Source organism: Pseudochelatococcus sp., from assembly GCF_050946405.1.
Classification (GTDB): Bacteria; Pseudomonadota; Alphaproteobacteria; order Rhizobiales; family Beijerinckiaceae; genus Pseudochelatococcus.
Map to the genome: position 1 here is coordinate 114,660 of NZ_JBMNUS010000006.1, position 57,671 is coordinate 172,330.

42 protein-coding genes, 1 tRNA gene and 1 pseudogene (2 of these 44 cut by a window edge) are annotated in these 57,671 nt (G+C 67.2%); 26 read left to right on the forward strand and 18 right to left on the reverse strand.

The window, feature by feature from the left end:
• Positions 1-1,125: the 3' portion of a TonB-dependent receptor gene (locus ACOYJQ_RS10830; RefSeq protein ID WP_433458337.1), read on the forward strand. The gene continues 957 nt to the left of window position 1, outside the view; the window shows 1,125 of its 2,082 coding nt (coding positions 958-2,082); its start codon lies beyond the left edge, outside the window; the stop codon is at positions 1,123-1,125.
• A gap of 22 nt (positions 1,126-1,147) precedes the next feature.
• Here the strand turns inward: ACOYJQ_RS10830 and ACOYJQ_RS10835 are convergent, their stop codons facing one another.
• Positions 1,148-1,945, reverse strand: a complete 798-nt coding sequence (locus ACOYJQ_RS10835) for an ABC transporter ATP-binding protein (RefSeq protein WP_433458339.1) — start codon at positions 1,943-1,945, stop codon at positions 1,148-1,150.
• Between the two features lie 122 nt (positions 1,946-2,067).
• On the opposite strand from ACOYJQ_RS10835, the gene fepB reads away from it, so the two are divergent.
• The 4 genes from fepB to ACOYJQ_RS10855 are packed head-to-tail and all read left to right on the forward strand — an operon-like array spanning position 2,068 to position 6,452.
• Complete coding sequence (fepB, locus tag ACOYJQ_RS10840) at positions 2,068-3,051, forward strand: Fe2+-enterobactin ABC transporter substrate-binding protein (RefSeq protein WP_433458341.1); 984 nt, start codon at positions 2,068-2,070, stop codon at positions 3,049-3,051.
• Positions 3,048-4,091 carry a FecCD family ABC transporter permease gene (locus ACOYJQ_RS10845; RefSeq protein WP_433458343.1) on the forward strand — a complete coding sequence of 348 codons (1,044 nt, stop codon included), beginning with the start codon at positions 3,048-3,050 and terminating at the stop codon, positions 4,089-4,091. Before fepB ends, ACOYJQ_RS10845 begins: the two co-directional genes overlap by 4 nt.
• Positions 4,088-5,125 carry a FecCD family ABC transporter permease gene (locus ACOYJQ_RS10850; RefSeq protein ID WP_433458345.1) on the forward strand — a complete coding sequence of 346 codons (1,038 nt, stop codon included), beginning with the start codon at positions 4,088-4,090 and terminating at the stop codon, positions 5,123-5,125. The genes ACOYJQ_RS10845 and ACOYJQ_RS10850 overlap by 4 nt, the downstream gene beginning before the upstream one ends.
• A gap of 19 nt (positions 5,126-5,144) precedes the next feature.
• The gene (locus ACOYJQ_RS10855; RefSeq protein ID WP_433458347.1) at positions 5,145-6,452 is read left to right on the forward strand and encodes an NtaA/DmoA family FMN-dependent monooxygenase; all 1,308 of its coding nucleotides are present in this window, start codon (positions 5,145-5,147) and stop codon (positions 6,450-6,452) included.
• A 211-nt stretch (positions 6,453-6,663) separates the two neighbouring features.
• On the opposite strand, the gene ACOYJQ_RS10860 is transcribed toward ACOYJQ_RS10855, so the two are convergent.
• Positions 6,664-6,748: transfer RNA gene (locus tag ACOYJQ_RS10860), tRNA-Leu, on the reverse strand.
• Positions 6,749-6,882: 134 nt separating this feature from the next.
• Positions 6,883-7,347, reverse strand: coding sequence for a SufE family protein (locus ACOYJQ_RS10865; RefSeq protein ID WP_433458349.1), 465 nt, complete (start codon positions 7,345-7,347; stop codon positions 6,883-6,885).
• Between the two features lie 288 nt (positions 7,348-7,635).
• Between ACOYJQ_RS10865 and ACOYJQ_RS10870 the strand changes: the two genes are divergently transcribed.
• The 5 genes from ACOYJQ_RS10870 (at position 7,636) to ACOYJQ_RS10890 (ending at position 15,055) form a co-directional block, all read left to right on the forward strand.
• On the forward strand, positions 7,636-8,772 hold the full coding sequence (locus ACOYJQ_RS10870; RefSeq protein WP_433458351.1) for a thiolase family protein: 1,137 nt from the start codon (positions 7,636-7,638) through the stop codon (positions 8,770-8,772).
• Entirely contained in the window at positions 8,772-11,126 is a 2,355-nt protein-coding gene (locus ACOYJQ_RS10875) for a 3-hydroxyacyl-CoA dehydrogenase NAD-binding domain-containing protein (protein WP_433458353.1), read from the forward strand. Before ACOYJQ_RS10870 ends, ACOYJQ_RS10875 begins: the two co-directional genes overlap by 1 nt.
• A 20-nt stretch (positions 11,127-11,146) precedes the next feature.
• Positions 11,147-12,937, forward strand: a complete 1,791-nt coding sequence (locus ACOYJQ_RS10880; protein ID WP_433458355.1) for an acyl-CoA dehydrogenase C-terminal domain-containing protein — start codon at positions 11,147-11,149, stop codon at positions 12,935-12,937.
• Between the two features lie 21 nt (positions 12,938-12,958).
• On the forward strand, positions 12,959-13,279 hold the full coding sequence (locus tag ACOYJQ_RS10885; protein ID WP_433458357.1) for an SCP2 sterol-binding domain-containing protein: 321 nt from the start codon (positions 12,959-12,961) through the stop codon (positions 13,277-13,279).
• Positions 13,280-13,402: 123 nt separating this feature from the next.
• Entirely contained in the window at positions 13,403-15,055 is a 1,653-nt protein-coding gene (locus ACOYJQ_RS10890; RefSeq protein ID WP_433458359.1) for an AMP-binding protein, read from the forward strand.
• 15 nt (positions 15,056-15,070) lie between these two features.
• On the opposite strand, the gene ACOYJQ_RS10895 is transcribed toward ACOYJQ_RS10890, so the two are convergent.
• Positions 15,071-16,756 carry an AMP-binding protein gene (locus ACOYJQ_RS10895; RefSeq protein WP_433458361.1) on the reverse strand — a complete coding sequence of 562 codons (1,686 nt, stop codon included), beginning with the start codon at positions 16,754-16,756 and terminating at the stop codon, positions 15,071-15,073.
• A gap of 173 nt (positions 16,757-16,929) precedes the next feature.
• Positions 16,930-17,406, reverse strand: a complete 477-nt coding sequence (locus ACOYJQ_RS10900) for a hypothetical protein (protein WP_433458363.1) — start codon at positions 17,404-17,406, stop codon at positions 16,930-16,932.
• Between the two features lie 196 nt (positions 17,407-17,602).
• Here ACOYJQ_RS10900 and ACOYJQ_RS10905 point away from each other — a divergent pair, with 196 nt between their 5' ends.
• Complete coding sequence (locus ACOYJQ_RS10905) at positions 17,603-18,994, forward strand: MmgE/PrpD family protein (RefSeq protein WP_433458365.1); 1,392 nt, start codon at positions 17,603-17,605, stop codon at positions 18,992-18,994.
• A gap of 27 nt (positions 18,995-19,021) precedes the next feature.
• Positions 19,022-19,882, forward strand: coding sequence for a phosphosulfolactate synthase (locus ACOYJQ_RS10910; RefSeq protein WP_433458367.1), 861 nt, complete (start codon positions 19,022-19,024; stop codon positions 19,880-19,882).
• A gap of 111 nt (positions 19,883-19,993) precedes the next feature.
• Here the strand turns inward: ACOYJQ_RS10910 and ACOYJQ_RS10915 are convergent, their stop codons facing one another.
• The 3 genes and pseudogenes from ACOYJQ_RS10915 to ACOYJQ_RS10925 form a co-directional block, all read right to left on the reverse strand.
• Positions 19,994-20,938 carry a cellulose binding domain-containing protein gene (locus ACOYJQ_RS10915; protein ID WP_433458369.1) on the reverse strand — a complete coding sequence of 315 codons (945 nt, stop codon included), beginning with the start codon at positions 20,936-20,938 and terminating at the stop codon, positions 19,994-19,996.
• A 218-nt stretch (positions 20,939-21,156) separates the two neighbouring features.
• Positions 21,157-21,801, reverse strand: a pseudogene (locus ACOYJQ_RS10920) (cellulose binding domain-containing protein); the annotation flags it as partial.
• Between the two features lie 524 nt (positions 21,802-22,325).
• On the reverse strand, positions 22,326-23,297 hold the full coding sequence (locus ACOYJQ_RS10925) for a TIM44-like domain-containing protein (RefSeq protein ID WP_433458371.1): 972 nt from the start codon (positions 23,295-23,297) through the stop codon (positions 22,326-22,328).
• 306 nt (positions 23,298-23,603) lie between these two features.
• On the opposite strand from ACOYJQ_RS10925, the gene ACOYJQ_RS10930 reads away from it, so the two are divergent.
• The 4 genes from ACOYJQ_RS10930 (at position 23,604) to ACOYJQ_RS10945 (ending at position 26,650) form a co-directional block, all read left to right on the forward strand.
• Positions 23,604-24,326 (forward strand): hypothetical protein, encoded by a 723-nt coding sequence (locus ACOYJQ_RS10930; protein ID WP_433458373.1) that lies wholly within the window; start codon positions 23,604-23,606, stop codon positions 24,324-24,326.
• A gap of 188 nt (positions 24,327-24,514) precedes the next feature.
• Positions 24,515-24,955 carry a hypothetical protein gene (locus tag ACOYJQ_RS10935; RefSeq protein ID WP_433458375.1) on the forward strand — a complete coding sequence of 147 codons (441 nt, stop codon included), beginning with the start codon at positions 24,515-24,517 and terminating at the stop codon, positions 24,953-24,955.
• Between the two features lie 12 nt (positions 24,956-24,967).
• Positions 24,968-25,660 carry a ribonuclease T2 family protein gene (locus tag ACOYJQ_RS10940; protein WP_433458377.1) on the forward strand — a complete coding sequence of 231 codons (693 nt, stop codon included), beginning with the start codon at positions 24,968-24,970 and terminating at the stop codon, positions 25,658-25,660.
• A gap of 144 nt (positions 25,661-25,804) precedes the next feature.
• Positions 25,805-26,650, forward strand: a complete 846-nt coding sequence (locus tag ACOYJQ_RS10945) for a 23S rRNA (adenine(2030)-N(6))-methyltransferase RlmJ (protein WP_433458379.1) — start codon at positions 25,805-25,807, stop codon at positions 26,648-26,650.
• A gap of 105 nt (positions 26,651-26,755) precedes the next feature.
• Here the strand turns inward: ACOYJQ_RS10945 and ACOYJQ_RS10950 are convergent, their stop codons facing one another.
• Positions 26,756-27,499: an outer membrane beta-barrel protein gene (locus ACOYJQ_RS10950; RefSeq protein ID WP_433458381.1), complete on the reverse strand. Its 744-nt coding sequence runs from the start codon at positions 27,497-27,499 to the stop codon at positions 26,756-26,758.
• 494 nt (positions 27,500-27,993) lie between these two features.
• Here ACOYJQ_RS10950 and ACOYJQ_RS10955 point away from each other — a divergent pair, with 494 nt between their 5' ends.
• Both ACOYJQ_RS10955 and ACOYJQ_RS10960 read left to right on the forward strand, forming a co-directional pair.
• Positions 27,994-28,809, forward strand: a complete 816-nt coding sequence (locus tag ACOYJQ_RS10955; protein WP_433458383.1) for a glycosyltransferase family 2 protein — start codon at positions 27,994-27,996, stop codon at positions 28,807-28,809.
• On the forward strand, positions 28,806-29,576 hold the full coding sequence (locus ACOYJQ_RS10960; RefSeq protein WP_433458385.1) for an SDR family oxidoreductase: 771 nt from the start codon (positions 28,806-28,808) through the stop codon (positions 29,574-29,576). Before ACOYJQ_RS10955 ends, ACOYJQ_RS10960 begins: the two co-directional genes overlap by 4 nt.
• A 193-nt stretch (positions 29,577-29,769) precedes the next feature.
• Here the strand turns inward: ACOYJQ_RS10960 and ACOYJQ_RS10965 are convergent, their stop codons facing one another.
• The 6 genes from ACOYJQ_RS10965 to ACOYJQ_RS10990 all read right to left on the reverse strand — a co-directional run bounded on the left by ACOYJQ_RS10965 (position 29,770) and on the right by ACOYJQ_RS10990 (position 37,299).
• Entirely contained in the window at positions 29,770-31,116 is a 1,347-nt protein-coding gene (locus tag ACOYJQ_RS10965; RefSeq protein ID WP_433458387.1) for a protoglobin domain-containing protein, read from the reverse strand.
• 236 nt (positions 31,117-31,352) lie between these two features.
• Positions 31,353-32,717 carry a protoglobin domain-containing protein gene (locus ACOYJQ_RS10970; RefSeq protein ID WP_433458389.1) on the reverse strand — a complete coding sequence of 455 codons (1,365 nt, stop codon included), beginning with the start codon at positions 32,715-32,717 and terminating at the stop codon, positions 31,353-31,355.
• A 735-nt stretch (positions 32,718-33,452) separates the two neighbouring features.
• Positions 33,453-34,295 (reverse strand): peptidoglycan editing factor PgeF, encoded by an 843-nt coding sequence (gene pgeF, locus ACOYJQ_RS10975; protein WP_433458546.1) that lies wholly within the window; start codon positions 34,293-34,295, stop codon positions 33,453-33,455.
• Positions 34,296-34,327: 32 nt separating this feature from the next.
• Positions 34,328-35,449: a class I SAM-dependent methyltransferase gene (locus ACOYJQ_RS10980; protein ID WP_433458391.1), complete on the reverse strand. Its 1,122-nt coding sequence runs from the start codon at positions 35,447-35,449 to the stop codon at positions 34,328-34,330.
• Entirely contained in the window at positions 35,446-36,381 is a 936-nt protein-coding gene (lgt, locus tag ACOYJQ_RS10985) for a prolipoprotein diacylglyceryl transferase (protein ID WP_433458393.1), read from the reverse strand. The genes ACOYJQ_RS10980 and lgt overlap by 4 nt, the downstream gene beginning before the upstream one ends.
• Positions 36,382-36,579: 198 nt before the next feature.
• The gene (locus tag ACOYJQ_RS10990) at positions 36,580-37,299 is read right to left on the reverse strand and encodes a CBS domain-containing protein (protein ID WP_433458395.1); all 720 of its coding nucleotides are present in this window, start codon (positions 37,297-37,299) and stop codon (positions 36,580-36,582) included.
• A gap of 440 nt (positions 37,300-37,739) precedes the next feature.
• Between ACOYJQ_RS10990 and ACOYJQ_RS10995 the strand changes: the two genes are divergently transcribed.
• The 3 genes from ACOYJQ_RS10995 (at position 37,740) to ACOYJQ_RS11005 (ending at position 41,535) form a co-directional block, all read left to right on the forward strand.
• Positions 37,740-38,819, forward strand: coding sequence for a patatin-like phospholipase family protein (locus tag ACOYJQ_RS10995; protein WP_433458397.1), 1,080 nt, complete (start codon positions 37,740-37,742; stop codon positions 38,817-38,819).
• A gap of 16 nt (positions 38,820-38,835) precedes the next feature.
• Positions 38,836-40,296 (forward strand): GntP family permease, encoded by a 1,461-nt coding sequence (locus ACOYJQ_RS11000; protein ID WP_433458399.1) that lies wholly within the window; start codon positions 38,836-38,838, stop codon positions 40,294-40,296.
• Positions 40,297-40,440: 144 nt separating this feature from the next.
• Complete coding sequence (locus ACOYJQ_RS11005; RefSeq protein WP_433458401.1) at positions 40,441-41,535, forward strand: ATP-dependent DNA helicase; 1,095 nt, start codon at positions 40,441-40,443, stop codon at positions 41,533-41,535.
• 28 nt (positions 41,536-41,563) lie between these two features.
• Here ACOYJQ_RS11005 and cckA read toward each other — a convergent pair whose 3' ends face one another.
• Positions 41,564-44,149 (reverse strand): cell cycle histidine kinase CckA, encoded by a 2,586-nt coding sequence (gene cckA, locus ACOYJQ_RS11010; RefSeq protein ID WP_433458403.1) that lies wholly within the window; start codon positions 44,147-44,149, stop codon positions 41,564-41,566.
• A gap of 368 nt (positions 44,150-44,517) precedes the next feature.
• On the opposite strand from cckA, the gene ACOYJQ_RS11015 reads away from it, so the two are divergent.
• Positions 44,518-45,924, forward strand: coding sequence for a hypothetical protein (locus tag ACOYJQ_RS11015; RefSeq protein WP_433458405.1), 1,407 nt, complete (start codon positions 44,518-44,520; stop codon positions 45,922-45,924).
• 199 nt (positions 45,925-46,123) lie between these two features.
• Here ACOYJQ_RS11015 and ACOYJQ_RS11020 read toward each other — a convergent pair whose 3' ends face one another.
• Positions 46,124-48,406 carry an NADP-dependent malic enzyme gene (locus tag ACOYJQ_RS11020; protein WP_433458407.1) on the reverse strand — a complete coding sequence of 761 codons (2,283 nt, stop codon included), beginning with the start codon at positions 48,404-48,406 and terminating at the stop codon, positions 46,124-46,126.
• 216 nt (positions 48,407-48,622) lie between these two features.
• Between ACOYJQ_RS11020 and mutS the strand changes: the two genes are divergently transcribed.
• The 4 genes from mutS to ACOYJQ_RS11040 all read left to right on the forward strand — a co-directional run bounded on the left by mutS (position 48,623) and on the right by ACOYJQ_RS11040 (position 56,048).
• The gene (gene mutS / locus ACOYJQ_RS11025) at positions 48,623-51,376 is read left to right on the forward strand and encodes a DNA mismatch repair protein MutS (RefSeq protein ID WP_433458409.1); all 2,754 of its coding nucleotides are present in this window, start codon (positions 48,623-48,625) and stop codon (positions 51,374-51,376) included.
• 145 nt (positions 51,377-51,521) lie between these two features.
• Entirely contained in the window at positions 51,522-53,066 is a 1,545-nt protein-coding gene (locus tag ACOYJQ_RS11030; protein ID WP_433458411.1) for a helicase HerA-like domain-containing protein, read from the forward strand.
• Between the two features lie 30 nt (positions 53,067-53,096).
• Positions 53,097-54,479 (forward strand): M20/M25/M40 family metallo-hydrolase, encoded by a 1,383-nt coding sequence (locus ACOYJQ_RS11035; RefSeq protein WP_433458413.1) that lies wholly within the window; start codon positions 53,097-53,099, stop codon positions 54,477-54,479.
• Positions 54,480-54,692: 213 nt separating this feature from the next.
• On the forward strand, positions 54,693-56,048 hold the full coding sequence (locus ACOYJQ_RS11040) for an esterase-like activity of phytase family protein (RefSeq protein ID WP_433458415.1): 1,356 nt from the start codon (positions 54,693-54,695) through the stop codon (positions 56,046-56,048).
• A gap of 308 nt (positions 56,049-56,356) precedes the next feature.
• Here the strand turns inward: ACOYJQ_RS11040 and murJ are convergent, their stop codons facing one another.
• Positions 56,357-57,671, reverse strand: partial view of a murein biosynthesis integral membrane protein MurJ gene (gene murJ, locus ACOYJQ_RS11045; protein WP_433458417.1) — the 3' portion only. Its footprint extends 233 nt past the window's final position; the window shows 1,315 of its 1,548 coding nt (coding positions 234-1,548); its start codon lies beyond the right edge, outside the window; the stop codon is at positions 56,357-56,359.

The following is a 57,671-nucleotide window of genomic DNA, read 5'->3' on the forward strand; positions in this document are numbered from 1 at the left end:
GCGCAGTACACGGACTCCTCCGTCCGCCGCATCGCGAACGTCGCGACCAACGGCAATGCGGATATCGACCAGAGAACTGTGTCGAACGAGACGCGTGTCACCTTCGGCGACGAGAACAGCAAGCTGAGCGGCGTTGCCGGCCTTTATTATGCGCACACGAAATCCGATGAAAAACTGTACCTCAGCGGTGTTTCGACTTTCGACGACACGAAGCAGAACCTCGGCATCTTCGGCGAGGCGAGCTACAAGCTGACGGACCGCTGGACGTTTACCGGCGGGCTCCGTTACCAGCAGGACGATATCCAGCGCCTCGGCACCTCGGTCTATACGCGGACGCCGGTGGATTTCGACAAGACCTTCTCGGCGCTGCTGCCGAAGGCATCGATCGCCTTCGCCGTCACGCCGGACTGGACGGTGGGCGCTATGGTGAGCCGCGGCTACAACCCCGGCGGCGTCGCGCTCAATCTTACCTCCGGGCGGTGGGTGACCTTCAAGGAAGAGACACTCTGGAACTATGAGCTGTTCACGCGCGCAAGCCTGATCGACAACAAGCTATCATTGAACGGAAACCTGTTCTATACGGACATGAAGAATGCGCAATACAACATTCCCGTCGTGATCTCGCCGGGCGTTACCCAATCCTATACGATCAATGCCGAGAAGGCCCATGCCTATGGTCTCGAGGTCGGAATCGATTACCGGGTTCTCGACAACCTGACGCTGAATGCGAGCGCCGGCCTGTTGCAGACCGAGATCGACGAGATATCGAGCAACGCCAATTACGAGGGCAACGAGTTCACGAAGTCTCCCGGTTATACGCTGACTTTCGGCGCGAGCTGGGATGTGACCGACAAGCTCAACATTTCCGGGCAGGTCCGTCATCTCGACGGCTATTTCTCCGATATCGCGAACTCGCCCGATTACAAGGTCGATGCCTATACGATCGCGGATGCGCGGGTGAGCTACCGGTTCCACGAGCATCTGCAACTCTACGGCTACGTCAGGAACATTTTTGACGAACAGACGCCGACCTACATTCAGCAGAACCGCAGCGTCACCGGCGGCATCGAGGCGAGCATGACCATGCCGCGCACGTTCGGCGTCGGTGTCAAGGGCTCGTTCTGAGGCGCTCCGGCCCTCGGGCCGCTCACCGCTTTCCCGCTGCGCCGCGCCCTCTCGGCACGACCAGCGGGGTGCCGGTGACGGGATCGGCGATGATGAGGGACGGCAGGTCGAAGACCCGTTCGACGAGTTGTCCGGTTATGACGGCGGCGGGTTCGCCCTGGGCCACGATGGCGCCCTCCTTCATGGCGATGATGTGGGAGGCGTAGCGGCAGGCATGGTTGAGATCGTGCAATACGGCGACGATCGTGCGCCCCTCGCGGTTGAGGTCGGCGAGCAGATCGAGCAGGTCGATCTGATGGGCGATGTCGAGGAAGGTGGTCGGCTCGTCGAGCAGCAGGATCGGCGTCTGCTGGGCCAGCGCCATCGCGATCCACACCCGCTGACGCTGGCCGCCGGAAAGCGCATCGACGGGACGCTCCGACAACGGCGCGATGCGGGTGGCCTCCATCGCCGCGGCGACGGCCTGCTCGTCCGCCGCGGACCATTGCCGCAGGAACGACTGGTGCGGATAGCGGCCGCGCGCGACGAGATCGGCCACCGTGATGCCTTCGGGAGCGGTCGCGCTTTGCGGCAGCAGGCCGAGGCGGCGCGCCACGTCCCTCGCGGGCAGGCTGCCGATGCGCCGGCCGTCGAGGATGACCTGCCCGGACGACGGCGCCAGCAGCCGCGACAGGGCCCGCAGCAGTGTGGATTTGCCGCAGGCGTTGGGGCCGACGATGACGGTGAACGAACCGTCCGGGATGGCGACGGAGAGATTTTCCGAGATCGTTCGCTCGCCGTAGCGCAGGGTTACGGCTTCGGCATGCAGGCGATGCGTCATCGATGGAACTCTTTCCGGAACGGTGGAGACGTCTTCTGTATTGCATCGTGGAATGCGTTCTGCAACATGGATCGCATGGCGTCAGGTCCGCCGTGCGGGCGCTCCGATCGCGATGAGGCTCGATGATGAATCCCGAAAGACTGCTCCGTATCGTGCCGGCCGTTTTCGCCGTGCTGCTTCTGTCGGCTCAGGTCGCGCAGGCTCAGGTTATGCTTGCGCAAGGCGGCTGGCCGCGAACGATCAGGCACGAGGCGGGGGAATTGACCCTCGCGTCGCAGCCGAAGCGGATCGTCTCGGCAACGCCCAGCGTCACCGGCATCCTGCTCGCCATCGGCGCGCCGGTCGTGGCGAGCGCGGCGGCGACGCGCACGAGCCTGACCGATGACAAGGGCTTTTTCCTGCAATGGGCCGATGTCGCGGACGCGCGCGGCGTCACGGTCCTCTATCCCGATCTCGAGTTCGACATCGAGGCCGTGATCGGCGCGGCCCCCGACCTGCTGGTCGTCTCGGCCGCCGGCGGCGACAGCGCGGCCCAGCATTATGCGGAACTGGAAGCGCAGGGCATTCCGACCGTGGTCGTCAATTATTTCAACCGGGGCTGGCAGGAGATCGCATCCGAACTCGGCCGGGCCACCGGTCTTGAGGAAGGAGCGAGGGCGGCCGTCGCGCGCTTCGACGCCCATGCCGCCGAAGTGGGAGCCTCCCTCCGGCCGCCGGCCGGCCCGGTCAGCATCGTCGGCTACAACATCGGCGCCAGCTATTCGGTGAGCCGGCCCACCAGCCCGCAGGCGGCGCTGCTCCGGGCTCTCGGTTTCGAGGTGGCGGGGCTGCCGCCGGGGCTGCGCCCCGACGAGACGCGACGCGGATCGGACTTCGCCTTCGTCTCCCGCGAGACCCTGTCGGCGGCCATCGCCGGTGAGACCGTGTTCCTGCTCAACGGCACCGAGGACGACGCGAAGGCGTTTCTGGCCGATCCGGTTCTCGCGAATCTGCCGGCGGTCGTGAAGAAGCAGGTCTATCCGCTCGGCCCCACCTCGTTCCGCATCGATTATTATTCCGGGCGTCAGTTGATCGACACGGTGGCCCGGTACTTCCGCAAGCCATGACCTGCGTCGCCGACGACGCCGGCACGCGCGCGCCGTTCCTGCGTCGCAGGCGCGCGCGAGGGTTTGTGGCCGGCGTTCTGGCGCTCGGCGCGCTTGCCCTCGTCAGCCTCGTGGTCGGCTCGCGTCCCGTTCCGCTGGCGGAGGCGTTCGATGCGCTGCGCGCCTATGACGCCGGCAACGACCGCCACCTCGTCATCCGGGAACTGCGCGTTCCGCGCACGTTCGTGGCCGTGCTGGCGGGCCTTGCGCTCGGCGTGGCGGGGGCGGTGATGCAGGCGGTGACGCGCAACCCGCTTGCCGAGCCGGGGCTGCTCGGCATCAACGCCGGCGCGGCGGCGGGTGTCGTCATCGGGGTCGCCGCCTTCGGCGCCGCGACGATGGCGCATTATGTCTGGTTCGCTTTCGCGGGGGCGGGGCTTGCGGGCGTCGCGGTGTTTCTTCTCGGGCAGGCGCATCGGACGGGCATCGATCCCGTGCGTCTCGTGCTGGCCGGCGCCGGCCTGTCGATCATGCTGGCTTCAGTCACCGGCATCGTCATCCTCAATGCGCCGCTGGCGGTGTTCGACGATTTTCGCAACTGGGCGGCGGGTTCGGTCGAGGGCAGGGGGCTCGATGTCGCCGGCGTGCTCGCCCTCGCCGTCGCGGCCGGGCTGGGAATGGCGCTGCCCATCGCCGGCAGCCTCAACGCCATGGCGCTGGGGAGCGATCTGGGGCGGGCGCTCGGGGTCGACGCCCGCGTCACCTGGCTGCTCGCCTGTCTGTCGGTGATGCTGCTGTCCGGCGCGGCGACCGCCGCCGCCGGGCCGATCGCGTTCGTCGGCCTTGCCGCGCCGCATGCCGCCCGGATGATGACCGGCCCGGATTACCGCTGGATATTGCCCGGCTCGGCGCTGCTCGCGGCGATCCTGCTGCTTGGCGCGGACGTGCTCGGCCGGCTGATCGCGGCTCCTTCGGAGGTCGCGGCGGGCATCGTCGCCTCGCTGCTCGGCGGGCCGTTCTTCATTGCCGTGGCGCGCCGGTTCCGGTTGATGAAGCCATGAGCGGCGCGGGTGCATCCCTCCTGCGGCTCGGGCCGTTCTCCCGCCGGTGGAGGCCGCGCGCCGCGCTGGTTTGCGCCCTGCTCGCGGCGGTCGGTCTGACGCTTGCCGTCATTCTTCTCGGCACGGGAACGCTGGCCTTCACGCCGTCCGAGGTGATCGGCGGCCTGCTCGGCACCGGTGAAAACGCCACGGCTGAGCGCGTGATCGTCCGCGTGCGGCTGCCGCGCGTGCTGACCGCGATTTTCGTGGGCGCGGCGCTCGGCATGGCGGGCGCGATCTTCCAGTCCGTCTCGCGCAACCCGCTCGGCTCGCCCGATATCATCGGCTTCACGACCGGCGCCGCGACGGGCGCGATCGTGCAGATCATATTGTTCAACGCCGGCCCGTTCGAAACCGCGCTGGCGGCGGCGCTCGCGGGCGTGAGCACGGCGGCGGCCGTGTTTCTGCTGTCGCGAAAGGGGGGCGCCACGGGCGGCTACCGGCTCGTGCTGGTGGGGATCGGCGTCGGCGCCGTGCTGTCGGGCGTCAACACGGTCCTCGTGACGACCGGCGATCTCGATCAGGCCATTTCCGCCCAGATCTGGCTGGCCGGCTCGCTCAATACGCGAACCTGGTCGCATGTCCTGCCGGCGGCGCTGGGCTTCTGCGTCGTCGCGCCGTTCGCGGCCCTGCACGCAAGACGCCTCGACCTGCTTGAAATGGGCGACGATGCCGCGAGCCAGCTCGGCGTCGCCGTGGAGCGCACGCGGCTCGTCATGATGACGGTCGCCGTCGCGCTGACGGCCATCGCCACGGCCGCCGCCGGCCCCATCGCCTTCGTCGCGCTGGCCGGCCCGCAGCTCGCGAGGCGTCTCACGCTGTCGTCCGACGTGCCGCTCGTTTCCGGCGCGGTCATGGGGGCGGTGCTTCTCCTTGCCGCCGATCTGGCCGGCCAGCGGTTTCCGTTCAGCATCCGCATGCCGATCGGGCTGACGACCGGCCTGCTCGGCGGGCTTTACCTGCTGTGGCTGCTGGCGCGCGGCAGAAGGATCTGATCGCCAGACGGGGATGACGATGAAAGACCGCAGAAAGCTTCACATCGGCATGTCGCTGGCGCCCACGTGGTTGAACGGCGATGCGTGGCGCCGCGCGGACAGCGCCGCCGAGGGACTGTTTTCGGGCGATTACTACGTCGACATCGCGAAGCGGGCGGAGGCGGTCCATCTCGATTTCGTCTTCCGTCCCGATGCGCTTTTTCTGCCGGTGGAGGCTCTGGAAACGGGGCCGGGCTTCGCCAGCCTCGACCCGACGGTGCTTCTCGCCGCCATCGCCCGCGAGACGTCGCATATCGGGCTGCTGTCGACGGCCTCGACCGCTTTTCTCCCGCCCTATGTCGTGGCGCGACAGATCCAGTCGCTGCACTGGTTGAGCAATGGCCGCGCCGGCTGGAACATCGTCACCGCGCTTGCAGGACACGAGAATTTCGGTCTCGAGGCCATGCCGTCGTCCGAGGCGCGCTATGAAAGGGCCGCGGAGTTCACCGAGGTCGTGAGGCTGCTCTGGGAGAGTTTTCCGAACAGGGCGCTGAAGATCGACCGGGCAAGCGGACGATATGCCGATTCCGCGCTGGTGCGGCCCGTCGACCATGCCGGGCGGCACCTGAACGTGCGCGGGCCGCTCAACCTGCCCGCTTTCGACAAGGTGCCGATCCCGCTCGTGCAAGCCGGTGCATCGCCCGCCGGGCGCGACTTTGCCGCTTCCGTCGCCGACGCCGTCTTCGCGTCGACGCCTGATCGGGACGCCGCGCTCGAATTGCGGCAGGACCTGCGCCTGCGCGCGGAGCGCCACGGCCGCGCGGCCGGCGATATCCGCCTGCTGCCCGGTCTCAGTCTCTATCTGGCCGACACCCGCGCGCAGGCCCGCGATCTCTTCGCCGCGACCCATGCGCGGACGGACAGGGCGGCCGTGCTGGTCGCCATCGGCGAGGCGCTCGGGATCGATCTTCTCCGCTGGCCGGTGAATCGTCCGCTGACGATGCGCGATCTGCCCGCATCGCCACCGGAACGGCCGCGCAGCCGGACGCACGCCGCCCTTCTGCGCCGGCTTGTCGCGCGCGATGCGCCGACGCTCGACGACCTGCTCCGCCGCCCGGAAGGCGTTGGATCGGCGCATTGGCAGATCGTCGGCACGGTGGCGGATGCGGTCGCGGAAATCGCGGACTGGGCGGCCGCCGGCGCGATCGATGGTTTCATCGCGACGCCGGGCGGTTCGGTCGGGTCCATGCATCTTGCGCTGGGGGCGCTCGTTCCGCGCCTGGCGGAAGCGGGGCTGTTTCGCGAGCGATATGCCGGGGCAACCTTCGCCGGTCATCTGGACGAGTAGACCGTCGGGAGACACGAGCGCTCCAAGCTGTGGTCGGGAGGGAGGCTCGTGGAAAACTGCGTTTGCCGGCCGTGCGGAATCCGTCAACACATACGATGCACGAGACATTGACGGATAACGAAAACCACCATGCCACCCGGTCATCCCCGACGGCTGCGGCCAAGCTTCGATTTTCGGATTGTCTTTCAACATCAACGATTTAAGAAACCGTTGGTGCCCAGGAGAGGACTCGAACCTCCACGACTTGCGTCACTGGTACCTGAAACCAGCGCGTCTACCAATTCCGCCACCTGGGCTCGCCTCAAGCGAGGTGCTCTGTTTACGAAGACGTTCTCGAACTGTCAATGGGAGAACGCGGTTATTGTGATGCTCATGTGACGCCTGTGGACAAGTTCCGTCCGATCCGGCCGTTTCGCCGGCCGGGAAGGCGTCATGCATGATCGGCGGTGGCCGCCATGCCGCGTGACGGCTGCGGGAGGGCGTGCTTGGCGTCGCTCCTGATTCGGTCCACCATCGATCGCAGGCCGTTCGAGCGTTGGGGCGTCAGGTGGGCGGCGAGGCCGAGCCGGTCGAAAATCGCGAGGGCGTCGGCGCGCAGGATATCGTCCGCCCGCTTGCCGGAAAAAATCGCCAGCGCCAACGCCACGAGGCCGCGCACGATATGCGCGTCGCTGTCGCCGATGAAGGTGAGCACCGGCACGCCTTCGGCGTCGTGGGAGACGGTCGATCGCAGCCACACCTGGCTGGCGCAGCCGCGCACCTTGTTGTCGTCGGTCCGTGCGTCGTCCGGCAACGGTTCCAGCATGCGTCCCAGTTCGATCAGATAGCGATAGCGGTCATCCCAGTCGTCGAGGAACGCAAAATTGTCCAGGATCTCTTCAAGGCCGGGCTGCATGTGATCGGGCTCGCTTGCTTGTTGTCCGTTATCGGTTGTCGTCGCGGCCGGGAGGTGTTTCCCGCAAAGGCGGCGCCCGCCTTCCCGACCGGTTTCCCATGTCAATATGGCGATTCCCGGTCGAGGCGCAAAGGCGGCTTTCGCGCCGGCGACGATTCAACTTATCAGTACGGGAATTAGCGTATATGCTGGATCCCAAGCGACAAGAATAATGCAGCGACGCGGGGAAACCGGGGCGCGATCGGAAGAGCCGAAAAACGGCCGCCGTCAAGCGGGAGGGCAATGCCAATGAACAACGTCGTTATCGCCGGCTATGTCCGCTCGCCGTTCGGGCTCGCCCGCAAGGGGGAGCTGGCGCGCCTGCGCCCGGACGATCTCGCGGCGCAGGTGGTGCGGGCGCTGGTCGCGCGCACCGGCGTCGAGGCGGCCGATATCGAGGATCTGATCATGGGCTGCGCCTTCCCCGAAGGCGAGCAGGGTTTCAACATCGGGCGCATGGCGGGGCTGCTCGCCGGCCTGCCGCTCTCGGTGGCGGGCATGACGGTCAATCGTTATTGCGGCTCGTCCATGCAGGCGATCCACATCGCCGCCGGGCAGATCCGGCTCGGCGCGGGCGAGGCGTTCATCGCCGCGGGCGTGGAAAGCATGTCGCGGGTGCCGATGATGGGTTTCAACCCGTTGCCCAATCCGGTGCTCGAAAAAAGCTGTCCCGGCGCGCTGCTCGGCATGGGCGACACGGCGGAGAACGTCGCCCGGCGCTGGGAGATCGGCCGCGGGGAGCAGGAAGCCTTCGCCCTGCGCAGCCAGCGCCTCGCCGCGCAGGCGCTGGCGGAAGGGCGTTTCGACGACGAGATCGTCGCCGTGGAAACGCCGGACGGCACGGTGACGCGCGACGGTTGCCCGCGCCCCGATACCACGGAGCAGGCGCTCGCGGGTCTCGGGCCGGCTTTCGACGCGCATGGCACGGTGACGGCCGGCACCTCCTCGCCGCTCACCGACGGCGCGGCGGCGGTGCTCGTCACCAGCGCGGATTATGCCGGGCGCAAGGGCCTGACGCCGCTCGCCCATGTGCGCGCGGCGGCGGTCGCGGGCTGCGCGCCGGAGATCATGGGCATCGGCCCCGTGGCCGCGAGCCGCAAGGCGCTCGCACGCGCCGGGCTCACCATGGACGACATCGACATCGTGGAGCTCAACGAGGCGTTCGCGGCCCAGGCCATCGCCTGCGTGCGGGAACTCGGCATCCGCGAGGATACGCTCAACATCGACGGCGGCGCCATCGCCCTCGGCCATCCGCTCGGCGCGACGGGCGCGCGCATCACCGGCAAGGCCGCGAGCCTCCTGCGGCGCGAGGGCGGGCGCTATGCCCTCGCCACCCAGTGCATCGGCGGCGGGCAGGGCATCGCCACCGTTCTGGAGCGCGCATGATGGCGAACGGCGCAATCGAAAGGGTCGCCGTCATCGGCGCGGGCGTCATGGGCGCCGGCATCGCCGCGCAGGTGGCCAACGCCGGCGTGCCCGTGCTGCTGCTCGATATCGTGCCGCCCGATGTACAAGAGGGCGGCGATCGCAGCGCCGTCGCGCGCGCCGCCATCGCACGCCTGCGGAAGACCGATCCCGCCCCGCTCATGTCGGACGAGGCGGCGACGCTCATCGAGCCCGGCAACATCGACGATGATCTGGCGCGGATCGGGAGGTGCGACTGGGTGATCGAGGCGGTCGTCGAGCGGCTCGACGTCAAGCAGGCGCTCTATGAGAAGATCGACGCCGTGCGCCGGCCCGATGCGGTCGTGTCTTCCAACACGTCGACCATCCCGCTCGCCCGGCTGGTCGAGCGCGCGCCGAGCGGATTTCGCAGCCGCTTCCTGATCACGCATTTCTTCAATCCGCCGCGCTACATGCGGCTGCTGGAAGTGGTGACGGGGGCGGAAACCGATGCGGCGCAGGTGGCGCGCGTCTCGCGCTTCGCCGACGAGAGGCTCGGCAAGACCGTCGTGCGCGGCAAGGATACGCCCGGCTTCATCGCCAACAGGCTCGGCGCGTACTGGATTCAGGCCGGCATCGCGGAGGCGGTCGACCTCGGCCTTGCCGTCGAGGATGCCGATGCCGTCATGGGCCGCCCCTTCGGCATTCCCAAGACCGGCATTTTCGGCCTCGCCGATCTCGTCGGCATCGATCTGATGCCCTACATCAATGCGAACCTCGCCGGCAGCCTGCCGAAAGACGATGCGTTTCATGCGCTCGGCCGCGATCTGCCGCTGATCGGGCGCATGATCGCGGAAGGTCATACCGGCCGCAAGGGCAAGGGCGGCTTCTACCGTCTCGACACGAAGGACGGCGGGCGCGTCAAGGAAGCGATCGACCTCGCCTCCGGCGTCTACCGCCCCGCGCGCAAGCCCGATACGGCGGCGCTGCGGGAAGCCGGCGTCGATCGGGCGGGCGGCGATTTGCGCGCGCTGTTCGATGCGCCCGGCTCCGTCGGCGATTACGCCTGGCGGGTGATGGGCCGCACGCTGGCCTATGCGGCGCGGCTGGTGCCGGAGGCGGCGGACGACATCCTCGCCGTCGATGACGCCATGCGGCTTGGCTACAACTGGAAGGAAGGGCCGTTCGCGCTCATCGACCGGGTAGGGGCGGCGTGGCTCGTGGAACGGCTGAAGGCCGAAGGCGCGCCGGTGCCGCCGCTTCTCGGCCAGATCGGCGGGCGCACTTTCTACCGCGTCGAGCGGGGCCGCTTGCAGTTCTTCGGCCTCGACGGCGATTATCACGACGTGGTGCGGCCCGAGGGCGTGCTTCTGCTGGAGGATGTCAGACGCCGCGCGGAGCCGATGTTGAAAACCGCCGCCGCGAGCCTGTGGGACATCGGCGACGGCGTGGCGTGCCTCGAACTGACGACCAGAGGCAACGCGCTGGACGATCAGGTGCTGGAGGCGATCGAGCGCGCCATCAAGCTGGTGGCGAAAAGCTGCAAGGCGCTCGTCATCTACAACGAAGGCCGGCATTTTTCGGTGGGCGCCAACCTCGGCCTCGCGCTGTTCGCGGCCAATATCGCGGCCTGGGGCGAGATCGAGAAGCTCGTCGCCGCCGGTCAGAAGGTGCTCGGCGCGTTGAAATACGCGCCGTTCCCGGTGGTGAGCGCGCCTTCCGGCATGGCGCTGGGCGGCGGCTGCGAATTGCTGCTGCATTCGGACGCCGTGCAGGCGCATGCCGAGACTTACGCCGGCCTTGTGGAATGCGGCGTCGGCCTCGTGCCGGCCTGGGGCGGCTGCAAGGAGATGCTGGCGCGCTGGTCCGCCCCCGGCAGGCTGCCGAACGGCCCGATGCCCGCGCCGGCGAAGGTGTTCGAGATGGTCTCCACCGCCACCGTCTCGACATCGGCGGCCCGCGCGCGCGCCATGCTGATCCTGCGCGGGCGCGACGGCGTCACCATGAACCGCGACCGGCTGCTGGCCGACGCCAAGGCGCGGGCGCTGGCGCTTGTCGACGGGTATGCGCCGCCGGCGCGCGTCGAGCTCACGCTGCCGGGCCGCTCGGGCAAGACGGCGATGGATATGGCGGCGGCGGGCTTCCGCAGGCGCGGCGTCGCCACCGACCACGATCTCGTCGTGGCGGGCGGCCTTGCGGAAGTGCTGTCCGGCGGCGACGGCGATCCGACGGCGCCGGTTTCCGAAAAGGAGATGCTCGCGCTGGAACGCGTGGTGTTCATGCGTCTCGTCCGCACGCCGGGCACGCTGGCGCGCATCGAGCATATGCTGTCCACCGGCAAGCCGCTCAGGAACTGATCGCCATCCGGGAGGAGGAGATGCACGCTTACAAGGCCCCCCTGCGGGATATGCGGTTCGTGCTCCACGAGCTTCACGGCAGCGCGGAACTGGCGGCGCTCGACGGGCAGGCGGAACTCACCGCCGATCTCATCGACGATGTGCTGGAACAGGCGGCGAGCTTCACCGAAACGGTGCTCGCGCCGCTCAACGCCGGCGGCGACCGCGAGGGCTGTCGTTATGAAGGCGGTATCGTGCGCACGCCGAAGGGCTTCAGGGAGGCTTACGACGCCTTCCGCCGCAACGGCTGGAGCGCGGCGGCGGGCGATCCGGCCTATGGCGGGCAGGGGCTGCCGGCGAGCGTCTGCAAGCTGGTGGAGGAGATGATCTGCTCCGCGAACCTGTCGTTCGGCCTTTATCCGGGCCTTACCAACGGCGCGTGCGCCGCCCTTGCGGCGCACGGATCGGCGGAACTGAAGAGCGCCTATCTGCCCCGGATGATCAGCGGCGAGTGGAGCGGCACGATGTGCCTCACCGAGCCTCATTGCGGCACGGATCTGGGCCTGCTGCGCACCCGCGCCGTGCCGCGCGGCGACGGCAGCCATGCGATCACGGGTTCGAAGATCTTCATCTCGGCCGGCGAGCACGATCTGACCGACAACATCGTCCATCTGGTGCTGGCGCGGCTGCCGGAGGCGCCGAAAGGCGTCAGGGGCATCAGCCTGTTCGTGGTGCCGAAGTTCCTGCCCGATGCCGACGGCGCTCCGGGCAGCCGCAACGGCGTGAGCTGCGCCGGCATCGAGCGCAAGATGGGCATCCACGCTTCCGCCACCTGCCAGATGACCTTCGACGGCGCTGTCGGCTGGCTGGTGGGCGAGCCGCACAAGGGCATGCGCGCCATGTTCACCATGATGAACAGCGCGCGCGTTTCGGTCGGCACGCAGGGGCTCGGCGTGGCCGAGGCCGCCCGTCAGGCCGCTGTCGCCTATGCGCGGGAGCGTCGGCAAGGGCGCGCGCTCTCCGGTGCGAAGCAGCCCGGCGAGCCCGCCGATCCGATCATCGTGCACCCCGATGTGCGCCGCATGCTGATGACCGCCCGTGCCTGGACGGAGGGCTGCCGCGCGCTGTGCAGCTGGGTGGCGCGCGCGCTCGATGAGCAGGCGCTGTCGCCCGATGCGGCGGCGCGCGCGGCGGCGGCGGACCGTGTGGCGCTGATGACGCCGATCGTCAAGGCGCTGTTCACCGATCTGGGCTTCGAGGTCGCCGATCTCGCCGTGCAGGTTTACGGCGGCCATGGCTACATTCGCGACAACGGCGTCGAGCAATTGCTGCGCGATGCGCGCATCGCCCGGATCTATGAGGGCACCAACGGCGTTCAGGCGCTCGATCTCGTCGGGCGCAAGATGTCGGACGGCTTCGGGCGGCCGCTGCGCACGTTCTTTCATCCCGTGCTCGCCTTCATCGACGCGCATCTGGAGGACGACGCGCTGGCGGATTACATCGGCCCGCTGGCGAAGTCCTTCGGCGTGCTGCAACAGGCCACCGCCCATGTCGCGGCAAGCGGCCTGCGCGACCCGGAGGAGGCGGGCGCCGCCGCCACGGATTATCTGCGCCTGTTCGGCCTTGTGGCGCTCGCGTACATGTGGGCGCGGACGGCGAAGATCGCGCTGGAAAAGCGTGAAACCGCCGGCCCCGATGCCGCGTTCTACGACGCGAAGCTGGTGACGGCGCGTTTCTACATGGAGCGGCTGCTGCCCCGGACGGGCGCGCTGTGGGCGGCTATCAGAAGCGGCAAGGGCGCGACGATGGCGCTGGCCGACGACATGTTCTGAGAACGGGCGAGGAGAACCGGCATGGTGGCGACGGAGGAACTCATCGACGCGATCCGCGCGCGTATCGGCGGCGTCGACAGGATCGGCTACCGCATCGTCGTGGCGCTGAGCGACAGCGGCGAGACGATCACCATCGACGACGGCGCGGATGGCGTCGGCGTCACGGCCGGCGGCGGTGAAGACGGGGCCGATACGGTCGTAAGGTTGTCCTCCGACAACCTGCAAAAGCTCATCGCCGGGCGGCTCAATCCGCTGATCGCCTATTCCACCGGCCGTCTCAAGGTCGAGGGATCGCAGGGCGTCGCCCTCAAGATCGCCGCGCTGCTGCAAGGAGACGACTGAAGCGGCGCTTGAGCGAAGGAACTTGAGTGAAAGAAAAAGCAAGGCTTTTCCAGCCACAGGCAAAAGCGTGAATGCTTCTGTCCTGAACAGAGACACTCCAGCCGGACATGAAGGAGAAACGCCGTGAAACCGATCTGGCTGGAGCATTATCCGCCGGGCACACCGGCCGTCATCGATCCCGATACCTTTCCTTCCATTCCGGCGATGATCGCGGAGGCCGCCGCGCGCTACGGCGACCGGGTCGCGCTGTCGAGCTTCGGCGTGACGATGACCTATGCCGAACTCGATCGGCTGTCGGATGACTTTGCCGGCTATCTTCAGCATGGGCTGGGGTTGGAGGACGGCGCGCGCGTGGCGCTGATGATGCCCAACCTCCTGCAATATCCGGTGGCTCTTCTGGGCGTGCTGAAGGCCGGTCTCGTCGTCACCAACGTCAATCCGCTCTACACCGCGCGCGAGCTGAAATCCCAGCTCATCGACAGCGGCGCGGAGGCGATCGTCGTCAGCGATCTCGCCGCCGCCACCTTCGCGGAAGTTCGCGCGCACGTGCCGGTGCGTGCGGTCGTCGTGACCCGCGTCGGCGATCTGCTGCCGCCGCCGCGACGCTGGCTGATCCACCTGATGCTGAAGTTCCGCAAGGCGGCTCGGCCTTACGACCTGCCCGGCGCGCTCTCCTTCCGCGCGGCGCTTGCTTTCGGGCGCGAGCATCCGCCCTCCGGGGTGCGCATCCGCGGCGACGATCTGGCGTTTCTCCAGTACACGGGCGGCACCACGGGGCGCGCGAAGGGAGCGATGCTGACCCACCGCAACATCGTCGCCAACATCGAGCAGGTGCGCGCGCTCGCCGGCCTCACGGACGGCGGCGGCGTGATCGTGCCTCTGCCGCTCTATCACATCTTCGCGCTCACCATGCTGCTGCTGTTCATGTCCTATGGCATGACGTCGGTGCTGATCGCCAATCCGCGTGATATCGGGGGCCTGATCCGCGCCATCGCCAGGCTGAAGTTCAGGGCGATCATGGGCATCAACGTGCTCTACGACGCCATGCTGAAGCATCCCGATTTCGGCCGCATCGACTTCAGCGGCCTGCGCTACGCCGTCGCCGGCGGGGCCGCCACGCAGGAGGCGGTGGCGCGGGAATGGCTGAAGCGCACGGGCGCGCCCATCGTGGAGGGCTATGGCCTGACCGAAACCGCGCCCGTCGTCACCTTTAGCCCGCCGGTCGAGGGCTACGCGTTCGACGGCAGCGTGGGCCTGCCGGTGCCCTCCGTGGAAATCAGCCTGCGGGACGACGCCGGCGAGGAGGTCGCGCCGGGGGCCGAGGGCGAGCTGTGGGTGCGCGGCCCCAATGTCATGCGCGGCTACTGGAATGCCCCGGAAGAGACCGGCCGGGCGCTCGACGCCGGGGGCTGGCTGAAGACGGGCGATATCGCCCGGCTCACCGGCGAGGGGCGCGTCGTGCTGGTGGACCGCAAGAAGGACATGATCCTCGTTTCCGGCTTCAACGTCTATCCGGCGGAGGTGGAGGAGGTGATCGCCACGCATCCCGGCGTCGCGGAAGTAGCGGTGGTGGGCGTGCCGCACGAGGCGGCGGGCGAGGCCGTGCGCGCCTTCGTGGTGCGCAAGGACCCCGACCTGACGGAAGACGACATCGTGCGCCATTGCCACGGGTTGCTCACGGCCTACAAGCGGCCGCACGCCGTCGTCTTCCGCGATTCCCTGCCCAGAAGCAGCGTGGGCAAGATTCTGCGCCGGGAGTTGCGCAAGGAAGCGTGACGCGCCCGGCCGCCCTTACGAGAGCCCGAGCTTTTTCGCGATTTCGTCCCGCAGGGCGAATTTCCGGATCTTGCCCGTGACGGTCATCGGGAAGTTTTCCATCAGTTCGATGTAGCGCGGTACCTTGTAGTGCGCGATCTGGCCGCGGCAGAAGCCGCGAATCTCGTCTTCCGTCAGCGTATCGTCCATGGGGATGATGCAGGCGCAGAGTTCCTCGCCGTAAAAGCCGTCCGGCACGCCGATCACCTGAACCTCGCGCACCTTGGGATGACGGTAGAGAAATTCCTCGATCTCGCGCGGGTAGATGTTTTCGCCGCCGCGGATCACCATGTCCTTCACGCGCCCGGCGATGGAGCAATAGCCCTCGTCGTCGATGACGGCGAGGTCGCCGGTGTGCATCCAGCCTTCGGCGTCGATGGCCTCGGCGGTCTTTTGCGGATCGCCCCAGTAGCCGCGCATCACGGAATAGCCTCTGGTGCACAATTCGCCGATCTCGTTCGGCGCCACGGTCCGGCCCTCGTGGTCGACGAGCTTCACTTCGAGATGCGGATGGATGCGCCCGACCGTTGTCACGCGCTTCTCGACGGGATCGTCGACGAACGACTGGAACGAAACGGGAGACGTCTCCGTCATGCCGTAGGCGATCGTCACCTCGGACATGTTCATGTCGCTGCGCACGCGCTTCATCACCTCGATGGGGCAGGGCGCGCCGGCCATGATGCCGGTGCGCAGCGAGGAGAGGTCGCTTGCGGCGAAGGCATCGCTCGCCAGCATGGCGGAGAACATGGTGGGCACGCCGTAAAGCGCCGTGCATCGCTCCGCGGAAACGGCGGCCAGCGTCGCTTCCGGGCTGAAGCCCTCGCCGGGCAGGATCATGGCCGCGCCTTTCGTCACGCAGCCGAGCACGCCCATGACCATGCCGAAACAGTGATAGAACGGCACCGGAATGCACAGCCTGTCCGCATCAGTGAAGCACATGCGGTCGGTGACGAACCGGGCGTTGTTCACGATGTTGCGATGCGTCAGCGTCGCGCCCTTGGGGAAGCCCGTGGTGCCGGAGGTGAACTGGATGTTGATGGGGTCGGTGGGCGACAGCGCCGCCGTCGCGGCGTCGAGCCGCGCGGTGTCGGCGGGGATGGCCGCGACATCGTTGAAATTCAGCATGCCGGGCGATGTCTCCGCGCCCATGCGGATGACGATGCGCAGATCCGGCAGCGTCTGCGCGGACAGCGCGCCGGGCGTGGCCTGCGCAAGCTCGGGCAGGAGATCGTTCAGGATGGCGAGATAGTCGGAGCTCTTGAACCTGTCCGCCAAGATCAGCGCGCGCACGCCGACGTAGCGGAGCGCGTATTCCAGCTCGCTCCTGCGATAGGCCGGGTTGACGTTGACGAGAATGGCCCCGATGCGCGCCGTGGCGAACTGCGTCAGCAGCCACTCCGGGCGGTTCGGCGCCCAGATGCCGACGCGGTCGCCCCGCGTCACGCCCAGTTTCAGCAAGCCCGTCGCCAGCCGGTCCACGGCCTGCGAGAACTCCCGCCAGCTCAGCCGCAGCCCCCTGTCGGTGAAGATCGCCGCCTCGGCTTCCGGGCGCGCCGCCGCGCACCGCAGCAGCAGGGCGGGGATGGTTTCTTCGAGAAGCGGCGGCGTATCGGCGCCGCGCACCCGTGCCTCGCCCGCCTGCGGGCCGATGCCGTCAGTCATGTTGCCCTCCTCGCCCCGGCGGCGGCCGCGGCCGCGCGACGGTATGGCGTTGCTCCCGATCGTTCGCCGTCGGGTTGCCCCCCGGTCGTTTGCAGGCAGGAGTAATGCCTTCCGGCGGCCGGTCGGCGCCACAATAGTTGCAGATTCCGCCATCGTGAAGAGCGGCGCGGCTCTCAGAGAGTTGCCGGAAGGTGGGCGTGAACGAGGCGATAGCTGCGGGCGATCATCATTTCCAGGCGGTCGCGGCCGGACCGGATGATCGCTTCCGGCGGGCGCACGCAGAAGGGCCGCGCGGCCGGTGACGGGCCATCCGCCGTCAGCGCCGACATGCGCCCGATGAGCGATTCCTCCTCCGGCGTCAGCAGGGGGTGCTCGATGCGCCCCGACAGGGAGAGATCGTCTTCTTCAATGCTTTTGAATATGTCCAGAATGGTTTCCGTATATTCATAATAATTAATGTTGCGAAGCCGAATAGCCAGCATATGCGCCGCGATTGCTGCCGTCGGCGCGCCGTGACGCCAACAGCGGAACAACGACACCACCAGCGCCTCATCCGGTTCGAGATCGGAAAATCCGATCGGCTCCCTGTCCGATTCCATCTCGTGGCGATCGTATTCCCTGTTTGCGCCGGCGTTCTCATGCTCGCTCATCGTCTACCTCGTCCTGGATTTTTAGAAAATAAAATATACATCTCTGCCGTTGACTCAAAATACATAAGCAAATAACGATGCGACTCGCAATGACGTTGAGTAAGAGAATCAATCCGAAATAAATAATAATTCCAGACTCCATTTTCTGGAATGAATACATTGTTTCGCTTCCCGGATCGTTGCGTAAGGAGAGAATATGACCGCCCACAATTCCGATACGAAGGACACCGAGGTTCGTCGCCTTGGCCGTTTCGTCGCGTCCGCGGACGCAGCCACGCTATCCGCCGAGGCCCGCGACGAGTTGAAGAAGCGCATACTCGACAGTATCGGCGTCGCGATCGGCGCGCTCGATGGTGAGCCGATCAAGTATATCCGCACGCATCTCGAGGATTTCGGCGGCAGCCCCCTCGCGACGCTGATCGGCGGCGGCAAGACGGCGCCCGATCGCGCGGCCTTCTACAACGGCGCGCTGGTGCGCTATCTCGACTTCATGGACAGCTATCTCGCCAAGGGCGAGACCTGCCACCAGAGCGACAATCTCGGCGCGGTGCTGGCCGCTTCCGAATATGCCGATCAGGATGGCGAGGGCTTTCTGGCGGCGCTCGCGGTGGCGTATCAGGTACAAGGGCGGCTCTGCGACGTCGCGCCCGTGCGCGCCAAGGGGTTCGACCACACCGTGCAGGGCGCCTACGCCGTGGCCGCGGGCGTCGCGCGGGCGCTGCGGCTCGACGCCGGGAAGACGGCGAACGCCATCGCCATCAGCGGCACCTGCAACAACGCGCTCAGGGTGACGCGCACCGGCGCGCTGTCGCACTGGAAGGGCCTCGCCTATCCCAACACCGCCTTCGTCGGCACGCATGCCGCCTTCCTCGCCTACCGCGGCATCACCGGGCCGGAGGAAGTGTTCGAGGGCAACAAGGGGTTCAAGGAGGCGATCGCCGGCTCCTTCGAGATCGACTGGTCGAAGGAAGATCTCGAGAACGTCAAGCTGTCGATCATCAAGAAGTACAATGCCGAGATCCACTCGCAATCCTCCATCGAGGGCGCGCTGGAATTGCAGGCGCAGCACGGCTTCCGGGCGGATGAGATCGAGTCGATCGAGATCGACGTCTTCGATGTCGCCTATCACATCATCGGCGGCGGCGAGGAAGGCGACAAGACCGTCATCCGCACCAAGGAAGAAGCCGATCACTCGCTGCAATACATGGTCGGCGTGGCGCTCATCGACGGCAACGTGCTGCCCGCGCAGTACGAGCCGGAGCGCATCCTGCGGGACGACATCCAGGGCCTGCTGAAGCGCTTCACCGTGCGCCCCAGCAAGGAATACACGGATCGCTTCCCGCAGGAGGTCGCCACCACGCTCACGGTGACGCTGAGGGACGGCCGGAAGTTTTCCATCGACAAGACGGATTACGAAGGTTTCCGCACCCGTCCCATGAGCTGGGAGACCGTGATCGCCAAGTTCGACGGGCTGGCGACGCCGTTCACCTCCGAGCGCGCCCGCGCCTCGATCGTCGACGCGGTGCGGAACATCGAGAAGCTGCGCATCCGCGACTTCGCGACCATCCTCGCCAACCTCAACGTCTGAATTTCCCGACCAGAAAAGGAGACTACCATGAGCCACCATGAAGAAGCCGTCCGCGAGCAGTCCGAAGTGTGGAAGAACCGTCTTTTCCCCTTCGTGCCGATGAACGATCGCCAGCCGAAGCCGCGCACGCGCTCCATCACCGAAATCCGCGGGCCGTACTACGCCTCCGTCACCCCGACCTATCTCAAGGAACTGTTCGAGGTGTTCGGCGAGCACATCGACGGCCTCAAGTTTTCGGGCGGCTCCTTCTCCCTGCTGCCGGAGGAGGCGGTCAGGAAATATCTGGCCATCGCGCATGACGCGGGTCTCTATGTCTCGACCGGCGGCTGGATCGAAAATGTGCTGGCGCGCGCCGCCCATCACGTCGACGACTACATCGCCGAGGTGAAGCGGCTCGGCTTCGATTACGTCGAGCTGTCGACCGGCTTCATCCAGTTGCCCGTTCCCGATCTGCTGCGCCTCATCGAGAAGGTCAAGAAAGCCGGCCTCAAGGCCAAGCCCGAGATCGGCATCCAGTTCGGCGCCGGCGGCGATACCACGCGCGAGGAACTGGAGGCGGAAGGCACGCGCGATCCGCAGATCCTGATCGACACGGCCAATGCGGCGCTCAACGCGGGCGCGGCGATCATCATGATCGAGTCGGAAGGCATCACCGAGAACGCCGATCCGTGGCGCACCGACGTCGCCGCCAAGATCATGAAGGAGGTCGGGCAGGCCAACGTCATGTTCGAGGCGGCCGATCCGAAGGTGTTCGAGTGGTACATCAAGAACTACGGCATCGACGTCAACCTGTTCGTCGATCACAGCCAGGTCTTCCAGCTCGAATGCCTGCGCCGTGGCGTCTGGGGCACGAAGAGCACCTTCGGCCGCATCACCACGCATCGCTGACGTTATCGGCTCCGGTCTGAAAGCGGCGCTCCGGGTTCGCCCGGAGCGCCTTTCTGCCGTTCAGGCCCGTTCGGCCCGGCCGGGCCGGGGCCCGGGCGGGAAGTCCGGGCGTCAGACGATGATATCGACGGCGTTGCCGTCGACCTGCCCCACGCCGATGAAGCCGAAGGTGACTTCTCCGCCCGAAGCGACGTTGCCGTTCCATGCGGCGTTGCCGATCACATAGCCGTTTCCGGTGCGCGAGATGATCTCGGCGTTCCAGATGTTGGCGATCTCGTTGTCCAGCTCCAGCTCGACGCGCCAGCCGTTCACGGCCGCGCCCTCGTTGCGCACGACGATGCTGGCATTGAAGCCGCTGTTCCACGAATCCACCAGCGAGAAGGCAGCTTCCAGCCCGTTGTCGGAAGGCTCGGGCTGCGGATCGACCGTCCCGCCGTCGTCGTTGACGATGGTGGCGGTGCCCGTGCCGGCGCCGATCACCGCGCCGTCGGGGCCGGAGAGCACCACGGTGAACTGCTCGTCCGCCTCGGCGGCCAGATCCGGCCGGATGGCGACCGCGATGGTCTTGCTCTGCTCGCCGGGCTGGAAGGTGAGCGTGCCGCTCGTCGGCGTGAAATCGGCATGGGAGGCCGTTCCCGCCACGGTGTGATAATCCACCGTCACCACGTCGTCGGCAGGTTCCGACAGCGTTACCAGAAATTCCGCGAACGTGCCGACTTCCCCGTCCGATCCGCCGCCGGCGGCGTCGGTGTCGAAATCGAACTGGATCGGCGTGAGATTGGCCAGCTTGTCCTCGTGGACGCTCGTCCAGTCATCCTTGAGGATGCCGCCCGTGTCGCCGGAATTGGGGTTCCACGACCAGTAGGTCCAGCTCATGCCCTTGTCGCCCGCCGGAATGTCCGAAACGCCGTCGTTGTCGAAATCGCCGGCAAGATAGGCGGTGATGGCGTCGAACCACGGCGCATCCTTGGGGTCGACCAGCTTGGTGCCGAACTCGCCGAGATAGACCGGCGCGATCTCCTCGCGATAGATGAAGCCCCAGGCTTCGTCGAACACGGCTTCCAGATTGGCGGGGAAGTCCGATCCCTGGAACCACGACTGCGGGAAGTCTGCACGGCATTGCCCTGCGCGTCGACGATCTGGTTGCCGGCGGTGCTGAGCCAACCCGCGGCGGCCGGGCCGGTGGCCGTGCCGGGGTTGCCTTCCACCACCGAGGTATCGGCGATCGACAGAACCGGCAGGTCGGCCGGGACGGGGGCGTCGTCGTCGTTGAGAATCGTGCCGGCGGCGGAACCCGTGCCGATGATCGCGCCGTCGGCCGAGGCCAGTTGCAGCGTCAGGGTCTCGTCCGGCTCGTATTGCGTATCGCCGTGCACCGGCACGTAGATCGTGCCGACGGTCTCGCCCGGCGCGAAGGTGAAGACGCCGGAGGCGGCCGTATAATCCAGCCCGGCCCGCGCGCTGCCGTCAAGGGTGGCGTAATTCACGCTGACCGGCGTCTGCGCGGCCTCGGACAGCCGCACCGTGAAGGCGAGATGGCCGATGCCCTCGTCGCCTTCCGCGGCCGACGCATCCTCCACCGAGAGCGCCGGCTGCGGCGCGGGTTCCGGCTCCGGCGCAACGGTTTCGCCGTTGAGCGCGAGGCCCGTCGCGGCGGTGCCGTCGGCGCCCGGCGTCGCCTGAAAGCCGATGGTGATGGACTGCCCCGGCGGAACGTCGGCATTCCAGCTCAGGCTGCGCAGCTTGTAGTGATTGCCTTCGCGGCTGACGATCTCGGCGCCCCAGATGTTGCCGATGTCGAAGCCGGCGTCGAATGCGAGAGTCCAGCCCTGCAAGCCGGTTTCTCCGCCGGAAATCGTTATATTGCCAATGAATCCGGCGCCCCAATTATCAACTACATTATAATTCACAAGCGACATCTTTATACTCTCCAGATCGCAGGCGAAAATAGCAGTTAAAATGCAAATGTATTTTTATCGGATCGTGCCTTTCAAAACAGAAAGGCTAAAGCATTTCGACATTTCGTTGAAACGTCGAAATGCTTCAGGGTTTTGATTTTACGCGTTTTCTTCATGCAAACCGGTATCCACTTTGCTTGAAAACGCTTTAAAGAGGAGCCACCATAAAACGAAACTGAGGCTATAGGAAATGCTTTTTTTTTGATGTCATGCTGCATTTCGCACGGGCCAACTCTCTTGGGAAGCCGTGCGCGGGAGGATTTTCACCCTGTTTGATAAAACCTGTTGCAGAATGTGAAATATTGCATTTTTATTATTAATATACGGGCTGCCGCTATTGGTCTCGCATTTATTGTTGCGCTTTCGCCGGTTGCGTCGATGGCCGGAGCATTGCCTTCATCCGGCATCACCTTTTCCATCAAACGAAAAGCGCCGGTTTCCCGGCGCTTTTGAAGCGAGATGCGTCTGAGGAGGGCTGTCGGCGATCAGGATTGCTGGATTGCCGACACCAGCCACTCGCCGCCGCGCATGCGGCGAAAAGTCCAGATCTCCGTGACGGTGATCGGCGCGCTCGGGTTGCCCTCGACGATGGCGTTCGTGGCGCGGTCGAAGGTGACGTCGCGCAGCGAGAACTTCATCGCGACCGTGGCGTAGTCGCTGTCGCCTTCGCGCCATGCTTCAGACAGGTCGCCCTGAAGGAAGTTGACGTCCGAGACCCGGTTGATGACGCCGTTGGAGGCGTTGGCGGTCAACTCCTCCATCAGGTAGGAAGCGACTTCCGGCGTCGCGAGACGGCGCAGCGTGGCGATGTCCTCGCGCGAATACGCGTCCTGCGTGGCGTAAAGCAGCCGTTCGAACGCGGCATAATCCGCATCGGCGATCTGGATGGGCTTGCTCGCGGCCGGGTGCGCGGCCTGCCGGCTCCGGTTCGCGCCGGTGTTCGCCGCCGCGCCGCCGAGACCGCCGCCGGTCGCCGAGCGCGCATGTCCGTAGCCGGGGGCGCCGGCGGTTGCAGCCTGCCGGCGGCGGAACCAGCCGAGGGCAAAGCGCACCAGCAGCACGATCAGGCCGATCTGCAACAACAGGCCGAGGATGGAGCCCAGGCCCGACATGCCGCCGAAGAGCCCGGCGCCCGACAGGAGCCCGAAAAGGCCGGCGCCCAGCAGGCCGCCCATCAGCGCGCCGCCGAAGCCGCCGCCGAAGAAGCCGGGGCGCTGCTGCGCGGCCTGCGCGCCGGGGCGCGGAGCCTGCGCGGCGGTCGCTGCCTGCGGCGTCGTGGAGCGCTGGATCGGCGCGGCCGTCGGCGCCGTATTGGTCGGCGCGGGCGCGCTCTGCGTGCGCGACCCACGGCTGCCGAAGCTGCTGCCCTTGCCCACGCGGGCCTCGGCAACTCCGGCCGTCAGGAACAGGGCGGCAGCGAAAGCGGCCAGAACGCGCCCTCGGCGGGAAAGAAGCATGGGGATCCTACCTCAAAGCTTGTCGCGAGGCCCGGTCACGCGGCCGTGAAGGCGGGTCTCGCAGGGAAAAGGAAGCGGCCACCGTTGCGCCGCCACGAATGCACACTATCGTGTACGCGCAATATATGGGGCAGAAGGCGCTGCTTTGGAAGCATAACCGTTCAAAAAATCGTGCGATGACGCCCGTGAATCGGGTATGGTCGCAGGGCGCGCGGGTATATGGTGCGCATTGCGGTCGCCATGGTTCCTTTCCGGCGGATATATACATTGCATGGCCGCGACCGGACTGAAGACGGGAAAGCGCGCGTGCATTCGTTTCTGATTGTTTCTGCCGGCGCCGGGGGAACATCGGCGGCCATCCGCGCGAGCGCCGCGCATGGCTTTATCGTCACGTTTTCTCCCGCGGCCGCGGCATGCGAGGCGGTTGCCGATGCGGTCGCGCTGGCGGGCGAGCAAGGCAGGCCGGCGTGGATTCGCCCCGGCGCGCCCGCACGCGGCCTGCCGTCGGCGGAACACCTCGCCGTCGCCGTGGCCGCCCGCCCCGCCGGGATCGTGCTGCCGCAGGTGGCCGGACCGGAAGATATCGAACGATTCGGCGCGCGGCTGCGCGTGCTGGAGGCGCGTCTCGGGCTTGGCGACGGCGAAACGCGCATCGTCGCCGTCATCGGGACGCCTGCCGCCGTGCTCGCCGCCCCGCGCCTGCGGCCGCACCCGCGGCTTGCGGCGCTGGCATGGGCGCCCTTTCGGTTGCGCGGGTGGCGGGCGCCCGGCGGCGACGTGCGGCGGCTGTCCCGCAGTCTCACCCTGCTTGCGGCAAGCCAGGCCGGCGTGCCCGCCCTTGCCTTCGCTCGGGACGGCGACGATGCCTTGCCGGGCGGAACCCTGCCGGACGACGTGTTTCGCCGTCGCTGCCGCCAGGCGCTGGAAGAGGGGTTCGACGCCATGGTTGCGGAAAGCGAGGCCGAAGTGCGTGCGATCCATGCGATCTGCGGCCCGGATGCCGGGCCGCTGCCGTTCGAATATCCGTAGCGTGTTGAATCGGGAAGTATACACATCTTTCGGCCGCCATTCATATACGGGTCGCTTGACCGCGGTGACAATGGCTTTAATGATGATCGCGTGTTCATGATGGCATGGTCTGTGTTTTGCAGGCGGCCCTGCGGCCGGCCTGCCGATGCGGTTCCGGGCCGGTCGTTGTTATGTGAATGGGGGCTGTCATGCGTTCGCTTGTTATTTCCGGGGCGGTGCTCGCTGCGCTGCTGACGGGCGCGCCCGCCGCCGCCCGCGATCACGTGCGCGCCGAGGAGCGCGTGCTTGCCTTCTCCGGCAATGTGCCTGCCTGTGATGATCCTGGCGTGCTGAAGCGTATTGTGAACCGTTTCGCCTTCCGCGAGGCGCGTTTCTGGGATTCGCCGCTGACCATCGAGGGCTTCGAACGCGTGCGCGACGTGGCGTTGCGGCCGTGGGGCGAGGCGTTCATTCCGCGCCGCTTCTGCACGGCGGTGTCGCAGGTATCCGACGGCCGCAAGCGCGTCGTTCACTATTCCGTGCGCGAGGCGCTGGGGCCGATCGGCATCGGCCCGGATGTGCAATGGTGCATCGTGGGGCTGGACCGTCACCTGTCTTTCGCTCCCTCATGCAAGGCGGCGTTGCCCTGATCAGGCTTGACGATGCCGTCGCCAGCGCCTTTGCGCCGCCTCATGTTGTCCGCCGCGCTCGCGTGCGGCGCGCTGGTGTGCGCGCTGCCGTTGTCCGAAGCGCGGGCGCAGCGCGTGGAGAGGGGCGCGCGTGCCGGCACGTTCGATTTTTATGTGCTGGCCCTGTCGTGGTCGCCGGGCTTTTGTGAGATCGAGGGGCGCGCCGATCGCCGCGACCAGTGCAGTCCCGGCCGCAAGTACGGATTCGTGGTGCACGGCCTTTGGCCCCAGTATGAGCGCGGCTATCCGAGGGATTGTGCCGCGATGCCGCGCGTTCCCTCGCGTGAGGCGATGGCTGTCGCCGCCGGGGTCTTTCCCGAGCAGGGGTTGGCCCGCCACCAGTGGCGGGCGCACGGCACCTGCTCGGGCAAAACGCCCGAGGCCTATTTTCGCGATACCGCGCGGGCACGCGACAAGGTGACGATCCCGCCGGCGCTGCGAGCGCTGCCGACCGATCGCCGCATCGCGCCGGCGGAGGTGGAGCGTGCTTTCATCGCCGCCAATCCGGGATTGCAGTCCGACATGATCGCGGCCGTATGTCAGCGCGGGCGGCTGAAGGAAGTGCGCATTTGCCTCAGCCGGGATCTGTCGGCTTTTCGCGCCTGCCCGGAGGTGGACCGCAGCGGCTGCCGCGATCGCAGTCTCACCGTCGACGCGCCGGAATGAGATATGGTTCCCCCGGGAATTAAAGCGTTTTCAAGCGGAGCGGATGCTGCTTTTCTTGAAGAAAACGCGTCGAATCAATAAGATAGAGCATCTCAGCGTTTCAACGAAATGCCGAGGTGCTCTAGCCGGAGTTGAAGCCGCTTCATGAATTATCGCCATGCCTATCACGCCGGCAACTTTGCCGATTGCATGAAGCATGCGCTTTTCGCGCGCATCCTGAATTATCTGGCGCAGAAGGATGCGCCGTTCCGGGTCATCGACACGCATGCCGGCATCGGCCTTTACGATCTTGGCGGTGCGGAGGCCGGGAAGACGCTGGAATGGCAGGCGGGCATCGCCCGGCTGGCCACCCCGCTGGAAGGGGACGCCGAGGCGCTGCTGTCGCCCTACCGCACGGCGCTGGCGGATGTCGCGGCCCGTTTCGGCGCCGGCTTTTATCCCGGCTCGCCTCTGCTCGCGAGCCTGCTGATGCGGCGGCAGGATCGCGCCATCTTCGTCGAGAAGCATCCGGCCGACGTGGGCGTGCTGACTGAAAATCTGGGCCATGACCGGCGCGCCAAGGTGCTCGAACTCGATGGCTGGACAGCGCTCAGGGCGATGATTCCGCCGGTCGAGCGGCGCGGCGTGGTGCTGATCGACCCTCCTTTCGAGGTGGAGGGCGAAATGGGACGCCTCGGTCGCGCGCTCGTCGAGGCGCATCGCAAGTGGGGCGGCGGCGTGTTCGTCGGCTGGTATCCGATCAAGGGGCCGCGCGAGCCCGAGGAACTGGCGGGCATGCTGCGCACTTCCGGCGTGCCGAAAATTCTGCGGCTCGAAATGCTGGTCGACCGGACGGACGACGCGACGCGCCTCAACGGCTCGGGCCTTGTCGTCATCAACCCGCCGTGGACGCTGGCGACGGAAGCCGAGGTCCTGCTGCCCGCATTGGCGCAACGGCTGGCGCGCGGTGATCGGGCGGGGTTTCGTTGCGAGTGGCTGGCGGGCGAGTAATGCCGGGAGGCTGAAGCCGATACGCCGTGCCCGATATGAGAAACCCGGCGGCTTGCGCCGCCGGGTCAAAGACCTGACCGATGCCGGACCCTTGGGTCCGAGGGATCAGAACGAGTCGAACTTGTAGTTCAGGCCGGCGCGGACGACGCCGAACTCGGTGTCCTTGCGGTTGTCGTAGAGCGGCTGGAACAGGTTGCGGTCCTGCTTGCCGAGGTTGACATACAGACCTTCCAGACGGGCCGTGATGTTGTTGGTGATGGCGTATTCGAAGCCGGCGCCCAGCGTCCAGCCCGTACGGGTGTCGGTGCTGTTCTGGTAGTAGATGCCGTTGTAGACGAAGCCGGCGCCGTCGCCGCCACCGCCGTAGGCGAAACCGCCCGTGCCGTAGATGAAGGCGCGATCGAAAGCCACACCGAGACGGGCGCGGACGGTGCCGAACCACTCGATGCCGCCGTTGGTGCCGCCGAAGTAGCCCGAGTTCGGGTTCCAGGCAAGAGCGTAGTTGCTGTTCTTGCCCTTCAGGTCGGCGTAGTTGATGTCGGCTTCAAGACCGGCGACGAACTGACCGAACTGGTAGTTGTAGCCGATCTGGCCACCACCCGTGAAACCGCCGTCGTCGTTGTTGCCGCCGCTGTAGTACTGCGTGCCGTTCCAGTACGAGTCGTCGTCGTTGCTGTTCCAGGCATAACCGGCGTTCACACCGACATAGAAGCCCGTCCAGGTGAAGATCGGGGCAACCACGACCGGAGCAACGGGCTCAACCCGCCGGCTCGGCAGGTCAGCAGCGAAAGCGGCGCCGGAAGCGACCAGGCTGGCGGCAGCAACGCCCGCGAGAAGAACCTTTTTCATCACTCACTCCTCAAAACTGTCATCTTCAAGCCGAATGGCCCGAAGCCATCCCTGAAGTTGCTAGACACATACCGCAACTCCGACCGGCCGTCTGTGCCTTTCGGGTCACAGAACAATCGCCAAAATTGGCAGGATTGTGTCGATATCAGGGAAGCATCGACTTGACCGGGGCGGTCCGCCGTGCCACCTGCTCTGCGAATCTACACTTAACCCGTTGGTGCCGCAATATGTTTTGAACGGGAGTTCTTCCCGCGCGATCGTCACGGCCGGTGCCTCGGCGCACCTTTGCGCCCTGTCCCGGCAGGCCGGAGCGACCTCTCTGTCGAACGCTATAGATAACAGTCGATTAATGTATGTAACGGCTCGTTGCGCCCTGTTGCGCCGGAGGGGCGGTCCGCGGACGCGCGGACGCGCGGGCGTGGAACGGGGCGGCCTGCGGGCTTGCGATGGAGGGCGCATCGTGTCAAAGCGGAACGAGTGAGGTTCCGGTATCCATGACGCAATCGCCGCTGCCATTGTCCATCTTCATCATCACCCGCAACGAGGCGGATCGCATCGGCCGCACCATCGCGGCGGTGGCCGGCCTGAGCGACGACATCGTGGTGGTTGATTCGGGCTCCACCGACGGCACGCCCGAGATCGCGGCCCGGCTCGGCGCGCGCGTGATTCATAACGACTGGCCCGGCTACGGCCCGCAGAAGCGCTTCGCGGAGGACCAGTGCCGCCATGCCTGGCTGCTGAACATCGACGCGGACGAACTGGTGCCGCCCGATCTTGCCGGTGCGATCCGGGCGCTGTTCGCCGGCGGGGAGCCCGACGCGGACGCCTACGAGATCCGAATCGCGGAGGTCTTTCCCGGCGAGCGCGCGCCCCATCCGCTCGCCTACACGCTCGCGCCGGTGCGGCTCTACCGGCGCGACAAGGGCCGCTATGCGTCCTCCACCGTGCACGACCGGGTGCAACTCGTGCCGGGCGCGCGGGTGAAGCGCCTGAAGGGCGCCATCCATCATTTTTCCGTGCGCTCGCTCGGCGACCAGCTCGCCAAGCTCAACAGCTACACCGACGCACTGGCGCTCGATCTCGACAGCCGCGGCGCGAAGGTTTCCGTGCTGCGCCTGTTCGTCGAATTTCCGGCGTCCTTCATCAAGGCCTATATCGGCCGCCGCCATATCGTGCGCGGCACCTACGGCTTCATGACCGCGATGAACTTCGCCTTTTTCCGCTACCTGCGCATCGCCAAGCATCTGGAAAGGCGCAGGCTCGCCCGCCAGAACGACGAGAAGGCGCAAGCGGACGGAAACGACGGATGACCGCCGGCGTCGCGCTCGTCACCGGCGGCGCCCGGCGCGTGGGGCGCGCGATCGTCCTGCGGCTCGCCGCCGCCGGCTACGCGGTCGCCATCCATCACCGCCATTCGGGCGCCGAGGCCGATGCGCTGGCGCATGAGATCGCGGGCGCGGGCGGGCGGGCGGCGACGTTTCGCGCCGACCTTGCGGACGTCGCGGCCGCCGGCGGCCTCGTTCCCCGCGCGGCCGCAGCGTTCGGGCCGGTGACGCTGCTCGTCAACAGCGCCTCGATCTTCGAGCCGGACGATATCGCCACGCTCGATCCCGCCCTGTGGGATCATACCTTCGCCGTGAACCTGCGCGCGCCGATGCTGCTTGCGCGCGACATGGCGGCGGGCCTCGCCGCTCCCGCGGCGTCGGGGACGGAAGGATCGATCGTCAATATCGTCGACCAGCGCGTGCTGCGGCCCAATCCGCAGTTCTTTTCCTACACGCTCGCCAAGAGCGCGCTGGCGGCGGCCACCCGCACCATGGCGCAGGCGCTGGCGCCGCGCATCCGCGTGAACGGCGTCGCTCCCGGTCCCACGTTCCGCAGCGCCCGGCAGGCGGAAGCCGATTTCGCCCGCCAGCAGCAGGCGACGCCGCTCGGGCGCGGCTCGCCGCCCGCCGACATCGCCGACGCTGTGCTTTATCTCGCCGGGGCGGGAAGCGTCACCGGGCAGGTGCTGGCGGTGGACGGCGGCCAGCATCTGCTGTGGCGCACCGCCGATGTCGACGGCATCCGGGAATAGCGCCTTCCGTTTGAACGGAACGCGCTCCAGAGCGTTTTCAAGCAAAGCGGATGCCGCTTTGCGTGAAGAAAATGCGTCAAGTCAATAAGATAGAGCATTTCGGCGTTTCAACGAAACGCCGAAATGCTCTAAATTCCATGTTTTACCGTAACTTGCGTTCAATTCGATGGATCGATCCGAACGCGGACCGCTCTCAGGCCCTTTTCAGGATGGCGATGAAGGCATCGGCCTCGCGGGCGAGATTGCCGGCGTCGCCCGCCAGCCGTTCCGATACCGCGCCGACTTCCGCGCCCGATTGCGTCGCCCGGCCGGCGGCGGCGATCACCTGGTTCATGTTCGCGACGATGCGGGCGGTTTCGTCCGCCGCCTGCTGAACCGAGCGGGAGATATCCGCCGTCGCGGCGAGCTGCTCCTGCACCGCGGCGGCGACGGAGCCGGCGATGGCGCTGATCTCGCCGATGGTCCGGCCGACGCCGCTGATCGATCCGGCGGTTTCGGAAGCCGCCTCCTGGATCTCGGCGACGCGCGTGGCGATGTCGGTGGTCGCCTGTTCGGTTTGCGCGGCGAGGGATTTCACCTCGTTCGCCACCACCGCGAAGCCGCGCCCCGCGTCTCCCGCCCGCGCCGCCTCGATGGTGGCGTTGAGGGCGAGCAGCCGCGTCTGGGCGGCGACAGCCTGAATCAGCTCGACGACCTCGCCGATCCGCCGCGCCACCTGCGACAGTTCCTCCACGGCCACGTTGACGTCGGCGGCCTGGCCCACCGCCTCGCGCGCGACATCGGCGGAGCGCTCCACGAGACGGCTGATCTCGCCGCTCGTCGCGGCGAGTTCCTCCGTCGCCGCCGCGACGGTCTGCGTATTGGCGGAAGCGAGCTCCGCCGCCTGCGCCGATTCCCCGGCGTGCTTTTGCGTCAGCGCGACGGTCTCCGTCACCGCCTGCGCGCTCGCGTTGAGCATGGAGACGGACCGGGCGACGCTGTCGACCACGTTCCTGACCGAGAGATCGAAGCCGCTCGCGAGTTGCGCATCGTAGCTGTCGCGCGCGGCGTCGAGATAGGTGGAAATGGCGATGTCCATGTCGAGCATCACGGCGCGACTCACCGCGCCGATCATCCGCCCCGCCTTCTCCCGCGCCGCCGCGGGGTTGAGGCGGCTGACGCAGGCGCGCGAAATCAGCGTGTTGAGATGATCGAGCAGAATCATGTAACCGCCGATGTAGCGGGACGGCTCCAGCCCGATGCGGTTGTGAACCAGGCCGATCTTCTGCACCGAAGCGACATAGTCCTCGTCGAAGCGGCCCGAGAACAGGCGCTGCCAGTGTTTCGCCTGCCCGCGGCGCGCGTGCTCGATGGTGCTTCGCGCCTCTTCCGGCGTGGCGCCGAACAGCAGGGCGATATCCGGCCGGGCCATGATATGGCCGTAGAAGGCGTCGAGAATGCCGGGAAGCGCATTCTCGATGGTCGGATAAATCTCCCGAAGCGTCGCTGTGACCTCGGCATCGATTCCCAGGAAGGAGATGCGGTCCGATATATCGATCATGCCTGTCTCTTATTCTGCAATAAACAGTTCAGCGAAAACTACCCTTCATAACGAAAATAATCCACCGATGCGGCAATGCGATAAATATAGTATAAAGTTAAGATTATTACTATTATTCAATAATTGTTGCTATATGTAGACAATATGTGCGGCACGGAAGCGCACCAAGACATATTTTCATTGCATTCTTGCAGGGTTGTCGGTTAGTATTTAAATGTTTCGCATTCTGTGCATTTCTATGTTCCGGCATTTCCGCCGCTGACGGCGCTCATGAAGACGGTGGCCTCCTGCTCCAGACGGGCGGCCTCGCCGCGCAGGTCCGCGACGTTTTGCGCGACTTCCCGGCCGGCCTTGCCGGCAAGGTCGGCCGCGTGCGTGAGGTCGACGACGCTGCGCGAAATGTGGCCGGTTTCCGCCGCGGCGCTCCGGATGGCGCGGGTGATGTCGTCGGCGGCGGCGATCTGCTCGTGCGCCGCCGCCGCGACGGCGGTGGCGATGGCGTCGATCTCGTCGATCGTGGCCCTGATGGTCGCGATGGCGCCGACCGTATCGGCCGAGGCCTTCCTGATCTCGCCCATCCGCTCGGACACGTCCGTCGTCGCTTCCTCCGTCTGCTCCGCGAGCGAACCGACTTCGGTGGCGACGACGGCGAAGCCCCGTCCCGCCTGTCCGGCGCGCGCGGCCTCGATGGCGGCGTTGAGGGCCAGGAGCCGTGTCTGCGCGGCGACGGTCTGGATGAGCTTCACCACCTCTTCGACGCGCGCCGAAAGCGCCGCAAATCCGTCCACGACGTTGCCGGCCCGCGCGGCTTCCTGCGTCGCCCGGTGCGTGACGTCGGTGGAGCGGGCGATCTGGCGGCCGATTTCCCGGTTGGTCGCGGATAATTGCTCCGCTGCCGCGGCGACGGCATTGGCCGTGGCGGTGGCCGTTTCCGCGGATTGCAGCGAGCCGCTCGCCTGCGCGCGCGTCTCCTCGATGCTGCCGGCGACGGCCTCCGATCCCAGCGCCATGGCGTCGGTCGATGACAGCACGTCCTTCGTCACCCGCCGGATCGTTTCCTCGAACTCGCCGGCGATGCGCCCGTCCAGCGAGTCCCGGATGCCGTCCAGATAGCTTGATATGGCGAGGTCCATGTCGAGCATGACCGCCCGGCTGACGGCGCTGATCAGGCGCGCGGCCGTCTCGGCGGCGCGCCGGGGATGAAGGCGGCTGACGTGCGACCTGTTGATGATGGCATTCAGTTGGTCGAGCAGAATGAAATATCCGCCGATGTACCAGGAAGGCTTGAGGCCGATGCGGCTGTGCACGGCGCCGATCCGGCGCGTCGAAGCCACGTAGTTTTCATCGAAGCCGCTGGTGAAAAGCTCGCGCCAGTGCGCGATCTGCGCCTGTTTCGCGCGTTGCAGTCCCGCCCGCTGCTGTTCCGGCGTCGCGCCGAACAGGGCGAGAATATCGGGCTTCGCGCCGACGCGGGCGTAGAAGGTGTCAAGAATGTCCGGGATATGAGGCTCGATCGTCGGAAACCATTCCCCGAGAAGGGCGACCATCGTGTCGTCGATCTTCAGAAACGTCTTTTTCGAAGCGAGGGAATGTTGATCCATGTTGCGAATGCTCGTCGTGTGAAAGGCCTGCGCCGACCGGGAACAGAAGACATCCCGGCGCTATTGAAAAAACATGAGAAAATTATATTATAGACTGATATTCGATATTCGAATATGGTCATTGACGAGCATTGACGGACCGTTCTGTCGTTATGAATCCATGCGTCCAGTGTAACAGTAAATTTAATTACTGCTATCTTGAATTTCATGGATTGTGTCTGGAAAGGAAGTTCAAGTCTAGACGGTGCGTCAGGCGGCAAAAATGACTTACGTCAATCTTCCATATTGGCGCGTCGCCGGCATAAAGCGACGCTCTGAACTTCCCGTTCTGCAGCGGAGCGTGTCTAGAGCGTTTTCAAGCAAAGCGGATACCGCTTTGCGTGAAGAAAACGCGTCAAGTCAATAAGATAGAGCATCGTGCAGAAAAGCGGATACCACTTTTCGTCGACAAAGATGCGTTAAATCAAAAAGTTAGAGCGTCGGATTGATTTGAGCGCGGGCTGTTTCAAAGCATGTTCGGCTCGAATGAAAGCATGCGAACGGTGAAACTTCGCCCGGGATCACGGAATGGGATCATGTCAACGTTTCCATGAAACGACGACATGATCCGGGCGCGGCCGAAGCGGCGAAAAGCTAAAGCGTTTTCACGCAAAGCAGATACCGCTTTGCGTGAAGAAAACGCGTCAAGTCAATAAGATAGAGCATTTCTGCGTTTCAACGAAACGCCGAAATGCTCTATGCGCGGCTTTCCCCGTTGCCGGGCGTGATCGCGATGGCGGCGATCAGGCGGCCGTAGTCGTTTTCGTTGCGGTGCGTGGCGCGGCGATAGCTGTAGAAGCGCGTTTCGTCGGCGTAGGTGCACAGGCCGAGGTGTTCGAAAGCGCCGACGCCAGCCGCCGCTGCCCGCGCGCCGATAAAGCCCGGCAGATCGAAGCGCGCATGGTCGCCGCGTTCCGAGGGAGTGAAGAACCGTGCATTCGCGGAATCGGCGGTCACGAACCGCTCCACGAATTCCGGCCCTACTTCGTAGGCGTTCCGGCTGATCGTCGGCCCCAGCGCCACGCTGATGCGGCGGCGTTCGGCGCCGAGCTTTTCCATGCGCGCGACGGTCGCCTCCAGCACGCCGGCGAAGGCGCCTTTCCAGCCCGCGTGCGCCGCGCCGATCACGCCCGCCTGGCCGTCGGCGAAGAGCAGCGGCCCGCAATCCGCGGTGGCGATGCCGAGAATGACGCCGGGCCGGTCGCTCACCATCGCGTCGGCGCGCGGGCGCTCATCGGTGGGAAACGGCGTTTCCACGACGACGACATCGGCGGAATGCACCTGATGCAGCGTCACGAGACGCTCCGGCGGCAGGTCGAAATGGCCGGCCATGCGCCGGCGGTTTTCATCGACGGCCGGGCGCGCGTCGGATGAGCCGAGCCCGCCGTTCAGGCCGGCGTAAAGCCCTTGCGAGGCGCCGCCGCGCCGGGTGAAAAAGGCATGCCGGATGCCGGAGAGCGCCGCGAGGGCAACCGCTTCCAGCGCTTCCGGCCCGTCGGCGGCGCGCGGCGCCGGCTGTGCTTCGTTTTCCGCCGTCATGATATCGCGTGCCGTCATGGCGGTTCCTTTCGTCAGGGATCGTGCCGCCGGTCGAAGCCCGGCAGCAGCGGCAGGGCGGGGTGCGCCACCGCCATGGCCTTGAACAATTGTCCCATGCCGCGCGTGTCCATGTCGATGAGGCGGTTGAGGGCGGTGTCGATATGCGCGGCGCTGCCCCCGGTGCTCGCGGCCGCGTGCGCCTGAAGCATCGCCGCGCGCTCGCGGATGCCGAGCCGCAGCAGGAACTCGCCCTGCGTCGCCGGGCCATGGACGGCGGCGCCGGCCATTCGCGCCGCCTGCGCGAGCGCGGCGAAATCGACATGGACGGTGACGTCCGCCTCGCCCGGTTCCGCGAGCAGGGCGGTGTAGCCGTGGTCGCGCACGGCCTGCATGGTGTCGCCGTAGCCGGTGCTCAGATGGCCGTAGTCGAGGACGAGAAGCGCACCGCCCTGGGCGACGAGGCGCTCTGTGATCTGGCGCATGGCGATGAGGTGGCTGGCGGGAAATTCCATCAGCACGCCTTCGGGCGCGGCGCGCGTCAGCGCCGGTTCGGGGGCGTTGGCGAGGCCGAAGGTGAGTTCGCCGGCGGCGTCGAGGCCGACGAGGCGCTCGAACCAGCCTTCCCGCCCGCGCACGTACTGGCGCACGGGCAGGCAATCGAAAAATTCGTTGGCGATGATGATGGCGGGGCCGGCGGGCACCTGCGCGAACGCGTCGTGCCAGGCGGGCGAAAAGCCGGAATCGGCGAGCGTTTCCGCCTGAAGCCGGCGCAGGACGGGGCTCATTTCCACCATATGCACGTCGATCGCGGCATGGAAGGCGGGCAGCACGCGCGCGGCGCGCAGCGCGTCCTTCATCAGCGTGCCGCGTCCGGGGCCGAGTTCGACGAGCCGCACGCGCGCGGGCTCGCCCATGTGGCGCCAGGTGTCCGCCGCCCACAGGCCCAGCAGTTCGCCGAACATCTGCGAGATTTCCGGCGCGGTGATGAAATCGCCGGCGAGGCCGAGCGGATCGCGCGTCATGTAATAGCCGTGGCGCGGATGCCCGAGACAGAGCGCCATGTAAAGCTCGACCGAGATCGGCCCGTTGGCGGTGATGACGGCCTTCATTTCCTGCGCGAGCGGGGTGTCCGTTTTGGGCGTATCGTTGTTCATGCGGCTTTCTCCGGTGTTTCCGTCGCGTTTCGTGGTGAGTGCGCGCAGGCGCGCGCGATGAGCCACAGGCCGGCCGCCAGCAGGGGCAGGCTCAGCAGCATTCCCATCGTGATGCCGCCGCCGAGCGCCGAGACGTTCGTGCCGAACAGGAAACCGAGCTGCGCGTCGGGCTCGCGAAAGAACTCGCAGACGCTGCGCGCGATCGCGTATCCCGCCGCGAAGACGCCCGTCGCCAGCCCCGGACGGCGGAAGCCGGCGGTGCGCACGACGATGGCGAGCAGCACGAACAGCAGCAACCCTTCCGCGAAGGCCTCGTAAAGCTGGCTCGGATGGCGGGCAACAGGCCCGGCGTGCGGAAACACCACGGCGAAGGGAAGATCGGGCGCGGGCCGCCCCCATAATTCGCCGTTGACGAAATTGGCGATGCGGCCGAAGAAAAGGCCGATGGGCACCACGGTCGCCGCCACGTCGAAGAGCGACAGCACGGGGATGCCCCTCGCCCGCGCCAGCAGCACCATGCCGACGGCTGCCCCGGCAAGGCCGCCGTGGAAGGCCATGCCGCCCTGCCATACGGCGAAGATCGACAGCGGATCGGCGAGATACTGGCCCGGATTGTAGAACAGCACGTAGCCGAGACGCCCGCCCAGCACGACGCCGAACGCGACGTAGACGAGCATGTCGTCGATGTCGGCGGCCGACGGCCGGGGCACGCGGCCCCACAGCGATGCGGCGCCGGCGAGGCGGCGCGCATAAAACCACCCGCCCACGAGGCCGGCGATGTAGGCCAGCGCATACCAGCGGATCGCCACCGGCCCGACGGCGAAGGCCACCGGATCGATGGCCGGAAAGGCGAGCGGCGCGGCCAGGACAGGCGCGGCCAGGAGAGGGGCGGCAAGGAGAGGGGCGGCAAGGAGAAGGGCGGATGTCGGCATGCTTGCTCCAGGGCGATTCCGGCAAGAGAGGGCACCGCTTTTGCGTCCGAAATTGCATAAAAGCAATTAAAGACGGGGCGCTTCCGCGATTCGGGGAAAAGCGGAAGCGCCCCGGACACGATGCCGTCACTGACCCTGTCGCACGCCGCGCGTCAAGCCCGCTCTTGCTCTCCCGCCGTCAATCCTGCGCGACCGCCGTCAATGGCGCCCGCTCTGGCCTTCCGGCTGGTCGAGGACGACGCCCGAGAGCGGCTCCACGAGGATGAGCTCGTCCCGCACCTCGCGCACGCCGGGAACCGATTCGATCAGCACCTTCAGCGCGTCGCGCACGGTGGCGTCGAAGATGGTGCCGCGCAGCGTCACCACGCCGTCCTCGACATCGGGAGCGGGAATGTAGGGCGGCGCCCACGGCTCGCGCGCGATGGCGTCGGTGATCTGGTCGCGGATGCTCTGGTCGCCGGCGAGCGCCGGGCGGCTGAACTGCTTCGCGAGTGCCCGCAGCAGGTCCACGCGGCTGACGATGCCGACGAGCTTGCCGTTGGCCGTGACCGGAACCCGCTTGATGTGGTTCTTCTCGAACAGCGCGACGATATCGGCGAGCGGCGTGTATTGCGTGACGGTGAGGGGATCGGGCGTCATCACGTCCTTCACGCGCCGCGCGTTGGCTTCAACGTAGTCGGCCGCGGCCTTGGCCGGGCCGAGCACGAACTCCAGCCAGCGGGTGCGCTCGCGCTGGGTGCCGAGTTCCGAGCGGCGCAGGAAATCGCCTTCGGTCACGACGCCGACGAGATTGTGTTCGGCGTCGACCACCGGAAGGCCGCTGATCTTCTTTTCAAGCATCAGGCTGACGACATCGGCGATGCGGTCTTCCGGCGTCACGGTGATGACGTCGCGGGTCATGATATCGGCGGCTTTCACGGGGGCTCTCCCTTCTGCTTTCACGGTCGGCGCCGCGCGGGCGCCGCAACTGTAGCGGGTCTCTGGCCATGGTTTCCAGCATGAGTCTCTAGCATGCGCTTTCGTCCGGCCACTTGACGCCGCGCAACGCGTCGTCGCGCCTCCCGAAAGTATCATGAACGGACGGAAACCGCATTCCTGAACAAGTCTCTTCCCGAATTACCCGACATATGCGACAGGCCCGGTTGTGAGCATCCGCAGTATTTTTCTGTCACACTAGGCGTGTATAAGATTTCTTATAGCAAATTTCTATTCTATATCGGCAGCTTGAGATCGGGGCGGACTTCAGGTCAATGCGAAAATGGCTCGGGGCGAACGCTCCGGCGCGGTTCGTCGTGCGGTCCGGTCGGCTCCCCGGCGCTGCGCCGGGTCGCCGAATTTTTATCGGGAAAGGAAGAAGCATGACCGACAGGGTATCCGAGACCGTCCGGGGAACCGAAGACGATCCGCTGCTGATCGATCTGGCGTTTCAGGGAGGCGGTTCGCACGGCGCTTTCACCTGGGGCGTGGTGGAGAGCATTCTCGACGATCCGACGCTGAAGATCGAAAGCATCACCGGCACCTCGGCCGGCGCCATGAACGCGGCCGTGCTCGCCTACGGATACACGCTGAACGGCCGCGAGGGCGCCAAGGCGGCGCTCGAGAACTTCTGGCGCAAGGTCAGCGACGCCGCCCGTTTCAGCCCGCTTCAGCGCGCCCCCCTCGATGTGCTGCTCGGCAACTGGACGCTCGACAACTCGCCCGGCTACGTCTTTTACGACCTCATCAGCCGGCTGTTCTCGCCCTACGATCTCAACCCGACCAACGCCAATCCGCTGCGCGACATCCTTGAGGAAGTCATCGATTTCGAGCGGCTGCGGCTTTCCCCGATCAAGCTGTTCATCGGCGCGACCAACGTGCGCACGGGCCTGCCGCGCGTCTTCCGCGGCCACAACCTTTCCGTGGACGCGCTCCTTGCCTCGGCCTGCCTGCCGCTGGTGCATCAGGCCGTCGAGATCGACGGCGAGGCCTACTGGGACGGAGGCTTCTCCGGCAATCCGCTGCTGACGCCGATCATCCGCGAGAGCGATGCGCGCGACACCATTCTCGTGCAGATCAATCCGATCGAGCGCCCCGGCGTGCCGAAGACCGCGCGCGACATTCTCAACCGCCTCAACGAGATCGCCTTCAATTCGAGTCTCAAGAAAGAGCTGCGCAGCATCGCCATGTTCACGCGGCTGATCCGCGAGGAAGGCGAGCTGGATCATGTGGCGTGGGTCGAGCAATGGGCCGACATGCGCATGCACCGCATCACCACGCCGCTGATGACGAAGCTCGGCGCTTCTTCCAAGATGAACGCCGAATGGGAGTTCCTCAACCTGCTGCGCGACGAGGGCCGCGTCACGGCCGACGCCTTCCTGCGCGATCACCGGCGGGATCTGGGGCTGCGGCCGACCTTCGATCTCGACACGCTGCTCGACAACCTCCTCGAACAGGCCTGACCCCGGAGGGCTCCCGATGGGCATTCTCGGCATCCTGATCTCCCTCGGCCTGCTGATCTGGCTTGCCTATCGGGGCTGGAGCATCCTGCTGCTCGCGCCGGCATGCGCGATCATCGTCGCGCTGCTCGCCGGCCAGCCGGCGCTGGCCAACTGGACGCAGATCTTCATGGGCAACGCCGCGGGCTTCGTGGCGCAGTTCTTCGCCATCTTCCTGCTCGGCGCGGTGTTCGGCAAGCTCATGGAGGCGAGCGGCTCCGTGCAGGCCATCGCCAACCATATGACGGAGAAGCTCGGCACCGGCCGCGCGATCCTCGCGATCGTGCTGGCCGGCGCCGTCGTCACCTACGGCGGCGTCAGCCTCTTCGTCGCCTTCTTCGTGCTCGCGCCGATGGGGCACGCCCTGTTCAAGGCGGCGAACATCCCGCACCGGCTGATGCCGGCCGCGATCATGCTCGGCACCTCCACCTTCACCATGTCGGCCATGCCCGGCACGCCGGCGATCCAGAACGCCATCCCGATGCCGTTCTTCGGCACCAATCCCTTCGCCGCGCCGGGGCTCGGCATCATCGCCTCCGCCATCATGCTGGGCTTCGGCCTGTGGTGGCTGGGCCGCGCCGAGCGCAAGGCGCGGCTTGCGGGCGAGCGCTACACCTATGCGGGCGTCGGCGACGAGACGGCCGCCACCGCCGCCGGCAGCGAGATCGTGCGCGCGCGGGCCACGGCGGCGCGCGAGTTCGATCCCGACGAGATCAAGCGCGGCGGGCGCGCGAGCCGCCTGCCGCCCATCCATGTCGCGGCGGCGCCCCTCGTCGTGGTGGTGCTCGTGAACCTCATCATGTCGTTCGCGGTGCTGCCGAACTACGATGCCTCGTATCTCGCCACGGATGCCTTCGGCAACACCTCGCTGTCGGCGGTGGCCGGCGTGTGGTCGGTGATCGTGGCGCTCTTCGCGGCGATTCTCGTGCTGGTCGCCACCAACCGCAAGCGCCTGCCGCGCATCCGCGCCACGCTCGATTCGGGCGCGAACGCCTCGGTGCTGCCCATTCTCAACGTCGCGAGTCTCGTCGGCTTCGGCGCGGTCGTGGCGGCCATGCCGGCTTTCGAGATGGTGAAGCAATGGGTGCTCGGCATCGAGGGCGGGCCGCTGGTGTCGCTGGCCATTTCCACCAACATCCTCGCCGCTCTCACGGGCTCCGCTTCCGGCGGTCTCACCATCGCCCTCGATGCGCTCGGCCCGACCTACATGCAGATCGCGTCACAGACCGGTCTCGATCCGGGCCTGATGCACCGCGTGGCCGTGATCGGCGCCGGCACGCTCGACGCCCTGCCGCATAACGGCGCCGTGGTGACGCTGCTCGCCGTCTGCGGCTCCACCCATAAGGACAGCTATTTCGATATCGTGATGGCGGGGATCGTCAGCGCGCTGGTGGCGCTCGTGGCCGTCATCGTGCTCGGATCGACGCTCGGGTCGTTCTGAACCGCTGCGCCGCGCAGGCATCGCCGGAGGGACGGGACCGCGCGGCATCGCGCGGTCTTTTCGTTTCGTCCGGCGGCAAAGGGGGTTGATTTATCCCGATCATTCTATAGAACAAAACGTGACTATCGGTGTGGCGGGAGCGGCATGAACTGGTCTGGGCAGCAGGACGAGGCGCTGAAGGCGGTGGCGCGATGGCTGAAAACCGGCGATCCGCAGGTGTTTCGCCTGTTCGGCTTCGCCGGCACGGGCAAGACCACGCTGGCGCGCCACATCGCGGAGGACGTCGACGGCGATGTCGTCTTCGGCGCCTATACCGGCAAGGCGGCGTCGGTGCTGCGGGCGCGGGGTTGCGAGGGCGCGGCGACGATCCACAGCCTGATCTACCGCTCGCGCACCAACGAGGATGAGGACGCGCCTTCCTTCGTGCTCAACCGCCAGTCGGACGCGGGCAAGGCGGCTCTCATCATCGTGGACGAATGCTCGATGGTGGACGAGGAGCTGGGGCGCGACCTGCTGTCGTTCGGCGTGCCGGTGCTGGTGCTGGGCGACCCGGCGCAATTGCCGCCGGTGCGCGGCGGCGGCTTCTTCACCGAGGCCGAGCCGGACGTGATGCTGACGGAAGTGCACCGGCAGGCGCGCGACAACCCGATCATCCGCCTGTCGATGGCGGTGCGCGAGGGCGGCGAACTGCCGCGCATCATGGAGGAGGGCACCCGCGTCATCACCCGGCGCGAGATCGACGCCGACCAGGTGATGCGCGCCGATCAGGTGCTGGTGGGCATGAACCGCACGCGCCGCCTCTACAACGGCCGCATCCGCGCGCTGCTTGGGTTTAGGGATGCGCTGCCGGCGGCGGGGGAAAAGCTGGTGTGCCTGCGCAACAACAAGACGAAGGGCCTGTTCAACGGCAGTACGTGGTCGATCAAGGCGCTGCGCGGCGAGGCGAAGGGCCTCCTCAAGATGGAGGTGACGCCCGAGGACGAGGCGGCGCGGCGCGGCGTCGACGTTTCCGTGCTGACGGAGTTTTTCACCGGCGCGGAGGAAGACATTCCCTTTTCCGCCCGCCGCGATACGGACGAGTTCACCTACGGCTACGCGCTCACCGTCCACAAGGCGCAGGGCTCGCAATGGGACGAGGTGGTGCTGTTCGACGAATCGCGCGCCTTCCGTGAGCACCGCGCGCGCTGGCTCTACACCGGTATCACCCGCGCGGCGGAGCGGCTGACGGTGGTGGCGTGAGCGCGCGGGGCGCGGGGCGTGAAATGCCTCACCCCAGCGCCTTCTTCACCGCCTCGCCGAGTTCCTTCAGCCCGAAGGGTTTGGGAAGGAAGGTGAAATTCTCGCCTTCCGGCAGATTCCGCTCGAAGGCGTCTTCCGCGTAGCCGGATACGAAGATCACCTTGAGGTCGGGGAAGCGCCGGCGCAGTTGCACGAGCAGCGTCGGGCCGTCCATTTCCGGCATCATCACATCGGAGACGACGAGATCGACGGGCGCGTCCAGCTTGTCGACGATGGCGAGCGCCTGCGCGCCGGAGGTCGCTTCCAGCACCGTGTAGCCGCGGGTGGCGAGCGCGCGGGCGGCGAACTTGCGCACCGCTTCCTCGTCCTCGACCAGCAGCACCGTGCCGCGCCCGGTGACATCGACGGCCTCCGGCTGCTTCTCCTTCACGGCGACGCGGGATTCCGTCCGCACATGGCGGGGCAGGAAGATGCGGAACGTGGTGCCTTCGCCCACCGCGCTCTCGCAGAAGATGAAGCCGCCGCTCTGCTGCACGATGCCGTAGACCATCGACAGGCCGAGCCCGGTGCCCTTGCCCACTTCCTTCGTGGTGAAGAACGGTTCGAAGATCTTGTCGAGCACCTCGGGCGGGATGCCGGTGCCGGTGTCCGACACCTCGATCAGCGCGTAATCGGCATGCGGCAGCGAGGCTTCGCTGTGGCCGTAGCGGGCGACGTCGGCGGCGGCCACGTTGGCGGTGGCGATGGTGAGCTTGCCGCCTTCCGTCATGGCGTCGCGGGCGTTGACGGCGAGGTTGATGACCGCCTGCTGGATCTGGTTGGCGTCGGCCTTCACCTCCCACAGGCCGCTGCCGTGGCGCAGGTCGAGCTCCACCCGCTCGCCGAGCAGCCGGCGCAGCAGCATGGACAGCTCGGTCAGCTCGTCGCCGAGCTGGACGACCTTCGGCCGCAGGGTCTGGCGGCGCGAGAACGCCAGCAACTGCCGCACGAGCGCGGCGGCGCGGTTGGCGTTCTGCTTGATCTGCATGATGTCCTGGAAGGCGGGATCGGTCGGCCGGTGGTTCGACAGCAACAGGTCGGAATAGCCGATGATGGCTTGCAGCACGTTGTTGAAATCGTGCGCCATGCCGCCGGCGAGCTGGCCGATGGCCTGCATCTTCTGCGCCTGCGCGAACTGGGCCTCCAGCGCGCGCTGCTCGGTGATGTCCAGCGCATAGACGATGGCGGCCTCGCCGTCGAGCTCGCCGTCGTCGATGCCGCTGAAGTAGAAGCGCGCCGAGCGCTCCGCCTGCCCCTTCTGCGCGGCTCCCGCCCCCTGCCCGGCGACGGTGACGTCGATGTGGGGGATGTCGCCGAGCCCTTCGGCGGCCTGATGCACGGCGCGCGCCAGCGCCTCGCGGTCGCGCGGGGCGACGGTGGCGAGGATGGAGCGGCCGGCGCCCGCCGGCGCCGGGGCCGCCGCGCCGCCGCCGAAGAGGCGGGCGAAGGAGGCGTTGGAACGCAGGATGACGCCTTGCCGGTCGACGGTGGCGATGGCCACCGGCGTGTTGTTGAAGAAGCGGGCGAAGCGGACCTCCGCCGCGCGCTGGCCTTCGGCCACGTCCTCGCCGGGGGAGCGGTTGAGCACCAGCGTGCGCGAGGGCGTCGGCCGCCCGTCGGCGTCGAAGGCGATGCGGTGGAAGAGGCGCACCGGCAGGCTCTGGCCGCCCCGCTTGCGCAGGTCGACGTCGAGCGTTTCCGTGCGTTCCGCGCCCGCCTCGCCGGTCACGGAGGCGATGAGCGCGGCGGCGTTGGGGGGCACCACCTCGGGCAGCGTCAGCCCGCCGGAGCCGACCTTGGCGAGATCGTGGTCGAGCCAGCGGGCGAGGGTCGCGTTCATGTAGACGATGTCGCCCTGCGCGGTGAGCGAGAGAAAGCCGGCGGGCGCGTGGTCGAGATAGTCGATGGCGTGCTGAAGCTCGCGGAACACGGCCTCCTGCCGCTCGCGGTCGCGGGTGATGTCGGCGACGCTCCACAGCGTCGCCCGCCGCCCGCGCGTGCGCGGCAGGGAGCGCACGCCGACCTTGAACCAGAGCGCCTCCGGCTGGCCGGGCGCTGTCTTGTGCGGCGGCGCTTGCGGGCGTTTCCGAACGACGCGGATTTCCTCGCAGGTGCTGCGTCCCTCGCGCGCCGCCTGCGCCAGGCGGTAGATCGCCTCGGCGATGTCGTCCGCGCCGTTGAACAGGCGCTCGATGGTGGGGGGGCCGGGCAGGTCGTCGCTTTTCAGTCGCCCGGCGAGGGCGCGGTAGGCCGCGTTCGTGTAGACGACGTGGCCGTCGCCCTCGACGGCGATCAGCCCCTCGTCGGCGGTATCGGCAAGCACCCGCGCGAGGTCGTCGCGCGAGCGCCCGGCAGGGTGAAACGCGCCGAGCGCCAGCGCCAGCGCGAGCGCCACGCCCAGCACGGCGCAGCCGGCGAGCGCGATGAGCACGGCGGGCTCGCCGGCGCTCCGGCCGCTGTAGACAATCCAGCCCGCCGCGCCGGCGAGGGCGATGCAGAGCATGACGACGATGGCGGCGTGCCACGCCCGCGGATCGGAACGGTCAATCGAATTGTCCACGCGCGTCTCACCCATGTTGCGGATGTTTCCTTGCCGCAAGTCCGCGATAACGATGCATACGGCCGAAGGTTCGCGGAGCGATCCCGCCGGCGCAATCGTCCGATAATCGTTTCATCATACAACAGAACGCTCGTATCAGGCAGGCGCGCACGCATCAATGCGCTCGCGACCGCGCCTTGCGGCGGTTCGGTGCGTCTGCCGGAGCGGCGGGGTCCCTGTTGCGTGAATCCCGCAGCTCCGCAATAAATTACAAGTGGATAATGAACGAATTGCATCTCGAGCGTTAAATGCGGTTTAACCGGCGGTAGCGGATACGCTATGGTAGAGATCGAAGTGTATATGGCCGGAAGTCCGGTGGTTCTGAGGCGGGAGGGAACGCGACCGTGCAGATATTCGGAAGCAATGCGCCGGCGGCGATTCAATATTTGCTCGCCTTTGTGATCATACTCGCCGTGCTTGCGGCCGTCGCGGCCGGATTGCGCCGAATCACGGGCGGGCGGTCCAGGGTGAGCCTCAACGGCGGCAGCGTTCGTCATCGCCAGCAGCGTCTCGGGGTCGTCGATGTCGTGGATATCGATTCGCAAAGGCAATTGCTGCTGCTGCGCCGCGACAACATCGAGCATCTCGTGCTCATCGGCGGGCCGAACGATCTGCTCGTCGAAAGCGGCATCGGCCGGCTCCACTACCGCGTTTCCGGCCCGCCGCCGGCGCCGCCTCAATCCCAGCCCCAGCCCCAGCCCCAGCCCCAGCCTCTTGCCGTCGAAGAGACGCCTCCGGTCGTCGATCTGCCGCCGCGCGGACCCGTGGCGCGCGATCCCTTCGCCGCCGACGCGGACCGGAAGCCGGATGCGGCCGGGGAGCGGGCTGCCCGCGTGCAGGAAGGATCGCCGGTCGCCGCGCGCGACGGGTTTGCATCCCGCCCGCTGACGACGCCCTCGCCTGCCTCGTTCCCGCCGCCGCCTTCCGCTCCCGGTCCGCTGGCGGCGGACCTGTCCCGTGTGCCGGATACGCCTCCGGCGGATGAGGCCGTTCCCGCGCCGACCGCGCGCGGCGGCGACAGGCTCGCCGGCCGGCCGGCGTCGGAGGAGAGCGAGCGCGGGCCGATCGGGCACATCACCGCCGTCGCGCGTCAGCTCGAGGAAGCGCTGAAGCGGCCGTTTTCCGCCGTCCGTCCGTCCGCCGCGGCGGGTGTCGATGTCGATGCGGGATTGACGGCCCGCGATGCCGGCGACGCCGATACGAACTTGCCGGAGGTGAAGAAGGCCCCGGAGGGGTTGTCGGCCTCCGCTCCCGCGACGGCGGGCGAAACGGCGTCTTCCGTGCCGGTGTTCCCTTTCGAGCCGCGCCCCAGGCCGGATGCGCACAAGCCCGCGGCGTTTCCGCCTCCGCCCCCGCCCGTGGCGTCGATGGGCGTTCCGCCCGCTTTTGCGTCGCGCGGCGTGACCGATGCGCCGAAGCCGCCGGTGCCGAACCTTCCGCCGATACGGGAAACGGCCGTGCGGAGCGAGCCGCTGTCCGACGCCAGGTCGCCGTTAGCGCCCGTCGTGCCGCCTCCGCCTGCCGCGCCGTCCGCGGCGGCATTCGATGAGCCCGTCGCGCCGCCGCCTGCGGAAGTGCCGCCGCCCGTTCCGCCGCGCCCGGCCGACAGCGACGCCGCGCCCGCGAAACCGGCGGCGCCGTCATGGACGTCCACACCGGCTGCGCCGTCGCTGGACCTGTCGTCGCTGGAGAATATCGAAGCGGAGTTCGCGCGTCTGTTGGGACGCTCTCCGACGAAGAAGGACAATTGACCGGCTGTTGAAAGGCGGGCGTTTCTGCCCGCCCGCATTCGGGAAGCGGCGTGCCGCTTCCCGTTTCGTTTCGGATCGCGCATGGAGCGGCGTGCATTCAAGTGGAATCGTCACGCCACTCCAAATTCTACTTTTTACCGCAACTTGCGTTCAAATCGACGGATCGACCTGAACGCAAACCGCTCTGGCCTGCGCGGCATTATCCGCCGATGTTGTAGGCGGCGAGCGCCGCGATGTTCACGATGTCGACGTCCTTCGCGCCGAGCGGGACGATCTGCACCGGCTTGTTCAGGCCGACGAGCAGCGGCCCGATGACTGTGGTCGCGCCGAGTTCCTGCAACATGCGCGTCGAGATCGACGCCGAATGCAGCGCCGGCATCACCAGCACGTTGGCGGGCTCCTTCAGGCGGCTGAACGGATAGAGCGCCAGCAGTTCGGGATTGAGCGCGACGTCGGCGCTCATCTCGCCATCGTATTCGAAACGCGCGCGCTGGCGGTCGAGAATGCGCACCGCCTCCTGCACATGGGTGGCGCGGTCCCCGCGCGGCTGGCCGAAGGTGGCGAAGGCGAGCAGCGCCACCCGTGGCTCGTAGCCGAGCCGCCGCGCCGCGCCCGCGGCTTCGGTCGCGATGGCCGCGAGGTCTTCCGCCGTGGGAAACTCGGTGATCGCAGTATCGGCGATCAGCACGGTGCGCCCGCGCGTCACCGCGATGGAGACGCCGAGCACGCGGTGGCCGGGGCGCGCGTCGATCACCCGCAGCACGTCGTCCAGCGCCGTGTGATAGTTGCGCGTCACGCCCGTGACCATGGCGTCGGCGTCGCCGTGCGCCACCATCGCCGCAGCGAAATGGTTGCGGTCCTGGTTGATGAGCCGCTGGCAGTCGCGCAGCAGATAGCCGCGCCGCTGGAGGCGCTGATAGAGATATTGCGTATAGAGCCGGTTGTTGGCCGACAGTGCCGCGTTGTGGATCTCGATGCCGGCGCGGCCGTCGATGTCGAGGCCGGCGGCGGCGGCCGTCTCGCGCACGCGCTCCTCGCGCCCCACGAGGATGGCGGTGCCGAGCCCTTGATGGACATAGGAGAGCGCCGCGCGAATGACAGCCTCCTCCTCGCCCTCCGCGAACACGACGCGCTTGGGAAAGCGGCGCACGCGCTCGAACACCGTGTTGAGCACGCTCACGACGGGGTCGCGGCGGGCGGACAACTGCGTGCGGTAGGCGTCGAAGTTCTCGATCGGCTTGCGCGCGACGCCCGTCTCCGCCGCCGCCCTGGCGACCGCGGGCGGCACGACGTGGATGAGGCGCGGATCGAAGGGAGCGGGAATGATGTAGTCGCGCCCGAAGCGGGGGCGCGCACCCTCGTAGGCGGCGGCCACCTCGTCGGGCACGTCCTCGCGCGCGAGCTGCGCCAGCGCATGCACGGCCGCCACCTTCATTTCCATGTTGATGGTGGTGGCGCGCACGTCGAGCGCGCCGCGGAAGATATAGGGAAAGCCCAGGACGTTGTTGATCTGGTTGGGATAGTCGGAGCGCCCGGTGGCCATGATGGCGTCTCCGCGCACCTTCGCCACTTCCTCGGGCGTGATTTCCGGGTCGGGATTGGCCATGGCGAAGATGATCGGGTTGTCGGCCATGCCCGCCACCATCTCCGGCGTCAGCGCGCCCTTGGCGGAGAGGCCGAAGAACACGTCCGCGCCGGCGACGGCTTCCGCCAGCGTGCGAGCCGGGGTGTCGGCCGCGTGGGCCGATTTCCACTGGTTCATGCCTTCCGTGCGGCCCTTGTAGATCACGCCCTTGGTGTCGCACAGGATGACGTTCTCGGGCCGGAAACCGAGCCCGCGGGCCAGCTCCACCGAGGCGATGCCGGCGGCGCCCGCGCCGTTGACCACGAGCCGCGCCGTGGCGATGTCGCGCCCGGTGAGATGCAGGGCGTTGAGGATGCCCGCCGCCGCGATGATCGCCGTGCCGTGCTGGTCGTCGTGAAAGACGGGGATGTCCATCAGCTCCTTGAGCCGCTCCTCGATGACGAAGCACTCGGGCGCCTTGATGTCCTCGAGGTTGATGCCGCCGAAGGTAGGTCCCAGATACCGCACCGCGTTGATGAAGGCATCCACGTCCTGCGTGTCGACTTCTAGGTCGAAGGCGTCGATGTCCGCGAAGCGCTTGAACAGGACGGCCTTGCCCTCCATCACCGGCTTGGAGGCCAGCGCGCCGAGGTTGCCGAGGCCGAGAATGGCGGTGCCGTTGGTGATCACCGCCACCAGATTGCTGCGGGCGGTGTAGTCGTAGGCGAGCGAGGGATTCTCATGGATGGCGCGCACCGGCACCGCGACGCCCGGCGAGTAGGCCAGCGACAGATCGCGCTGGGTCGTCATCGGCTTCGTGGCGACGACCTCCAGCTTGCCGGGGCGGCCGCGGGAATGGAAGTTCAGCGCCTCCTGATCGGTGAAGGTCAGGCGGGTTCTTGGCTTGCGATCTGTCATCGTGTGCGTGCTGCCTTGGGTGGAAACCGCCTCGCGCGGCTGGAAAGATCGGGTTGATCCGTTTCCCGGATCGTTACAAACGAAATCATATCGGCACGGAAGGCGAGGCTCAAGCCCGGTTCTCCACCGTTTCGTGCCGCCCCGCGCCCGCATGAGGATGAAAGCGGCACGCCGGTCTGTTAACCTTATGCCATGAGCCGAAATGCCACGAGCCAGATGCCCGCTGCTTCCCTTCTGCCTTCCGCCATCGATGGCCCCGCCGCGCAATCCCCCATGCTCGCGGTGGAAAAGCCTTCTCCGATGATGCAACAATATATCGAGATCAAGGTCGCTCATCCCGATACGTTATTGTTCTATCGTATGGGCGATTTTTATGAACTTTTTTTTGACGACGCGGAAGTCGCCTCCCGCACGCTGGGCATCGTGCTCACGAAACGCGGCAAGCATCATGGCGCGGACATCCCGATGTGCGGCGTTCCGGTCGACAAGGCGGAAGATTATCTGGAGCGCCTCATCGCCGCCGGCCACCGGGTCGCCGTGTGCGAGCAGACGGAAGACCCCGCCGAGGCGCGCAAGCGTGGTTCGAAGTCCGTGGTGCGGCGCGCGGTCGTGCGCCTGGTCACGCCCGGCACCATCACCGAGGATCGCCTGCTCGATCCCGGCCGGCCGAACTGGCTCGCCGCCGTGGCTCGCCGCCGTCTGTCGGAGCGCGCGGGAGGCCATGAATGGGCTTATGCGGTGGCCGCCGCCGACATTTCCACCGGGCGCTTCACCGTCGCCGAGGCGCGGGGCGCGGCGCTGACGGCGGAGATCGCCCGCATCGAGCCGCGCGAGATCGTCGTGCCCGACGCCATCCACGACGACGAGGGGCTGCGCGCCTTCTGGCACGAGCAGCGCGCCGCCGTCACGCCCGTGGCGCACGAGGGCGTGGATGCCGTCTCCGCCGCGCGGCGGCTGCGCGATTATTTCGGCGTGGCGGAACTCGACGGCTTCGGCCAGTTCACGCCGGCGGAACTGTCGGCCTGCGCCGCCATCGTCGCCTATGTGGAGCGCACGCAGCTCGGCTCGCGCCCGCCGCTGTCGCCGCCCACGCGCGGCGCGGACGGGGCGGGGCTCGCCATCGACGCCGCGACCCGCGCCAATCTCGAACTCACCCGCACGCTCTCGGGCGAGCGGGCCGGCAGCCTGCTCGCCGCCATCGACCGCACGTTGACGCCGGGTGGCGGGCGGCTGCTGGCGGAGCGTCTCGCCGGGCCGCTCGCCGACCCGCGCGCCATCGTCGCGCGCCTCGACTCCGTGGCGACGTTCGTGGCCGACGGGACGCTGCGCGAACGCCTGCGCGCGCTGCTGCGCGCCACGCCGGACACGGCGCGCGCCCTCGCGCGGCTCATGCTGGAGCGCGGCGGCCCGCGCGATCTCGCCACGGTCCGCGACGGTCTCGCCGCCGCCCGCACGTTGGCCGCTCATCTGGAGGCGGCCGATCTGCCCGCCGAACTCGCCGCCGCGCGCGCGGATCTCGCCGCGCCCGATCCGGCCTGGAGCGCCGCGCTCGCGGCGGCGCTCGCCGACGATCTGCCGCTGCTGAAGCGCGACGGCGGTTTCGTGCGCGCGGGCCACGACGCCGCGCTCGACGAGGCGCGGGAGTTGCAGGCGGATTCGCGAAAGGTCATCGCCGCGCTGCAATCGCGCTACGCGGAGGAGAGCGGCTGCCGGCAGCTCAAGGTGAAGCACAACAACCTGATCGGCTATTTCGTGGAAGTGCCGCAGGCGGCGGGCGAGGTTTTTCTGCGCGCGCCGCTGAACGGCACGTTCGTGCATCGCCAGACGATGGCCGGCACCATGCGCTTCTCGACGGTGGAACTCGGCGAGCTGGAATCGCGCATCGCCACCGCGGGCTCGCGCGCGCTGGCGATCGAGCACGCGGTGTTCGACCGGCTGGTCGGGGCGCTCGCCGGACACGCGGAGACGATCAAGCGGGCGGCGGATGCGCTCGCCGTCATCGATGTGGCGGCGGCGCTCGCCGACCTTGCCGCCGATCTCGGCTGGACGCGCCCGCATGTCGACGATGGCCTCGACTTTTCCATCATGGGCGGCCGCCATCCGGTGGTGGAGGCGGCATGCCGGCGCGCCGGCGTCGCCTTCGTGGCCAACGACTGCGATCTCTCGCCGCCGGGCGCGGCGAAAGCCGGGCGCATCACGCTCATCACCGGGCCGAACATGGCCGGCAAATCGACTTTCCTGCGCCAGAACGCGCTCATCGTGGTGCTGGCGCAGATGGGGGCCTTCGTGCCCGCAAAGGCCGCGCGCATCGGCGTCGTGGACCGCCTTTTCTCGCGCGTCGGCGCGGCCGACGATCTCGCGCGCGGGCGCTCCACCTTCATGGTGGAGATGATCGAGACGGCGGCGATCCTCAACCAGGCGGGCGAGCGTTCGCTGGTGATTCTCGACGAGATCGGGCGCGGCACCGCCACGTTCGACGGTCTGTCGATCGCCTGGGCGGCGATCGAGCACCTGCACGAGACGAACCGCTGCCGGGCGCTGTTCGCCACCCATTATCACGAACTCACCGCACTGGCCGACCGCCTCAAGCGCGTCTCCAACGCCACCGTGCGCGTTACCGAATGGCAGGGAGACGTCGTTTTCCTGCATGAAGTCGTGCCCGGAGCGGCCGACCGCTCCTATGGTATTCAGGTGGCTAAGCTTGCGGGTTTGCCGGCAAAGGTTATCGGCCGCGCGCGGGCGATTCTGACGGAGCTGGAAAAGAGCGAGCGGGAAAAGCCGGTCAGCGCGCTGATCGACGATCTGCCGCTTTTCGCCGCCTTCAACGCCGCGCCCGCGGCGGCGGCGTCCGAGCCGGCCGGTCCCGACCCGCTGCGCGAGGCGCTCGACGCCATTCATCCCGACGAGCTGTCGCCGCGCGAGGCGCTGGAGGCGCTCTACCGGCTCAAGGAGCTGCGCCGGCAGGACTAACGCCGGCACGACTGATACCGGCACGACTGATACCGGCGGGACTGATGCCGGCGGGACTTGCGCTACGGTGGAGCCGGTGAAAAAATGAATCGGCGTGACGGGCCCGGAAGGTTTTTCGGCGAGGGATTTTGCGAGGAATTGTTGCATGACGGGCGAGGGCATCTTTCTCGGCAAGGGCGAGGCCGGCGGCGGGGCGCAGACGCTGCTGCTGAGACGCGCCAACCGGCACGGCCTCGTCACGGGCGCGACCGGCACCGGCAAGACGGTGACGCTGCAAGTGTTGGCGGAAGGGTTTTCCAACGCCGGCGTGCCGGTCTTCGCCGCCGACATCAAGGGTGACCTGTCGGGGCTCGCCGCGCCGGGCAACGGTGCCGCGCCCTTCGTGAAACGCGCGGCGGAAATCGGCGTCGATTATGTGCCGGACAGTTTTCCCGTCACCTTCTGGGACGTGTTCGGCGAGCAGGGCCATCCGGTGCGCGCCTCGGTTTCCGACATGGGGCCGCTGCTGCTGTCGCGCCTGCTCGATCTCAACGAGACGCAGGAAGGCATTCTCAACATCGTCTTCCGCGTCGCCGACGAGCAGGGGTTGCTGCTGCTCGACCTCAAGGATCTGCGGGCGATGCTCGCCCATGTGGCGGAGAACGCGCCGCAACTCACCGTCCAATACGGCAATGTCGCGCGCCAGTCGGTGGGGGCGATCCAGCGCCGGCTGCTGGTGCTCGAAAACCAGAATGCCGAAAAATTCTTCGGCGAGCCGGCGCTCGACATCGCCGATCTCATCCGCACCGACCGCGACGGGCGCGGCATCGTCAACATCCTGGCCGCCGACCGGCTGATGAACAATCCGCGTCTCTACGCCACGTTCCTGCTGTGGCTGCTGTCGGAGCTGTTCGAGCACCTGCCGGAAGTGGGCGATCCCGACAAGCCGGTGCTGGTGTTCTTCTTCGACGAGGCGCATCTGCTGTTCGACGGTGCGCCGAAGGCGCTGCTGGAGGCGGTGGAGCGGGTCGTGCGCCTCATCCGCTCCAAGGGCGTCGGCGTCTATTTCGTGACGCAGAATCCGCTCGACATTCCCGACGCGGTGCTCGGCCAGCTCGGCAACCGCGTGCAGCACGCGCTGCGCGCCTATACGCCGCGCGACCAGCGGGCGGTGCGGGCGGCGGCGGAGACTTTCAGGCAGAATCCGGCCTTCGACACGCAACAGGCGATCACGGAGCTTGGCGTGGGCGAGGCGCTGGTGTCGCTGCTCGACGCGAAGGGCGCGCCGGAGATCGTCGCCCGCACGCTGATCGCCCCGCCCGCCGCCCGCGTCGGGCCGCTGACGGCCGCGGAGCGCGCGGAGGCGATTGCGCGCAGCCTGATGCGCGGGCGCTACGATACGGCCATCGACCGCGAATCGGCCTACGAGGTGCTGACGAACCGCACCCGCGAGACGGCGGATTCCGCCGGCGCGCCGCCGGGCGAGGCGGGCGTGCTCGGCGACATCGGCGGTCTGCTCGGGTCGATCTTCGGCACGTCGCGCCCGCGCGGGCAACGGCTGTCGACGGGGCAGACGATCGCGCGCGACGTCACGAACCAGGTGCTCGGCCAGCTCGCCGCCAGTGTCGGCCGCAGCCTCGGCGGGCAGACGGGCAGCAGCATCGGCCGCGCCATCGTGCGCGGCACCCTGGGCGGCATCCTGCGCCGCTGAAGGCCGGTCATTCAGGAAGGACCATCAATCATGTCGCAGCTCGACGCCGTTCTGGCGCATATCGACGATAATCTCGACGCCTCGCTGGAGCGCCTGTTCGCGTTCTTGCGCATCGCCTCCATCTCGACCGATCCGGCGCACAGGGACGAGTGCCGCCGGGCGGCGGAGCATGTGCGCGCGGAACTGGCCGGGCTCGGCTTCACCGCCGACGTGCATGCGACGCCCGGCCATCCGGTCGTGCTCGGCGCGACGGCGGGGCGCGCGGACACGCGCGTGCTGTTTTACGGCCATTATGACGTGCAGCCCGTCGATCCGCTGGAATTGTGGAACACGCAGCCCTTCGAGCCGCAGCTCGAAACCCTGGCTGACGGCAGCAAGCTGATCCGCGCGCGCGGCGCGGCCGACGACAAGGGCCAGATCCTCACCTTCCTGGAGGCCGTGCGCGCCTGGAAGGCCGTCACCGGCGCGCTTCCGGTCGGCGTCACCGTGCTGATTGAGGGCGAGGAGGAGGTGGGCTCCGTCAACCTGCCCGCCTTCGTGGACGCTCATCTGGAGAATCTGCGCGCGGACGCCGTGCTGGTGTGCGACACCAACCGCTGGGACGACGACACGCCGGCCATCACCACGGGCCTGCGCGGCCTCGTCCACGACGAGATCGTCATCCGCACGGCCGACCGCGACCTGCATTCGGGCCTGTTCGGCGGCGCGGCGCAGAACGCCGTTCATGTGCTGGCGCAGGTCATCGCCGCGCTGCGCGAGGCGGACGGGCGCATCGCCGTTCCCGGCTTCTACGAGGGCGTGCCGGAGGTGCCGGAGGACGTGCGCGCCCAATGGCGCGGGCTGGGTCTCGATGCGCAAACGTTTCTGGGGCCGGTCGGCCTTTCGGTGCCCGCCGGCGAGAAGGACCGCGACGTGATCGAGCAGATCCAGTCGCGCCCCGCCTTCGACATCAACGGCATCATCGGCGGCTATACGGGCGAGGGCTCGAAAACCGTCATTCCGGCCGAAGCGTCCGCCAAGATCACCTTCCGCCTCGTCGGCGACCAGAACCCGGCCAACGTGCGCGACGCCTTCCGCGCCTTCGTGCGCCGCCTCATCCCCGCCGACGCTTCCGTGACGTTCGGCTCCGGCGACGGCGCGCCCGCCGTTTCCGTGCCGCTCGACAGTCCCTGGCTCGCGAAGGCGTCCCGCGCGCTCGCCGACGAGTGGGGCCGGCGGCCCGTCACCATCGGCGGCGGCGGCTCCATCCCGATCATCGCCACCCTCAAGCATGCGCTCGGCGCCGAGCCGCTGCTGGTCGGTTTCGGGCTGGAGGATGACCGAATCCATTCCCCGAACGAGAAGTACACGTTGAAAAGCTTCCACAAGGGCGCACGCTCATGGGCGCGTATCCTTCAGGCCCTTGCGGAATAAGGGTATTTATCCGGCACGCGAAATGTCACCTTTCCGTCTCCGAAGTTTTAACACGGCGACATGAAAGCATCGGATCAAGGACCCCAGAGCGTTTTCGCGCGAAGTGGACACCGCTTCGCGTGAAGAAAACGCGTCACCTCGGAACATGGAGCGTTTCCGCTGATCTTCGGACAGCGGAAACGTTCCGGTGATCCGTCGCAACAGGGGTTTCCGATGCGTCTTTCCTCTTCCGTGTTCAGCGCCGTTCTGTTCGCCGCGCTGGTGGCCTCGCCGGCCATGGCCCAGCAGGAGTTTTCCGCCACCCTCAAGGGCCATGCGTTCCTGCCGGCCCACACCATCATCAATCCGCCGGCCGATGCGCCGGTGGACATGCGCGTCGTCGGCAAATACGCCACCGGCAAGCCGACCCGCGTCGACGAGCCCGAGAGCGTCGAGGGCATCAACGACGGCCGCCCCACCGGCATCAGGTTCCCCTTCAAGGGCCAGCCGGTGCAGGGCCATTCCGGCATCAAGGCCGACCGTGACGGCACCTTCTGGGTGATCACCGACAACGGCAGCGGCAACAAGGCCAACTCGCCGGATTCCGGCCTGTTCTTCCACCATTACGACATCGACTGGAAGACCAACGCCGTCAAGCGCCTCAAGACCACGTTCCTGCACGACCCGGACAAGAAGATTCCCTTCCGCATCGCGCAGGAAGGCACCGAGAAGCGCTACCTGACCGGCTCCGACCTCGATCTCGAATCCTTCCAGCCCGTGCGCGGCAAGATCTGGTTCGGCGAGGAGTTCGGCCCCTATCTCATCCGCACCGACCGCGACGGCAAGGTCGAAGCCTTTTTCGAGACGGAAGTCGACGGCAAGGTCGTCCGCTCGCCGGATCATTACAACGTCCGCACGCCGGGCGCGCCGGGCGCGGTCGCCTTCGAGGTGCGCCGCTCGAAGGGTTTCGAGGGCATGGCCGCCTCGCCGGACGGCAAGTTCCTGTACCCGCTGCTCGAAGGCGCGCTGTGGGACGCCGGCACGAACGCCACCGAGAAGCAGGACGGCAAGGAATATCTGCGCATTCTCGAGTTCGACGTGGCCAATGAGAAGTGGACCGGCCGCTCGTGGAAGTACCCGCTGGAGGCGAACGGCCTTTCCATCGGCGATTTCAACATGATCGACGCCACCCATGGCCTGATCATCGAGCGTGACGACACCGAAGGCACGGCGAGCAAGGCTTGCCCCGCCGGCGAGAAGCGCAAGGATTGCTTCGCGACGCCCGCGAAGTTCAAGCGCATCTACAAGATCGAGCTTACCGGCGAGAACGCCGGCCAGAACGTTCGCAAGATCGGCTACATCGACCTGATGAAGATCCAGGACCCGGACAAGGTCGCCGTCAAGGGCGAGAAGAACGGCACGCTGGACTTCCCCTTCTTCACCATCGAGAACGTCGATATCGTCGATGACAGCCATATCATCGTCGGCAACGACAACAACCTGCCCTTCTCGGCAAGCCGCGACCCGAACAAGGCGGACGACAACGAGTTCGTCCTGCTCGAAGTCAAGGATTTCCTCGCCGCCAAATAATTTCGGGATCTGGCGTTAGAGCAGTTTGCGTTCAAGTCGATCGAATTGAACACAAGTTGCGGTAAAATATAAATTTGGAGCGGCGTGACGATTTCATTTGAATGCACGCCGCTCTAGAGCGTTTTCAAGCAAAGTGGATACCGCTTTGCGTGAAGAAAACGCGTCAAGTCAATAAGATAGAGCATTTCGGCGTTTCAACGAAACGCCGAAATGCTCTAATGTCCGTGCAGCGGCGTCTTGCTTCGTTCCGGGGCGGGGCGCCCGGCATTGAAGCTCAAAGCCCCGGCAGCATCTCGCCGGGGCTTTTTTCATCGCCGCCGCAGCGGCAATGGCACGCGCAGGACTTTCAACGCGATGACGAGCGCCGCGCCGTAGGCGGCCGCGCCCGTCAGCGCGACGATGCCGAGAAGGGCGATCGTCTGGAAATGGGGCAGGGCGGCGACCCACGGCGTCGCGAGCCGCTCCGCGCCCCATGCCGTCACGGCCAGCAGACCGCTTGCCAGCACCACGCCCGCGAGCGTGCGCGCCAGCCTGCCGTCGGGCGCGCTCCAGCCCTTGCGCACCGCGAGAATGTACAGCAGGCCGCCGTTGACCCATGCGCCGGCAGCGGTCGCCAGCGCGAGGCCGGGCGCGCCGAATCCCTCGATCAGAAACCCGCCCGTCAGGGCGATCTTGAGCGCCAGATTGACCGCGATGCCGATGAGCGACACCACGGCGGGGGTGGCCGTATCGAGCCGCGCGCGAAAACTCGCCACCAGCGAGGGAATCGCCACGATGGCCGGCAGGCCGATCGCATAGGCCGCCAGCACCGCGCCCGCCGCCTGCGCGTCCGCCGGCGTGAACGCCCCGCGCCCGAACAGGGCGCCGATGATGAGATCGGGCACCACCAGAAAGGCCGCCATGCACGGCAACCCGAGCGCGAGCGAGAGCATGAGCGTGCGGTTCTGCGCGCCGTGGGCGGCATCCGCGCGGTCGGCGGCGACGAGACGGCTCATCTCCGGCAGCAGCACCGTGCCGGCGGCGATGGCGATGACGCCGATGGGCAACTGGTAGAGCCGGTCGGCGTAATAGATGGACGACACGGCGCCTGTCGGCAGCAATGAGGCGATGACGGTATCCGCGAAAAGCGCGATCTGCACGCCGGCAGAGCCGATGATGGCCGGCCCCAGCGCCTTGAGAAAGGCGCGCATGTCGGTGTCGAGGCGCGGGCGGGCGAAGCGCGGCGCGATGCCGGCGCGGCGCGCGTCGCTATAAACGAGCGCCAGTTCCAGCACGCCCGCGACCGCGACGCCCCACGCCGCCGCATGGCCGGACGAGGGAAACAGGAAGGCCAGCGCCAGCGCCGCCACGATGGCGACGTTGAGCAGGATCGGCGCGCCGGCGGCGGCGGCGAAACGCCCTACGCCGTTGAGCATCCCCGAGACCAGCGTCACCAGTGTGACGAAGAAGAGATAGGGAAAGGTAATGCGCGCCAGGGTCACGGCAAGCGAGAATTTTTCCGGGTCCGCCGAGAAGCCGGGCGCGAGCAGCCCCACCACCTGCGGCATGAAGGCGAGCGCCAGCGCCAGCATGAGCGTCTGGAGGATGACCATCGCCGTCCAGACATTATCCGCGAAACGGCGC

What these genes read in the sequence shown, in the direction of transcription:
- ACOYJQ_RS10970 (WP_433458389.1), bottom strand. Translation starts at nt 32,717, where the DNA reads ATGGATCAACATTCCCTCGCTTCGAAAAAGACGTTTCTGAAGATCGAC.
- ACOYJQ_RS10965 (WP_433458387.1), bottom strand. Translation starts at nt 31,116, where the DNA reads ATGATCGATATATCGGACCGCATCTCCTTCCTGGGAATCGATGCCGAG.
- ACOYJQ_RS11000 (WP_433458399.1), top strand. Translation starts at nt 38,836, where the DNA reads ATGGGCATTCTCGGCATCCTGATCTCCCTCGGCCTGCTGATCTGGCTT.
- cckA (WP_433458403.1), bottom strand. Translation starts at nt 44,149, where the DNA reads ATGGGTGAGACGCGCGTGGACAATTCGATTGACCGTTCCGATCCGCGG.
- pgeF (WP_433458546.1), bottom strand. Translation starts at nt 34,295, where the DNA reads ATGACGGCGGAAAACGAAGCACAGCCGGCGCCGCGCGCCGCCGACGGG.
- ACOYJQ_RS10950 (WP_433458381.1), bottom strand. Translation starts at nt 27,499, where the DNA reads ATGAAAAAGGTTCTTCTCGCGGGCGTTGCTGCCGCCAGCCTGGTCGCT.
- ACOYJQ_RS10980 (WP_433458391.1), bottom strand. Translation starts at nt 35,449, where the DNA reads ATGAACAACGATACGCCCAAAACGGACACCCCGCTCGCGCAGGAAATG.
- lgt (WP_433458393.1), bottom strand. Translation starts at nt 36,381, where the DNA reads ATGCCGACATCCGCCCTTCTCCTTGCCGCCCCTCTCCTTGCCGCCCCT.
- fepB (WP_433458341.1), top strand. Translation starts at nt 2,068, where the DNA reads ATGATGAATCCCGAAAGACTGCTCCGTATCGTGCCGGCCGTTTTCGCC.
- mutS (WP_433458409.1), top strand. Translation starts at nt 48,623, where the DNA reads ATGCCCGCTGCTTCCCTTCTGCCTTCCGCCATCGATGGCCCCGCCGCG.
- ACOYJQ_RS11035 (WP_433458413.1), top strand. Translation starts at nt 53,097, where the DNA reads ATGTCGCAGCTCGACGCCGTTCTGGCGCATATCGACGATAATCTCGAC.
- ACOYJQ_RS11030 (WP_433458411.1), top strand. Translation starts at nt 51,522, where the DNA reads ATGACGGGCGAGGGCATCTTTCTCGGCAAGGGCGAGGCCGGCGGCGGG.
- ACOYJQ_RS10850 (WP_433458345.1), top strand. Translation starts at nt 4,088, where the DNA reads ATGAGCGGCGCGGGTGCATCCCTCCTGCGGCTCGGGCCGTTCTCCCGC.
- ACOYJQ_RS10855 (WP_433458347.1), top strand. Translation starts at nt 5,145, where the DNA reads ATGAAAGACCGCAGAAAGCTTCACATCGGCATGTCGCTGGCGCCCACG.
- ACOYJQ_RS10875 (WP_433458353.1), top strand. Translation starts at nt 8,772, where the DNA reads ATGGCGAACGGCGCAATCGAAAGGGTCGCCGTCATCGGCGCGGGCGTC.
- ACOYJQ_RS10945 (WP_433458379.1), top strand. Translation starts at nt 25,805, where the DNA reads ATGAATTATCGCCATGCCTATCACGCCGGCAACTTTGCCGATTGCATG.
- ACOYJQ_RS11005 (WP_433458401.1), top strand. Translation starts at nt 40,441, where the DNA reads ATGAACTGGTCTGGGCAGCAGGACGAGGCGCTGAAGGCGGTGGCGCGA.
- ACOYJQ_RS10905 (WP_433458365.1), top strand. Translation starts at nt 17,603, where the DNA reads ATGACCGCCCACAATTCCGATACGAAGGACACCGAGGTTCGTCGCCTT.
- ACOYJQ_RS10845 (WP_433458343.1), top strand. Translation starts at nt 3,048, where the DNA reads ATGACCTGCGTCGCCGACGACGCCGGCACGCGCGCGCCGTTCCTGCGT.
- ACOYJQ_RS10900 (WP_433458363.1), bottom strand. Translation starts at nt 17,406, where the DNA reads ATGAGCGAGCATGAGAACGCCGGCGCAAACAGGGAATACGATCGCCAC.
- ACOYJQ_RS10835 (WP_433458339.1), bottom strand. Translation starts at nt 1,945, where the DNA reads ATGACGCATCGCCTGCATGCCGAAGCCGTAACCCTGCGCTACGGCGAG.
- ACOYJQ_RS10935 (WP_433458375.1), top strand. Translation starts at nt 24,515, where the DNA reads ATGCGTTCGCTTGTTATTTCCGGGGCGGTGCTCGCTGCGCTGCTGACG.
- ACOYJQ_RS10895 (WP_433458361.1), bottom strand. Translation starts at nt 16,756, where the DNA reads ATGACTGACGGCATCGGCCCGCAGGCGGGCGAGGCACGGGTGCGCGGC.
- ACOYJQ_RS11020 (WP_433458407.1), bottom strand. Translation starts at nt 48,406, where the DNA reads ATGACAGATCGCAAGCCAAGAACCCGCCTGACCTTCACCGATCAGGAG.
- ACOYJQ_RS10870 (WP_433458351.1), top strand. Translation starts at nt 7,636, where the DNA reads ATGAACAACGTCGTTATCGCCGGCTATGTCCGCTCGCCGTTCGGGCTC.
- ACOYJQ_RS10880 (WP_433458355.1), top strand. Translation starts at nt 11,147, where the DNA reads ATGCACGCTTACAAGGCCCCCCTGCGGGATATGCGGTTCGTGCTCCAC.
- ACOYJQ_RS10910 (WP_433458367.1), top strand. Translation starts at nt 19,022, where the DNA reads ATGAGCCACCATGAAGAAGCCGTCCGCGAGCAGTCCGAAGTGTGGAAG.
- ACOYJQ_RS10960 (WP_433458385.1), top strand. Translation starts at nt 28,806, where the DNA reads ATGACCGCCGGCGTCGCGCTCGTCACCGGCGGCGCCCGGCGCGTGGGG.
- ACOYJQ_RS10955 (WP_433458383.1), top strand. Translation starts at nt 27,994, where the DNA reads ATGACGCAATCGCCGCTGCCATTGTCCATCTTCATCATCACCCGCAAC.
- ACOYJQ_RS10995 (WP_433458397.1), top strand. Translation starts at nt 37,740, where the DNA reads ATGACCGACAGGGTATCCGAGACCGTCCGGGGAACCGAAGACGATCCG.
- ACOYJQ_RS10925 (WP_433458371.1), bottom strand. Translation starts at nt 23,297, where the DNA reads ATGCTTCTTTCCCGCCGAGGGCGCGTTCTGGCCGCTTTCGCTGCCGCC.
- ACOYJQ_RS10885 (WP_433458357.1), top strand. Translation starts at nt 12,959, where the DNA reads ATGGTGGCGACGGAGGAACTCATCGACGCGATCCGCGCGCGTATCGGC.
- ACOYJQ_RS11040 (WP_433458415.1), top strand. Translation starts at nt 54,693, where the DNA reads ATGCGTCTTTCCTCTTCCGTGTTCAGCGCCGTTCTGTTCGCCGCGCTG.
- ACOYJQ_RS10865 (WP_433458349.1), bottom strand. Translation starts at nt 7,347, where the DNA reads ATGCAGCCCGGCCTTGAAGAGATCCTGGACAATTTTGCGTTCCTCGAC.
- ACOYJQ_RS10940 (WP_433458377.1), top strand. Translation starts at nt 24,968, where the DNA reads ATGCCGTCGCCAGCGCCTTTGCGCCGCCTCATGTTGTCCGCCGCGCTC.